The sequence below is a fragment of the Ralstonia mannitolilytica genome (assembly GCF_905397375.1).
Taxonomy (GTDB): Bacteria; Pseudomonadota; Gammaproteobacteria; order Burkholderiales; family Burkholderiaceae; genus Ralstonia; species Ralstonia mannitolilytica.
The window spans coordinates 114,506-171,970 of sequence record NZ_CAJPVG010000001.1 but is presented as its reverse complement, the minus strand read 5'-3'; the positions used below and the strand labels follow the sequence as shown (position 1 = coordinate 171,970).

The 57,465-nt window shown below is 66.7% G+C and carries 46 protein-coding genes, 2 pseudogenes and 1 riboswitch (2 of these 49 only partly in view); of the genes and pseudogenes, 18 read left to right on the top strand and 30 right to left on the bottom strand.

Features of this window, described 5'->3' with window-relative positions; all coding sequences use genetic code 11:
- The 3 genes in view from KHN96_RS00720 to KHN96_RS00710 are tightly spaced (at most 47 nt apart) and all read right to left on the bottom strand, a layout consistent with a single transcriptional unit that may run on beyond the window.
- Positions 1–32 carry the start of a multidrug efflux RND transporter permease subunit gene (locus KHN96_RS00720; protein WP_062738991.1) on the bottom strand. It extends 3,070 nt beyond the left edge of the window, so only the first 32 of its 3,102 coding nucleotides appear in the window; the start codon lies at positions 30–32; its stop codon lies off the left edge, out of view.
- On the bottom strand, positions 29–3,163 hold the full coding sequence (locus KHN96_RS00715; protein WP_062738990.1) for an MdtB/MuxB family multidrug efflux RND transporter permease subunit: 3,135 nt from the start codon (positions 3,161–3,163) through the stop codon (positions 29–31). Before KHN96_RS00715 ends, KHN96_RS00720 begins: the two co-directional genes overlap by 4 nt.
- A 47-nt stretch (positions 3,164–3,210) precedes the next feature.
- Entirely contained in the window at positions 3,211–4,596 is a 1,386-nt protein-coding gene (locus KHN96_RS00710) for an MdtA/MuxA family multidrug efflux RND transporter periplasmic adaptor subunit (RefSeq protein ID WP_062738989.1), read from the bottom strand.
- A gap of 242 nt (positions 4,597–4,838) precedes the next feature.
- Here KHN96_RS00710 and KHN96_RS00705 point away from each other — a divergent pair, with 242 nt between their 5' ends.
- The 3 genes from KHN96_RS00705 to KHN96_RS00695 all read left to right on the top strand — a co-directional run bounded on the left by KHN96_RS00705 (position 4,839) and on the right by KHN96_RS00695 (position 7,474).
- The gene (locus KHN96_RS00705) at positions 4,839–5,579 is read left to right on the top strand and encodes a response regulator (RefSeq protein WP_045219847.1); all 741 of its coding nucleotides are present in this window, start codon (positions 4,839–4,841) and stop codon (positions 5,577–5,579) included.
- A complete protein-coding gene (locus KHN96_RS00700; protein WP_062738988.1) occupies positions 5,563–6,849 on the top strand; it encodes an ATP-binding protein in 1,287 nt (428 codons plus the stop codon). Before KHN96_RS00705 ends, KHN96_RS00700 begins: the two co-directional genes overlap by 17 nt.
- A gap of 187 nt (positions 6,850–7,036) precedes the next feature.
- Entirely contained in the window at positions 7,037–7,474 is a 438-nt protein-coding gene (locus KHN96_RS00695) for a putative hemolysin (protein WP_045219851.1), read from the top strand.
- Between the two features lie 229 nt (positions 7,475–7,703).
- Here the strand turns inward: KHN96_RS00695 and KHN96_RS00690 are convergent, their stop codons facing one another.
- The gene (locus KHN96_RS00690; RefSeq protein ID WP_062738987.1) at positions 7,704–9,359 is read right to left on the bottom strand and encodes an ArnT family glycosyltransferase; all 1,656 of its coding nucleotides are present in this window, start codon (positions 9,357–9,359) and stop codon (positions 7,704–7,706) included.
- Between the two features lie 160 nt (positions 9,360–9,519).
- Between KHN96_RS00690 and KHN96_RS00685 the strand changes: the two genes are divergently transcribed.
- Positions 9,520–10,479, top strand: a complete 960-nt coding sequence (locus KHN96_RS00685; RefSeq protein WP_062738986.1) for a LysR family transcriptional regulator — start codon at positions 9,520–9,522, stop codon at positions 10,477–10,479.
- On the opposite strand, the gene KHN96_RS00680 is transcribed toward KHN96_RS00685, so the two are convergent.
- Genes KHN96_RS00680 through KHN96_RS00670 form a run of 3 tightly spaced genes read right to left on the bottom strand, consistent with a single transcriptional unit; the run spans position 10,473 to position 13,511 of the window.
- Positions 10,473–11,399, bottom strand: a complete 927-nt coding sequence (locus tag KHN96_RS00680) for a 2-hydroxyacid dehydrogenase (protein ID WP_062738985.1) — start codon at positions 11,397–11,399, stop codon at positions 10,473–10,475. The genes KHN96_RS00685 and KHN96_RS00680 overlap by 7 nt on opposite strands.
- Before the next feature lie 4 nt (positions 11,400–11,403).
- A complete protein-coding gene (locus KHN96_RS00675; RefSeq protein ID WP_062739015.1) occupies positions 11,404–12,204 on the bottom strand; it encodes a class II aldolase/adducin family protein in 801 nt (266 codons plus the stop codon).
- 23 nt (positions 12,205–12,227) lie between these two features.
- Positions 12,228–13,511, bottom strand: a complete 1,284-nt coding sequence (locus KHN96_RS00670; RefSeq protein WP_373994673.1) for an MFS transporter — start codon at positions 13,509–13,511, stop codon at positions 12,228–12,230.
- A 429-nt stretch (positions 13,512–13,940) separates the two neighbouring features.
- On the opposite strand from KHN96_RS00670, the gene KHN96_RS00665 reads away from it, so the two are divergent.
- Positions 13,941–15,164, top strand: coding sequence for a Zn-dependent hydrolase (locus tag KHN96_RS00665; RefSeq protein WP_238587586.1), 1,224 nt, complete (start codon positions 13,941–13,943; stop codon positions 15,162–15,164).
- Positions 15,165–15,256: 92 nt separating this feature from the next.
- Positions 15,257–15,418: riboswitch (FMN riboswitch) on the top strand.
- Positions 15,419–15,539: 121 nt separating this feature from the next.
- Complete coding sequence (gene ribB, locus KHN96_RS00660; protein WP_045219865.1) at positions 15,540–16,265, top strand: 3,4-dihydroxy-2-butanone-4-phosphate synthase; 726 nt, start codon at positions 15,540–15,542, stop codon at positions 16,263–16,265.
- 34 nt (positions 16,266–16,299) lie between these two features.
- Here the strand turns inward: ribB and KHN96_RS00655 are convergent, their stop codons facing one another.
- The 5 genes from KHN96_RS00655 to KHN96_RS00635 all read right to left on the bottom strand — a co-directional run bounded on the left by KHN96_RS00655 (position 16,300) and on the right by KHN96_RS00635 (position 21,183).
- A complete protein-coding gene (locus tag KHN96_RS00655) occupies positions 16,300–16,926 on the bottom strand; it encodes a bifunctional 4-hydroxy-2-oxoglutarate aldolase/2-dehydro-3-deoxy-phosphogluconate aldolase (RefSeq protein ID WP_045219867.1) in 627 nt (208 codons plus the stop codon).
- A 36-nt stretch (positions 16,927–16,962) separates the two neighbouring features.
- Entirely contained in the window at positions 16,963–18,315 is a 1,353-nt protein-coding gene (locus KHN96_RS00650; protein ID WP_045219869.1) for a GntT/GntP/DsdX family permease, read from the bottom strand.
- Positions 18,316–18,402: 87 nt separating this feature from the next.
- Complete coding sequence (locus KHN96_RS00645) at positions 18,403–18,789, bottom strand: RidA family protein (RefSeq protein WP_045219871.1); 387 nt, start codon at positions 18,787–18,789, stop codon at positions 18,403–18,405.
- A gap of 38 nt (positions 18,790–18,827) precedes the next feature.
- Entirely contained in the window at positions 18,828–20,312 is a 1,485-nt protein-coding gene (locus KHN96_RS00640; protein ID WP_062739014.1) for a D-aminoacylase, read from the bottom strand.
- A gap of 1 nt (position 20,313) precedes the next feature.
- Positions 20,314–21,183 (bottom strand): MurR/RpiR family transcriptional regulator, encoded by an 870-nt coding sequence (locus tag KHN96_RS00635; protein WP_045219873.1) that lies wholly within the window; start codon positions 21,181–21,183, stop codon positions 20,314–20,316.
- Between the two features lie 138 nt (positions 21,184–21,321).
- Here KHN96_RS00635 and KHN96_RS00630 point away from each other — a divergent pair, with 138 nt between their 5' ends.
- Together KHN96_RS00630 and KHN96_RS00625 are read left to right on the top strand one after the other, a co-directional pair.
- Positions 21,322–22,611 carry an amino acid deaminase gene (locus tag KHN96_RS00630; RefSeq protein ID WP_062738983.1) on the top strand — a complete coding sequence of 430 codons (1,290 nt, stop codon included), beginning with the start codon at positions 21,322–21,324 and terminating at the stop codon, positions 22,609–22,611.
- A 13-nt stretch (positions 22,612–22,624) separates the two neighbouring features.
- Positions 22,625–23,551 (top strand): sugar kinase, encoded by a 927-nt coding sequence (locus KHN96_RS00625; protein WP_062738982.1) that lies wholly within the window; start codon positions 22,625–22,627, stop codon positions 23,549–23,551.
- 328 nt (positions 23,552–23,879) lie between these two features.
- On the opposite strand, the gene KHN96_RS00620 is transcribed toward KHN96_RS00625, so the two are convergent.
- The 3 genes from KHN96_RS00620 to KHN96_RS00610 form a co-directional block, all read right to left on the bottom strand.
- A complete protein-coding gene (locus KHN96_RS00620) occupies positions 23,880–26,312 on the bottom strand; it encodes a penicillin acylase family protein (protein WP_062738981.1) in 2,433 nt (810 codons plus the stop codon).
- A 301-nt stretch (positions 26,313–26,613) separates the two neighbouring features.
- Positions 26,614–28,647 (bottom strand): hybrid sensor histidine kinase/response regulator, encoded by a 2,034-nt coding sequence (locus KHN96_RS00615; RefSeq protein ID WP_082062944.1) that lies wholly within the window; start codon positions 28,645–28,647, stop codon positions 26,614–26,616.
- Between the two features lie 148 nt (positions 28,648–28,795).
- The gene (locus KHN96_RS00610; protein WP_045219882.1) at positions 28,796–30,079 is read right to left on the bottom strand and encodes an MFS transporter; all 1,284 of its coding nucleotides are present in this window, start codon (positions 30,077–30,079) and stop codon (positions 28,796–28,798) included.
- Between the two features lie 143 nt (positions 30,080–30,222).
- On the opposite strand from KHN96_RS00610, the gene KHN96_RS00605 reads away from it, so the two are divergent.
- On the top strand, positions 30,223–30,573 hold the full coding sequence (locus tag KHN96_RS00605; RefSeq protein ID WP_045219884.1) for a DUF3175 domain-containing protein: 351 nt from the start codon (positions 30,223–30,225) through the stop codon (positions 30,571–30,573).
- Positions 30,574–30,601: 28 nt separating this feature from the next.
- Here the strand turns inward: KHN96_RS00605 and KHN96_RS00600 are convergent, their stop codons facing one another.
- Positions 30,602–30,823, bottom strand: a complete 222-nt coding sequence (locus KHN96_RS00600; RefSeq protein ID WP_104610650.1) for a hypothetical protein — start codon at positions 30,821–30,823, stop codon at positions 30,602–30,604.
- A 381-nt stretch (positions 30,824–31,204) separates the two neighbouring features.
- Between KHN96_RS00600 and KHN96_RS00595 the strand changes: the two genes are divergently transcribed.
- A complete protein-coding gene (locus KHN96_RS00595) occupies positions 31,205–31,453 on the top strand; it encodes a dodecin (RefSeq protein WP_045219888.1) in 249 nt (82 codons plus the stop codon).
- A 60-nt stretch (positions 31,454–31,513) separates the two neighbouring features.
- Here KHN96_RS00595 and acpA read toward each other — a convergent pair whose 3' ends face one another.
- A complete protein-coding gene (gene acpA / locus KHN96_RS00590) occupies positions 31,514–33,667 on the bottom strand; it encodes an acid phosphatase (protein ID WP_062738980.1) in 2,154 nt (717 codons plus the stop codon).
- Between the two features lie 274 nt (positions 33,668–33,941).
- On the opposite strand from acpA, the gene KHN96_RS00585 reads away from it, so the two are divergent.
- Both KHN96_RS00585 and KHN96_RS00580 read left to right on the top strand, forming a co-directional pair.
- Complete coding sequence (locus KHN96_RS00585; RefSeq protein ID WP_062738979.1) at positions 33,942–35,264, top strand: cytochrome-c peroxidase; 1,323 nt, start codon at positions 33,942–33,944, stop codon at positions 35,262–35,264.
- Positions 35,265–35,371: 107 nt separating this feature from the next.
- Positions 35,372–36,952 (top strand): TerC family protein, encoded by a 1,581-nt coding sequence (locus tag KHN96_RS00580; RefSeq protein WP_045219894.1) that lies wholly within the window; start codon positions 35,372–35,374, stop codon positions 36,950–36,952.
- On the opposite strand, the gene KHN96_RS00575 is transcribed toward KHN96_RS00580, so the two are convergent.
- Together KHN96_RS00575 and KHN96_RS00570 are read right to left on the bottom strand one after the other, a co-directional pair.
- Entirely contained in the window at positions 36,949–37,866 is a 918-nt protein-coding gene (locus KHN96_RS00575) for a DMT family transporter (RefSeq protein WP_062738978.1), read from the bottom strand. The two genes, KHN96_RS00580 and KHN96_RS00575, sit on opposite strands and share 4 nt — an antisense overlap.
- An 86-nt stretch (positions 37,867–37,952) precedes the next feature.
- Entirely contained in the window at positions 37,953–38,720 is a 768-nt protein-coding gene (locus KHN96_RS00570) for an AraC family transcriptional regulator (RefSeq protein ID WP_062739013.1), read from the bottom strand.
- 263 nt (positions 38,721–38,983) lie between these two features.
- Here KHN96_RS00570 and KHN96_RS00565 point away from each other — a divergent pair.
- The 3 genes and pseudogenes from KHN96_RS00565 to KHN96_RS00555 all read left to right on the top strand — a co-directional run.
- Positions 38,984–40,505, top strand: a pseudogene (locus tag KHN96_RS00565) (ATP-binding protein); the annotation flags it as partial.
- Entirely contained in the window at positions 40,492–41,151 is a 660-nt protein-coding gene (locus tag KHN96_RS00560) for a response regulator (protein ID WP_045219901.1), read from the top strand. The pseudogene KHN96_RS00565 and the gene KHN96_RS00560, both read left to right, overlap by 14 nt.
- A 106-nt stretch (positions 41,152–41,257) precedes the next feature.
- Positions 41,258–41,788, top strand: a complete 531-nt coding sequence (locus KHN96_RS00555) for a Spy/CpxP family protein refolding chaperone (protein WP_062738976.1) — start codon at positions 41,258–41,260, stop codon at positions 41,786–41,788.
- Positions 41,789–41,806: 18 nt separating this feature from the next.
- Here KHN96_RS00555 and kdpC read toward each other — a convergent pair whose 3' ends face one another.
- The 8 genes and pseudogenes from kdpC to KHN96_RS00515 form a co-directional block, all read right to left on the bottom strand.
- Positions 41,807–42,430: a potassium-transporting ATPase subunit KdpC gene (kdpC, locus tag KHN96_RS00550; protein WP_062738975.1), complete on the bottom strand. Its 624-nt coding sequence runs from the start codon at positions 42,428–42,430 to the stop codon at positions 41,807–41,809.
- Positions 42,431–42,445: 15 nt separating this feature from the next.
- Positions 42,446–44,671, bottom strand: a complete 2,226-nt coding sequence (kdpB, locus tag KHN96_RS00545) for a potassium-transporting ATPase subunit KdpB (protein ID WP_062738974.1) — start codon at positions 44,669–44,671, stop codon at positions 42,446–42,448.
- A gap of 40 nt (positions 44,672–44,711) precedes the next feature.
- Positions 44,712–46,484, bottom strand: coding sequence for a potassium-transporting ATPase subunit KdpA (gene kdpA, locus KHN96_RS00540; protein WP_062738973.1), 1,773 nt, complete (start codon positions 46,482–46,484; stop codon positions 44,712–44,714).
- 19 nt (positions 46,485–46,503) lie between these two features.
- A complete protein-coding gene (gene kdpF / locus KHN96_RS00535; RefSeq protein ID WP_004628487.1) occupies positions 46,504–46,593 on the bottom strand; it encodes a K(+)-transporting ATPase subunit F in 90 nt (29 codons plus the stop codon).
- Positions 46,590–46,715 (bottom strand): hypothetical protein, encoded by a 126-nt coding sequence (locus tag KHN96_RS22885; RefSeq protein WP_004628489.1) that lies wholly within the window; start codon positions 46,713–46,715, stop codon positions 46,590–46,592. The genes kdpF and KHN96_RS22885 overlap by 4 nt, the downstream gene beginning before the upstream one ends.
- Positions 46,716–46,746: 31 nt before the next feature.
- Positions 46,747–47,544, bottom strand: a complete 798-nt coding sequence (locus KHN96_RS00530; RefSeq protein WP_062738972.1) for a TorF family putative porin — start codon at positions 47,542–47,544, stop codon at positions 46,747–46,749.
- Positions 47,545–48,351: 807 nt separating this feature from the next.
- Positions 48,352–49,467: pseudogene (locus KHN96_RS00525) on the bottom strand (DUF6402 family protein).
- A 196-nt stretch (positions 49,468–49,663) separates the two neighbouring features.
- Entirely contained in the window at positions 49,664–50,137 is a 474-nt protein-coding gene (locus tag KHN96_RS00515; protein WP_045219912.1) for a hypothetical protein, read from the bottom strand.
- Positions 50,138–50,704: 567 nt separating this feature from the next.
- Between KHN96_RS00515 and KHN96_RS00510 the strand changes: the two genes are divergently transcribed.
- On the top strand, positions 50,705–53,557 hold the full coding sequence (locus KHN96_RS00510) for a sensor histidine kinase (protein ID WP_062739573.1): 2,853 nt from the start codon (positions 50,705–50,707) through the stop codon (positions 53,555–53,557).
- Positions 53,558–53,590: 33 nt separating this feature from the next.
- Positions 53,591–54,286 (top strand): two-component system response regulator KdpE, encoded by a 696-nt coding sequence (kdpE, locus tag KHN96_RS00505; protein ID WP_045219919.1) that lies wholly within the window; start codon positions 53,591–53,593, stop codon positions 54,284–54,286.
- Between the two features lie 23 nt (positions 54,287–54,309).
- On the opposite strand, the gene KHN96_RS00500 is transcribed toward kdpE, so the two are convergent.
- The 3 genes from KHN96_RS00500 to KHN96_RS00490 all read right to left on the bottom strand — a co-directional run bounded on the left by KHN96_RS00500 (position 54,310) and on the right by KHN96_RS00490 (position 56,197).
- Positions 54,310–54,750: a universal stress protein gene (locus KHN96_RS00500; protein WP_045219921.1), complete on the bottom strand. Its 441-nt coding sequence runs from the start codon at positions 54,748–54,750 to the stop codon at positions 54,310–54,312.
- 123 nt (positions 54,751–54,873) lie between these two features.
- Positions 54,874–55,743: an AraC family transcriptional regulator gene (locus KHN96_RS00495; RefSeq protein WP_062739574.1), complete on the bottom strand. Its 870-nt coding sequence runs from the start codon at positions 55,741–55,743 to the stop codon at positions 54,874–54,876.
- An 88-nt stretch (positions 55,744–55,831) separates the two neighbouring features.
- On the bottom strand, positions 55,832–56,197 hold the full coding sequence (locus KHN96_RS00490; RefSeq protein ID WP_045220483.1) for a hypothetical protein: 366 nt from the start codon (positions 56,195–56,197) through the stop codon (positions 55,832–55,834).
- A gap of 693 nt (positions 56,198–56,890) precedes the next feature.
- Here KHN96_RS00490 and KHN96_RS00485 point away from each other — a divergent pair.
- Positions 56,891–57,465 carry the 5' end (the start) of a sensor domain-containing protein gene (locus tag KHN96_RS00485; protein WP_115044492.1) on the top strand. 2,179 nt of this gene lie beyond the right edge of the window, so 575 of the gene's 2,754 nt are visible here — the first part of the coding sequence; the start codon lies at positions 56,891–56,893; the stop codon falls past the right edge of the window.

Sequence of the window (57,465 nt, the reverse complement as noted above, 5' to 3'; positions counted from 1 at the left end):
GGCCGCGCGATGAAGGTGGCGGACAGGTTCATGGTTGCCCGCCAGGTCGGTTCGCCTCCGGTGCGCCGTGGCCGCCCGGCGAGCGGCGCGCGCGCCAGTCACGCAGGCGATGGCCGAGGCGGTCGAACGCCAGGTAGATGACGGGCGTGGTAAAGAGCGTCAGCACCTGGCTGACCAGCAGGCCGCCCACCATCGTGATCCCCAGCGGCTGGCGCAGCTCCGAACCGACGCCCGTGCCGAGCATCAGCGGCAGCGCGCCGAGCAGGGCCGCCATCGTCGTCATGAGAATCGGCCGGAAGCGCAGCAGGCACGCCTGGTAGATCGCATCGCGCGGGGTCATGCCTTGCTCGCGCTCGGCCTCCAGCGCGAAGTCGATCATCATGATCGCGTTCTTCTTGACGATCCCGATCAGCAGCACGATGCCGATGATCGCGATGATGCCCAGATCCTTGCCCGACAGCAGCAGGGAAAGCAGCGCGCCCACCCCCGCTGAGGGCAGCGTGGACAGGATCGTCACCGGGTGGATCGTGCTCTCGTACAGCACGCCCAGCACGATGTACATCGTGATCACCGCCGCCAGGATCAGCCACAACTGGTTGGACAGCGACGCACGGAATGCCAGTGCCGCACCCTGGAAGCTCGTCTGCATGCTGGCCGGCAGGCCGAGCTCCTGCTCCACCGCGTTGATGGTGTCCACCGCCGCGCCCAGCGATGAACCGGGCGCGAGGTTGAAGGAGATCGTCGCGGCCGGGAACTGGCCCTGATGGTTCACCACCAGCGAGCCGGGCTGCTCCACCACCGTGGCAAAGGCGCCCAGCGGCACCTGCTGCCCGCTGCTGGACGGCACATGCAGGTCGTATAGCGAATGCGGGCCGAGCTGCATCTTCGGATCGGCCTCCAGCACCACGCGGTACTGGTTCGATTGCGTGAAGATCGTCGACACCAGGCGCTGGCCGTACGCGCTGTAGAGCGCACTGTCGATCGTGGCCATCGTGATGCCGTAGACGGCCGCCTTGTCGCGGTCGACCTGCACGTAGGCCCGCAGGCCGTTGTCCTGCAGGTCGCTCGCCACGTCGCGCAGCTCGCGCGTCTGCTGCAGGCGTTCCACCAGCCTGGGCACCCATTTCGACAGGTTGTTCGGGTCCGGATCTTCTACCGTGAACTGGTACTGCGTGCGGCTCACGCGGTCTTCGATCGTCAGATCCTGCACCGGCTGCATGTACAGCTGGATGCCGGCCACCTTGGCGAGTTCGGGCTGCAGCCGCTGGATGACCTCGCTGGCGTTGGCGTCGCGCTCATCCTTCGGCTTCAGGTTGATCAGCATGCGGCCGCTGTTGAGCGTGGTGTTGACCCCATCCACGCCGATGAACGACGAGAGGCTCTCCACCGCCGGGTCTTTCAGCACCACCTCGGCGAGCTTCTGCTGGCGCTCGGCCATCGCCGAGAACGAGATCGACTGCGAGGCATCCGAAATGCCCTGGATCACGCCCGTGTCCTGCACCGGAAAGAAGCCCTTGGGCACCACCACATACAGCAGGCCCGTCAGCACCAAGGTGCCGATGGCCACCAGCAGCGTGGTCTTCTGGCGATCCAGCACCCACTCGAGCATGCGCCCGTATCGTGCGATGACGCGGTCGAAGAACGCTCCCGCGGCGTGGTAGAAGCGCGACTGCTCGGCCTCGGGAATGTGCCTGAGCAACCGTGCGCACATCATCGGCGTGAGCGTGAGCGACACCACGGCCGAAATCAGGATCGACACCGCCAGCGTGATCGCGAACTCGCGGAACAGGCGCCCGACCACGTCACCCATGAACAGCAGGGGAATCAGCACGGCAATCAGCGAGAACGTGAGCGAGATGATGGTGAAGCCGATCTGCTTGGCACCCTTGAGCGCGGCTTCCATGGGCGGATCGCCGTCTTCGATGTAGCGGGCGATGTTCTCGATCATGACGATGGCGTCGTCCACCACGAAGCCCGTGGCAATGGTCAGCGCCATCAGCGTCAGGTTGTTGATCGAGAAGCCGGCCAGGTACATCACGCCGAACGTGCCCACCAGGGACAGCGGCACCGCCACCGCCGGAATGACCGTGGCCGGCACATTGCGCAGGAACAGGAAGATCACCATCACCACCAGCGCGATGGCCAGCATCAGCTCGAACTGCACGTCGGAGACGGATGCCCGGATGGTGGTGGTGCGGTCGGTCAGCAGCGACACCTCCACGTTGCCGGGCAGGGTGTCCTTGAGTGTGGGCAGCAGTGCCTTGGCGCGGTTGACCACCTCGATCACGTTGGCGCCGGGCTGGCGCTGCACGTTCAGGATGATGGCCGGTGTGGTGTTGGCCCACGCCGCGAGCTTGGTGTTCTCGGCGCCGTCGACGATCTGTGCCACGTCGGTCAGGCGGATGGGCGCGCCGTTCTTGTAGGCGACGATCATCTTGCCGTACTCGGCGGCGGAGCGGAGCTGGTCGTTGGCGTCGATGGTGGAGGCGCGCATCGGGCCGTCGAAGCTGCCCTTCGCGCCGTTCACGTTGGCGGTGCCGATGGCGGTGCGGATGTCGTCGATCGACAGCCCGAGCGCGGCAAGCGCCGACGTATTCGCCTGGATGCGCACAGCCGGCCGCTGGCCGCCGCTGATGCTGACGAGCCCGATGCCCGGCAGCTGAGAGAGCTTCTGCGCGATGCGCGTGTCGACCAGGTCTTCGAGCTTGGGCAACGGCATCGTCCTGGAGGTGATCGCCAGCGTGAGGATCGGCGCATCGGCCGGATTGACCTTGCTGTAGATCGGCGGCATCGGCAGGTCGTTCGGCAGCAGGTTGCCGGCCGCGTTGATGGCCGCCTGCACTTCCTGCTCGGCGATGTCGAGCGAAAGCGACAGGTCGAATTGCAGCGTGATTACCGACGCGCCGCCCGAGCTCGACGACGTCATCTGCTTGAGCCCCGGCATCTGGCCGAACTGGCGCTCCAGCGGCGCCGTGATGGACGACGTCGTCACGTCCGGGCTGGCGCCGGGGTATAGCGTCGTCACCTGGATGGTCGGGTAGTCGACCTCGGGCAGGGCGGAGAGCGGCAGCATCCGGTACGCCACCAGGCCCGACAGCAGGATGGCCACCATCAGCAGGGTGGTCGCCACGGGCCGGAGGATGAAGATTCGGGAGGGGTTCATGCCAGCTCGGAGAAGACGTCGTCAGGCGGATACACGCGGTGCACGGTTTACGGCTTGGCTGCCGGCGCGCTGGCAGCGGGTGCCGATGCGCCGCCCTGGCCGCGGCGATGGCGGCGGCCCTGCTGGCCGTCCTGTCCGGCCGCCGGCGCGCTGGCCGGGCCGGCGCCGGGCTGGATCACCTCCACCGGCGCGCCGTCGCGCAGCTTGTCGGCGCCGTCGACGACCACGCGCTCGCCCGCCTTCAGGCCCTGCGCCACCGATACACGTTCGCCCTCCGTCACGCCCAGCTTCACCACACGCAGCGTCACCTTGCTGTCTTCGCCGACCACGTAGACGAACGTGCCCTGCGTGCCGCGCTGGATGGCCGCGCCCGGCACGATCACCTGGTCGCGCAGCGTATCCACGCGCATGCGCACGTTCACGAACTGGTTCGGGAACAGCATCGCGCTCTGGTTCGGGAACTGGGCGCGCAGCTTGACCGTGCCGGTGGTGTTGTCGATGGTGTTGTCCACCGTCATGAGCGTGCCGTGTGCGAGCACCGTGGTCTGGGCGCGGTCCCAGGCTTCCACCGGCAGTTTGTCGCCCGACTGCAGGCGCGGCATGACCTTCGGCAGGCTGTCTTCCGGGATGGTGTAGATGACGCTGATCGGATCGACCTGCGTGATGACGACGATGCCGTTGGTGTCCGACGCATGCACGATGTTGCCCGGGTCCACCTGACGCAGGCCGACGCGGCCCGACACCGGCGCGGTGATGCGCGTGTACGAAAGCTGCACGCGCGCGTTGTCGACGTTGCCCTGGTCCAGCTTGACCGTGCCTTCGTATTGCCGCACCAGCGCCGCCTGCGTATCGACCTGCTGCTTGGCGATCGAATCCTGCGCGAGCAGCGTCTGGTAACGCTGCAGGTCGAGCCGGGCGTTCTGCAGCAGCGCCTGGTCGCGTGCGAGCTGGCCCTCGGCCTGTGCGAGCTGTGCCTGGTAGGTGCGCGGGTCGATTTCCGCCAGCAGGTCGCCGGCCTTGACGGTCTGGCCCTCGGTAAAGGCCAAGCGCACGAGCTGGCCGTCCACGCGCGTCTTGACGGTCACGTTGTTGACCGGAGTGACGTTGCCCAGCGCCGAAAGCACCACGTTGATGTCGCCCCGCGTGGCCGCTGCAACCATCACCGGCATTGGCTTGCCAGCCATGGCGGCGCGTCCCCCGCGGCCGCCGGCGCCGCCCGGGCCGCCGCTGTTGCGGTGCATCGCGTGGTAGATCGCATAGCCGACGAGCGCCAGGATGATCACCACGACCCAGATGGCCCAGCGCCGGCGCTTGCCGCCCTCACGGGGCGGCGGCAGCAGCGTTGGCGAGACGGCATCGGGCCCCGGCGACCCGTCGTGCGTGGGGCGTGCGGCATCCGGTGAGCCGGGTTTCTGGTCCTGGGCGTCGGACATGTTGGCGTTCCTGTTTCTTGGCAATATGGGGACGAGCGCACATGATACTGGGCGCCCGTACCAGTCAGCCCGCAGCTTAAAGGCATCGTCTTTGCGCAGAATTAGCCGCACCGCCGGTTGTATTACGGCCCATTACAAACCGAGCGGGCTGTTACTGCGAGAAACAACATGGAAGACATGCGCGGGCGACGCTGCGGCCGCAGTCGCTATCATGAGCACACCTTCCAGCGTCCCCCAGAAAGATGAGCGGCACCAAGATCCTGGTCGTCGATGACGACGTCGAACTGCGCGACCTGCTGCGCGAATACCTGACCCAGCAGGGCTTTGCCGTGTCGGTGCTGCATGACGGTGACGGCCTGGCCGCGCGCCTCGAGCGCGAGCGCCCGGCGCTGGTCGTACTTGATCTGATGATGCCCAAGGTCGATGGCCTCTCGGCCCTGCGCGATCTGCGGGCCCGCAACGACGATGTGCCCGTCATCCTGCTCACCGCCCGCAGCGACGAGATCGACCGCATCATCGGCCTGGAGATCGGCGCGGACGACTACCTCGGCAAGCCGTTCTCGCCGCGCGAGCTGCTGGCCCGCATCAACGCCGTGCTGCGGCGCCGCCACGCCGTGCCGGCTTCGGCGCCGGAAGATCGCGACAGCTTCAGCTTCGGGCCGTTCAAGCTCAACTTCCGCATGCGCACGCTGTTTCGCGGCGAGCGAGCGCTGTCCATCAGCGATACCGAGTTTGCGCTGCTCAAGCTGCTGATCACGCACCCCATGCAAGTGCTCACGCGCGAGCACATCGTCGAGCTGATGTACGGGCCGGGCAGCGGTGTGTCGGACCGCGGCATCGACGTGCAGATCTGGCGCCTGCGCCGGGTGCTCGACGAAGACGCCCAGCGCCCGCGCTATATCCAGACGGTGCGCGGGCGCGGCTATACCTTCGTGCCGGACGAGCGGGAAGAACGGGAAGGGGCCAATGAAGTACAAGGCTAGGTTCGACACGCTCTTCGGCCGCCTGGCCGTGTTGATCGTGGTTGTGCTGGTGCTCAGCCATTTCTCGTGGCTGGGCGTGCTGCGCGCGGAACGCCGCGAGCGGCAGTTCCAGGCGTCGGTCGATCAGATGGCCTTCCAGCTGCAGGCCTTCCAGGCGGTGGCGGACGGCCGCCTGCACGTAACCCTCCCCGACCTCGTGACCGAAACGACGGAAGCGCCCGCCGGCGAGGCGTTGTCCACGTCAGACAAGTCGGCCGAGCTCGCGCGGCAGCTTGCACGCCGCCTGCCGGCTGGCACGGAGCTGCGGCTGGAGGCGGCCGCCACCCCGCGCGTGTTCGTGCGCTTTCCGCAGCGCACCAAGTGGATCGCCATGCCGCTCGTGTGGGTGCATGCCCCGCCGACGATCTCCGCCGTGGTGCCGGGCGTGATGGTGGTGCTTGCCATTGCCATCGCATTCTCGCTGTTCGCCGCGTGGCAGATCCAGCGCCCCGTGCGTGCCCTGGCCGACGCGGCCGGCGCGCTGGCCCGGCGCCGCTACGTGCCCCCGCTCAAGGAGCGCGGGCCATACGAGCTGCGCCAGCTGACCGATCAGTTCAACCACATGGCCGCCGATCTGTCCGCCGCCGATGAAGAGCGCAACACCATGCTGGCCGGCATCGCGCACGACCTGAAGACGCCGTTGTCCCGCCTGCGGCTGCGCGCCGAGATGCTGGTCGACCAGAAGGCCGGCGCCGGCATCGAGCGCGACGTCGAATCGATGTCGGCCATCGTCGAGCAGTTCCTCGCCTACGCGCAAAGCGGTGACACCGAGGCGCGCGAGGTCTCGGTCGATCGCCATCTGCGGGGGCTCGTGCAGCCGTTTGCCGAGCAGGGCAAGCACGTTGCGCTGGACCTGCAGGCCGGAGAGCGCTTCCGGCTCAAGCCCACGCATCTGCAGCGCATCGTCGTCAACCTGCTCGACAACGCGTTCGCCTATGGCGCCGAGCCGGTCAACGTGCGCACCGCCCCCACCGAGGCCGGTTTTACGCTGACGGTGGAAGACCATGGTGCCGGCATTCCGGCCGCCGACGTGGAACGCGTCACGCGCCCGTTCGTTCGCCTGGACCCGGCGCGCGGCGGCAATGCTCATTGCGGTCTGGGCCTGGCAATCGTCGACCGGCTCGTGCGCCACCTCGGCGGGGAGCTCACGATCGGCCCGGTTGCGGCCGATGCGCCTTCACCCGGCTTCCGCGTGACCATGCGGTTTCCAGACCCGGCTGCGACTGCCTGACACATGGCTGGGCGATTTCCTAAGCTATCCTAAGGGCCGCTACCAAGACCCGCCTGGCGTCGTTGTGCCGCTGCCGTGCCAGCGTTGCCCGCCTGCCAGAGCCGCTTCACCGGGTTTTGTGAGCGGCTCTTGGCGCGACAAGCATGCTTGTCGCGTGTGTTCCACCAGAACTCATGGAGGAAAACGCATGGATTGTGCAGTCTGCCTCGTCAAGGATCCTCGTCAGGGCCGCAGGGCCGCCGCCGCCATTGCCGCCTGTGTCTTGGCCGTGGGCCTGGCAGCCTGCTCGTCGCCGATGCCTCCGTGGCAGCCGCCGCGTACCGTCATCGAGCCGGCGCCCCCACCTGCACCACCTGCACCGGCCGCCACGCTGCCCCCGGCGCCGTCCGCGCAGCCGATCGCGCCGCCGCCGCCGTCACCTGCGTACCCGGCAGCGCCCGAGAGCGCCGCACCGCCGCAAGCCGCGGTCGGCATGCCGAATCCGGCGTCGACGTACTGCCTGCAGCGCGGTGGTGAACTCGAGTTCTCCACCCGGGCCGGCGGGGCCGAGGTGGGCACCTGCGTGAGCCCGCGTGGGGACGAGTGCGAGCAGTGGGCATTCCTGCGGGGCAGCTGTACGTGGTAAGCCAAGTCATTGGCTGTCAGAGAAAGGGCCGCGGGATGCGGCCCTTCTGCCATGTGGCGACGCAATCAGCGTGGGCTGTGCCGGGCTTGGCGGCGATGCGGTCTGTGCGCTGCCATATGCACCACGGGTGCGAGCTTGGCAGTCCTGCGGACTGGCCGCCGGCGAGCTCAGCCAGTTTCGGGTACGCCGCCATGCACGGGCGCCGCGCGGCCCGTGACGCCAAATCGTCTCAACGCCGCGCTACCACGACCTTGTCTGCCGATTCCGCCACCAGGCGCATCGGTACGCCGGCTTCCTGCAGGTTTTGCCACGTGACGCGGCGCATGAAGGCGTAGGCGGGCGGGCCTTCCGTCCAGCGCCGGATCCACTCAGCGGTGGTGGCGACGACCTTGTCGGGCTCCAGGCCCGCGCCCATCTCGAGTTCGTCGAAGCCAGCCACCAGCGTCATCGGTCGGCCCAGGTAGTAGATGGCGGTCTGGTCCAGCCACTCCACCGAGTAGAACGGCGTTTCCGGCGGAATCGGGCCGGTGGCATTCAGCGTCTTCTCGATGACGTCGCGGGCGGATAGCGCATCGCGGAAGATCTCGCTGGCGTTGAGCACGCGGTCCCAGCAGAACAGCGCCGAGAGCGACAGCACGATCACCGCCAGCGTGCGCCGTTGCCAGCGCAGGGCCACCAGCGCGGCGACCGTGCCGGCGCCCAGCATTGCCAGCACCGTGCGCAACACGGGCATGGCCTGCGCCACCTGTTCCGGGGGCATCTTGGCACCGCCTTTGGCGCCGATCACGGGCACCGCCAGCCACAGCCCGATGGCGATCAGCAGGTTCACGCCCAGTGCCCAGGCAAGGGTGCGCGTCGGCATCTTTTCCAGGGTCAGCGCCAGCACGATCGCCAGGGCGGGAAAGGCCGGCACGATATAGCCGGGCAGTTTCGAGCTGGACGCCGAGAAGAACAGGAAGATCATCGCAGCCCACGCCATCGACCAGCGCATCAGGTCAAACCGATGCGTGCCGACCAAGAGATCGGCCACGCGCCCGATGCGCCGGCCGGCGGCGGCAAACAGGAGCGGCGTCCAGGGCAGCAGGCCGGCTGCCCCCACGGCGACGAAGTACCACCACTTGCCGGTGCGATGATGCTCGTTGGTCAGAAAGCGCTGGAAATGCTCGTGGACGAAGAAGAAGTCGAAGAACTCCGGATTGCGCTGCTGCACGAGCACGAACCACGGCACCGTGGCGAGCAGATACAGCGCCAGGCCCGGCAGCCAGTGCATGCGGCGGATCAGCGCCCAGTCACGCGTCATCAGCAGATACGCGGCGCCGATGAGGCCCGGCAGCACCAGCCCGATCAGCCCCTTCGTGAGCGTGGCACCGGCCAGCGCGAGCCACACCACGAGCATCCACCCGAGTCTTGCGCGGCGCGATGCGTCTGGGCGCTGCGCCAGCGCAAACCCGCACGCCCCCACGGTCAGGAAGAAGCCCACGCCCATATCGAGCGTGATGACCTGCCCGAACAGCACGTACAGCAGTGACGAAGCGAGAATGGCCGCGCCCGTTGCCGCCGCGCGGCCGCCGCGGTACGCCGCCAGCGTCCAGGCCGTCATGACGATGCCGCCCAGGCCGAACAGGATCGGCCACAGCCGCGCTCCCCAGGCACTGACGCCGAAGGTCTCGAACGTGGCCGCGGTCGTCCAGTACTGCAGGGGCGGCTTCTCGAAATACTTGAGATCGTTCAGCCGCGGCGTGACCCAATCGCCGGAAACCACCATCTCGCGCGGGATCTCCGCATAGCGGCCTTCATCGGGCCGGAACAGCGTGGAGCGCTGGAAGAGGTCGTCCATCCATAGCGCAAGAAATGCCGCAATGAGCGCAACGATGATCAACGTCATCCACGGGGAACGGCGTCGGGAGAGGTCCATGCGGGATTCCATGCTGAGGGGTAGACTTCGCGGGCACGGTCGGAAAGGCTAGGATTTTAGTCGATGCCGCATGGCACATGGCTTGCATTGGCCTGGCGCCCCTCTACTTGACCCCACTGCAGACCATTGCATGAGCAAGGCCAAGCTCGATACCTACCTGAATGACCGCCTCGACTGGAATCTGCTGCGCACCTTTCTCGCCATTGCGCGCGAACGCAGCATCAGCCGCGCCGCCACGCGCCTGCACCTGACGCAGCCGGCGGTCAGCCAGGCGCTCAAGCGGCTCGAAGACCAGCTCGGCCTGCAGTTGATCGACCGCCAGGCCAACCCCATCGACGTCACGCGCGCGGGCGAGGAAGTGCGGCAGATCGCGGAAGAGGTCTACGGCACCATCTCGCGGCTGTCGCAGGCCACCGGCGAGGGCGGGCAAGGGATTGCCGGCATGGTGCGCGTGGCCATCGTCAGCGGGCTGGATTTCCCGGAATACGACGCCTTTCTCGGGCGCTTTCATCGCGACTACCCGCGCATCGAGCTCGAATGCCAGGAGATGCGCAGCGCCGATGTCGTGCGCAGCCTGGAGCTGCGTACCGCCACGCTGGGCCTGTCGCCCAAGCGCGCGCTACCCAGGAAGATCGCGCACAGGCTGTTCCTGCGCCAGCGCTACGCCTTGTTCTGCGGGCAGTACCACCCGCTGTTCGGCAAGCCGGATGTGCAGATCGCCGATCTGGCCGGCGAGAAGTTCGTCTCCTTCACCGGCGACAAGATCGGCGATCCGCTGTCGATGCTCACGTTCTTTCGCGACGAAATGGGGCTGACCGGCCCGGTGGTCGGTTCGTCATCGAGCATGTGGGAAGTGCGGCGGCTGATCGTGGCGGGCTTCGGCATCGGCTGCCTGCCCGAGCACGTGGCGCAGGACGATGTGGAGCAGGGCCGGCTGCAGCGCCTGCCGCCCGAAGGCGGCGTGGCCGATGTCGACATGCACCTGCTATGGCTGGTCGAGCGCAAGTTCAGCGCGGCCGAAGCAGCGTTTCTGGAAGCGCTGCACCGCTTCATCGATGCGCGCTATCCCGAAACGGCCGGCCATCAGTAACCGCGCGAAACGTCGACCACGTTGGCAAGCGCCTCGCCCTCGAGCAGGCGCCGCACGTTCTGCGCGACCTGCAGGCCGATGGTGTCCGCACTGGCGACCGACGCCATGTGCGGCGTGACGATCAGGTTCGGTGCACGCCAGAGCGGGTCGTCCGCCGGCAGCGGCTCGCTGGGAAAGACGTCTACGATCGCGCCGCCGAGCTGGCCGCCGTGCAGCGCTTCGAGCAGGTCCGCGGCGACAAGGTGCTCGCCACGCCCGACGTGGATCAACTTGGCACCGCGCCTGAGCCGCGCGAAGGTGTTGCCGTTCAGCAGGCAGCGTGTGGCGTCGGTCAGCGGCAGCAGGCAGACCAGGATGTCGACGCCTTCGAGAAACATCGGCAGGCCAGCTTCACCGCAGTACACGCCGATGCCGGGCAGCTCACGCGATTGCCGCGCCCAGCCGCGCACGCTGAAGCCCAGGCGATGCAGTTCTGCGGCCACGTGCGCGCCGATCTCGCCCAGGCCCATCACGCCCACGGTGCAGGTCGACGGAGCCTGCTGCTCCGGCCGGTACCACGTGGCGCTGCGCTGGTTGGCGAGCACGCGGTCCAGCTGGCGATGGAAATGCAGCACGCCCCACGTGACGAACTCCGCCATGCCGCGCGCGTGCTGCGGGTCCACCACGCGACACAACGGCACGGCGGGCAGGGTCGGATCGGCGAGGATGTTGTCGACGCCGGCTGCGATGCTGTGCACAAGCCGCACGCGCGGCATGGCGGCGATTGCTCCTGGCGGCGGGTTCCAGCAGACCGCGACCTCCGCCTCTTGCGCACCCGGTTCGCCGTACCTGCGCACGTCCAGCTCGGGCGCTGCGCGCAGGATGGACGGCACCAGGTGCGACATGTCGTAGTCGCGGCTGACGAGGGCAAGCGTGGTCATGCGCTCAGCTCCGGTAGTCCGAGCGCGAGGTGTCGATCAGCCGCAGCGCAGCGAGCCATGCACGCCGCGCGATGACGGGCGATTCTTCGCGGTTGAACTGTGCTGCCGTGCGCTGCCGGATGTCCTCTGGAGGGAAGCGCAGCGGCGTGCCGCCGGCCAGCGCCTGGATCTGCGCCTGGCATGCGCGCTCCAGGAAGTAGATCTCGTGAAATGCGTCGGCCGCCGTTGCACCGCCCGTGAGCAGGCCGTGGTTGCGCAGGATCATCGCCTTGTGCGGACCGAAGTCGCGCACCAGGCGTTGGCGCTCGCCCAGGTCCAGCGCGATGCCTTCGTAATCGTGATACGCGAGCTTGCCGTAGAACTTCAGCGCATGCTGGCTGATCGGCAGCAGCCCATGCTCCTGTGCCGACACCGCGATGCCCGCCGCCGTATGCGTGTGCACCACGAAATGCAGATCGTCGCGCGCAGCATGAACCGCCGAATGGATCGTGAAGCCCGCCGCGTTGACGGCGTAGTGTTCAGGATTGGCGTCGGCCCGCGCGTCGACGACGTTGCCGTCCAGGTCGATCTTGACGAGGTCGGATGCGCGCATCTCGCCGAACAGCACGCCGTAGCGGTTGATGAGGAACGTCGGACGGCCGTTTTCATCGGGCAGGCGCGCGGTGATGTGCGTGTCGATCATGTCAGTCATGCGGAAGTGATCGACCAGCCGATACAGCGCGGCAAGATCCGTGCGGATCTGCCATTCCTCTTCGGAAAACGCCGCCGGGCGGCGCGTGTGCAGCGAACCGTGTTGGGCTTCCATGGAAATGCGATTGGAGGTGGACATCAATTCGTGGCGAGCGCCGCGGCTTCTTCTGCGGGCTGCCTGCCGTCGCGATAACGGCCCAGGCCGATGATGCCGGCCAGCGAGATGGCGGAGAGCACCGTGAAGAACAGCGCGAGCGGCAGCCATTCGCCCTTGTAGCGCTCGGCGAGCATCGTGCCGATCAGCGGTGTCGTCCCGCCGGCGATCATGGTGCAGAGCTGGTACGCGATCGAGATGCCGGAGTAGCGCACGCGCGCCGGGAAGGCCGGCGTCATGAAGCCCGCAATCACGGCATACACGGCAGAAAGCGTGACGACTGCCAGCGTGATGCCCGCCACCATCGCCACCGCGTTCTGCGTACTCACCAGCAGGAACATCGGATACGGCGTGAACATCGAGACGAACGCGGCCCACGTGAGGAAGCGCGTGTCGCCGTAGCGCTGTGCCAGCAGCGCCGACACCGGCTGCGACAGCAACTGCAGGATCGTCACGATGAACAGGCAGTCGAGAATCAGCGCCTTCGACATGCCGAGATGCGTGGTGACGTACGAAATCATGAACGTGTTGGTGAAGAAGAAGCCGGCCGAGCCGATCGTCGTGGCCATCGCCGCCAGCGCGATCGGGCGCCACGCCGTGCGCAGCACTTCGCCCACCGGGTTCTTCAGCACTTCGTTGTTCTTCTGCACGCGCTCGAACTCGGGCGATTCCTTGACGCCCATGCGGATCGCCACGCCCACGAGCAGCAGCACGAAGCTCGCGAGGAACGGCAGGCGCCAGCCCCACGTGACGAAGCTGTCGTGGTCGAGCGATGACACCAGCCGGAACGACAGCAGCGACAGGATCAACCCGGCCGGGCTGCCCATCTGCGGGAACGATGCGAAGAACACGCGCTTCGCTTTTGGCGCGTGCTCGCTCGCCATCAGCACCGCGCCGCCCCATTCGCCGCCCACCGCAATGCCCTGCAGCACGCGCAGCAGCACCAGCAGGATCGGCGCCCAGATGCCGATGGTCGCGTAGCCGGGCAGCAGGCCGATGCCCGTGGTGGCAAGGCCCATCAGGAGCATTGTCACGAGCAGCATCTTCTTGCGGCCGATGCGATCTCCCAGGTGGCCGAACACGGCGCCGGAAAGCGGCCGCGCAATGAAGCCCACAAAGAACGTCGCAAACGACGCCATCGTGCTCAGGAAACGGTTGCTGCTCGGGAAGAACACCTCACCCAGGACGAGCGCGGCGGCGGTGGCATAGGTGTAGTAGTCGTAGAACTCGACCGCCGTGCCGATGAAGGCGGCCGTGGCCGCGCGCACGGGCTGGTGCGTGGCCGTGGCGGCCGTGGATGGCTGTGATGCTGACATGGGGCGTCCTCCTCTTTTGGGCGTGGCCCGCCGCCGCGCCGCCGATGTTCGTGCATCGGTCTGTGCCACGAGAGCGGGTTGTCGGTCGTCAGCCGACGCCGCCATTTATGCGCACCGATGCGGATGCCGGCAAATTCGCATTTTTGATTCCCCGTATTAGCCGGGCTTATGCATCGGAGTGGGGCGCGGGCGGGGATGTCTGCGCTACGGCGGTGCGGTCGGGCAGCACCACCGTGCGTTTCGCATCGGTGGGTTGGTGGGAATATTTGCCCCGCTTATAGCCCGGATAAACATTCGCAATTTGACGCGCATTTTGCGATTGCCAGATAAAGACGCCTGAATGCGCCGAGCCGGTCGGCGCGCATGCAGAGGAATGCAGACATGCTGAAGGTCAACGGGGCGCGGCTGTGGTCGAGCCTGATGGAAATGGCAGCGGTGGGCGGCACGCCCAAGGGCGGCGTGCGGCGCCTGGCGCTGACCGAAGACGATGCGGCGGGCCGCGCCCTGTTTGCACGCTGGTGCCAGGACGCCGGCATGACGCTCAGCACCGACCGCATCGGCAACCTCTTTGCGCGCCGGGCGGGCAAGCGCGCCGATGCTCGCCCGGTGGCAAGCGGCAGCCATCTCGACACGCAGCCCGAAGGCGGCCGCTTCGACGGCGTGTATGGCGTGCTGGCCGCGCTGGAAGTCGTGCGCACGCTCAACGATGCGGGCATCGAAACCGATAAGCCGATCGAGATCGCCGTGTGGACGAACGAGGAGGGCGCGCGCTTTACGCCGGCCATGCTGGGTTCCGCCGCGTTTGCGGGCGTGATGCCGCTGGAGCAGGCACTGGCCTCGCGCGATGTACAGGGCGTTTCCGTCGCCGAGGCGCTGGATGCGACAGGCTATGCAGGCGATCGCGCGGTCCCGGGCGAGCCGTTCGATGCGTATTTCGAGGCGCATATCGAGCAGGGCCCGATCCTGGAGGAGAACGGCGTGCCGATTGGCGTCGTCACGGGCGGGCAGGCCATCCGCTGGCTCGACGTGCGCGTGCAGGGCCAGGCCGCGCATGCCGGGACGACGCCGATGCGTTTTCGCCGCGACGCGATGTTTGCCGCTGCCGAGATGGCGTGTTCGCTCGAAGTCCTGGTCGACGCCTTTGCGCCGCACGGCCTCGTGACCATCGGCGAGATCGGCATCCGCAACGCCTCGCGCAACACCATCGCCGCCGACCTTGCCTTCGCGGTGGACTTGCGCCATCACGAGGACGCGCGCATCGCACAGATGGAAGCCGCGCTGCGCGAGCGCTTTGCCGAGATCGCCGCGCGCCGCGGCCTGGCAGTGCGGATCGACCAGCATTGGGTGAGCCCGGCCACGCCGTTCGATGCCGCGTGCGTCAAGGCCGTCGCCGATGCGGTGGAGCGGCTCGACTACCCGCATCAGCGCATCGTGAGCGGCGCGGGGCACGATGCCATTCACATCGCCAGGCATTGCCCGACGGCGATGATCTTCATCCCGTGCGTCAACGGCCTGAGCCACAACGAAGCCGAGGACGCCCTGCCCGAAGACGTCACGCGCGGCGCCGACGTGCTGTTGCACGCCATGCTGGCGCGGGCCGGATGACGCGTGCTGCGCTTTGTCCGACTCATCAGTAGGGTGGAGGTCCTGCACCTTGTTGCGGTAGGATGGCGCCTGCCGGCAATCCTGCCGGTTCAGTACGTCTTCAGGGCGGGGTGGAATTCCCCACCGGCGGTATGCGGGCAGTGTGTTTGCGCCCGTGAGCCCGCGAGCGCCCGGTATGCGCCTGCATATCGGGGTCAGCAGATCCGGTGAGATGCCGGGGCCGACGGTCAGAGTCCGGATGGAAGAAGATGTGCGGAACGACATGCTCCCGCCGACGGGGCGCGCTTCGGCTTTGCCGGGCGTTGCCGTTGCACGGGCGTGTTTGTCTGCTTGCCCTGGAACGTCTTGTCGCCAATCTCAGCGAGGAGCGTTTCCATGTTGTCCACTCAGCAATCCCCCGTCATTCATCCGCCCGCATTGCCTGCCGGTCATGCGACCCTTGATGCCGTCGAAGCGCGCTTCGACCCGGCCGACATGCCGGCGCGCATGGCGGCCGCGCTCGACGCGGTGCGCCTGGGCGTACCGGTTGTCGTGCTCGACGATGCCGACCGCGAGAACGAGGCGGACCTCATCGTCGCCGCTGACAAGCTTACGCAGGCCAGCATGGCGATGCTGATCCGCGAATGCAGCGGCATCGTGTGCCTGTGCCTGACGGCCGAGAAGGCGGCCGCACTGGGCCTGCGGCCAATGGTGGAAGAGAACCGCAGCCAGTACGGCACGGCGTTCACGGTGTCGATCGAGGCGCGTACCGGCGTGAGCACCGGCGTGTCGGCGGCGGACCGCATCACGACCATCCGCGCGGCCATTGCGGCGGATGCCGATACGCAATCCGTTGTCAGCCCGGGGCACGTGTTCCCGCTGGTGGCAAAGGACGGTGGGGTGTTGACGCGGCGCGGTCATACCGAGGGCTCGGTCGACCTGGCACGCCTGGCCGGCTTGCAGCCGGCGGCCGTGCTATGTGAGTTGATGCTGCCCGACGGCACCATGGCGCGCCGTGATGACGCGGTGCGCTTCGCCGATCAGCACAACCTGCCGGTGCTGACCATCGAAGACATCGTCCAGTATCGGGAGCAGATGGAGCGCGCGGTCAGCTTCGTTTGACGCCAAAGCCGGCCGCGCGAGAGAGGTGACGTGATTACCGCTTGAGCGTGGCCGCTTCCCTGGCCAGCGCCGTGATGCCCGCCCAGTCGCCGGCAGCGACCTTGTCCTTGGGAACCATCCACGAGCCGCCCACGCACACCACGTTTGGCAATGCGAGATAGTCTGGGGCGCTTTGCGGCGTGATCCCGCCGGTCGGGCAGAAACGCACATCGCCAAACGGCCCGTAGATCGACTTGAGCATCGGGATGCCGCCGGCGGCTTCGGCCGGGAAGAACTTCAGCGTGGTCAGCCCGAACTCGAGCGCCAGGATCAGCTCGGACGGCGTGGCGATGCCGGGCAGCCAGTCGAGCTCGGCCTTCGCTTGAGCCACGGCCAGCATCGGCGTGACGCCAGGCGATACGGCAAACACGGCGCCGGCGTCCTTGGCCTGCTGAAAGTGCTCGGGCCGCGTGAGCGTGCCGGCCCCGATGATGGCATCGCTGCCCAGGTCCTTGGCCACCGCCGCAATGGTGTCGAGGGCCACCGGCGTGCGCATGGTGATCTCGAACGTGCGGATGCCGCCCTCGTACAGCGCGCGGCACACCTTGACGCCTTCATCGACGGATTGGAACTGCAGCACCGGGATCACCGGGCCGGCCTTGACGACGGAATCGATACCCACAACGTTCTCCTAGATCAACACATCAACAGAACAGACTCAGATCACGGTCGACAGCGCCAGCGTCAGCAGCAGCGCGACGATCGAGATGATCGTTTCCAGCACCGTCCACGTCTTGAAGGTCTGCGGCACGGTCAGGTTGAAGTACTCCTTCACCAGCCAGAAGCCGCCATCGTTGACGTGCGACAGGATCAGCGAACCGGCGCCGGTGGCCAGCACCATCAGCTCTGGCCGCACGGCGGCGCCCGAAGCTGCGGCGATCGGGGCGACGATGCCGCAGGCGGTCGTCATGGCGACCGTGGCCGAACCCGTGGCGATGCGGATCATCACCGCCACCACCCAGCCCAGCAGCAGCGGCGACAGGTTCGCACCCATGGCCACGCCGACGATCGCCTTCGACACACCCGAGTCGCGCAGGATCTGGCCGAAGCCGCCGCCTGCGCCCACCACCAGCGTGATCGTGGCGATGGGAGCCAGACATTCGTTGGTGAACTTGAGGATGGTGTCGCGGTTGAAGCCGCGCGCCTTGCCGAACGTGTAGAAGCTCACCAGCGCAGCAATGAGCAGCGCCATGACGGAGTTGCCGGCCAGCTTCAGGATGTCGTTGGCCAGCGTCTTGGGCGTGGTGAAGAGATCGGCCCAGCTGCCGATCAGCATCAGCACCACCGGCAGCAGGATCGTGAACAGCGTGATGCCGAAACCCGGCAGCTCGCGCGTCTGATCGGCTTCAACGAATTGCGCGGCGAGGGGGTTGTCCTCCACCGGCTTCACGTAGCGCGACACCAGCATCGCCCATACCGGACCGGCCAGGATGGCAGTCGGCAGGCCGACGATGAGCGCGTACAGGATGGTCTTGCCGATGTCTGCCTGATATGCCGTCACGGCCAGCAGCGCTGCCGGATGCGGCGGGATCAGACCGTGCACCACGGACAGGCCCGCCACCATCGGCAGGCCCACCATCAGGATCGGCGTGCCCGTGCGCTTGGCCACGTTGAAGGCGATCGGGATCAGCAGCACGAAGCCGACTTCGAAGAACACCGGCAAACCGATGATGAACGCCACCACCATCATCGCCCAGTGCGCGTTCTTCTCGCCAAACGCCTGGATGAGCGTCTTGGCGATGCGCTCGGCGCCACCGGACTCGGCCATCATCTTGCCGAGCATCGTGCCGAGGCCCACCACCAGGGCAATGTGGCCGAGCGTGTTGCCCACGCCGGTTTCAAACGCCTTGACGATGTTGCCCATCGGCATGCCGACCACCACGCCCAGCACAAGCGAGACGACGATCAGCGTGACGAACGGGTTCAGTTTCTGGACGGCGATCAGGTAAATGAGCGCCACCACCGCCAGTGCGGCGGTCAGCAACAGCGAGTTGCCTTGCATCATGACCATCGGGTTTCCTCCTCAGGGGATTTCACGGCTCTTGTTGTGAGGCGCCCCGTTGTGCAGGGCGCCCGTTTTGAAGGTTCGCTTCTTCTGTCAGGGCTTCTTGTAGGCCACGCAGTCGACCTCGACCTTGCAGTCGATCACCATGCTCGACACCACGCACGAGCGGGCCGGCGGGTTGGCGCCAAAGTACTCCTTGAACACCTTGTTGAACGACTGGAAGTCGCGCGGGTCATCCAGCCACACGCCGCAGCGCACGACGTGCTCGGGGCCGTAGCCGGCCTCGGCCAGGATGGCCAGCAGGTTCTTGAGGGTCTGGTGCGATTGCTCGACGATGCCGTTGCCGACCACTTCGCCGTTCACCATGGGCGTCTGGCCCGAGACGAAGAGCCAGCCATCCGCGCCGGCCGCACGGGCAAAGGGCAGGTGCTGGCCACCGGTGCCGGTGCCGCCTTCAACGCCAATTCGCGTAATCGTCATGGTTCCTTCCTTCTTTCAAACAAAACTTGGATGCAGTGTCAGTGGGCTTCCGTGGCGGGCGCGGCGTGCGCACGCAGCGCGCGCCTGAGGAAGCGTCCGGCGCGGCGCGGCTGCACGGCGCCTTCGCGATACGACAGATGGCCGTTGACCCACACCGCCACAATGCCCGCCGCGGGCTGCTGCGGGTCGGTAAAGGTGGCGACGTCGCGCACCGTGTCCGGGTCGAACAGGACGAGGTCGGCCCAGTAGCCTTCGCGCACCAGGCCGCGTTCGGCCAGGCCGAAGCGCTCGGCGGACTGGCCCGTCATCTTGCGCACGGCTGCCGCCAGCGACAGCAGCTTGCGCTCACGGCTGTAGTAGCCGAGCACGCGCGGGAAGGCGCCCCACAGGCGCGGATGCGGTTTCGGATCGTTCGGCAGGCCGTCGGAGCCGATGACGGTGGCCGGGTGCGTGATGATGCGGTCGAGATCCTGCGCCGACATGTTGTGATAGACCGCGCCGGCCGGCTGCAGGCGGCGCGCGGCCTCCATCAGGTCGGTGCCCCATGCCGCGGCGATGTCCTTGAGCGTCTGCCCGGCCATGCCCGGATGCGGCTCCGACCACGTGATGAAGATGTCGAATTCGTCGGTCACCTGCTTCAGGTCGAGCGTGGACGAGCTCGCGGTGTACGGATAGCAGTCGCAGCCGACCGGCTGGTAGCGCTGCGCGCTTTCGATCGAGGCCAGCACCTCGCCGGCGCGGCCCCAGTTGGCAGCGCCTGCGCATTTCAGGTGCGAGATCACGATGGGCACACGCGCATGCTTGCCGACGCGGTAGGCCTCGTCCATCGCGTCGAGGATCGCCGCAAACTCCGTGCGCAGATGCGTGGTGTAGATGGCGCCGGCCTGGGCGAGCGGCTCGGCCAGGCCCATCACTTCTTCGGTGGTCGATGCGAAGGCGTTGGCGTAGGCCAGTCCCGTGGACAGCCCGAGCGCGCCGTTGTCGAGCGCCTCGCGCAGCTGCGCGCGCATGCCTGCCACCTCATCGGCGGTGGCGGGCCGGTCGAGGCGGTCCAGGTGGTTGTTGCGCAGCGCCGTATGGCCAACGAGCGCGGCCACGTTCACCGCCGGCTGCGCGCGTTCCACGGCTTCCACGTACGACGCAAAGGTCGGATACGCGAACGCGCTGGCCGGCCCGAGCAGGTTCATCGGGTCAGGCGGATCGCCCTTGAGCGTGGCCGGCGACGCGCTGATGCCGCAGTTGCCGACGATGACCGTGGTAATGCCCTGCGACACCTTGGGCAGCATGTCGGGCGTGCGGATGACGTTGGTGTCGTCGTGCGTGTGCACGTCGATGAAGCCGGGAGCGAGCACGCGGCCGTCGCCGGCGATTTCCTTGTCGCCCAGCCAGGCGGTGGAGTCCGACGTGGCGATGGCGGCGATGCGCCCATCGGTGATGGCCACGTCGAACAGCGTGGCCTCGGGCTCGTGGCCGCTGCCGTCCACGATGCGGACCTGGCGGATGACGGTGTCGTACTGCTCCATCTCAATCTCCAAGCGGCTGGCGGTTGCCGCCGCCGCGATGCGCATCGAGCACGTACTTGATGCGCCGTAAGAGCTCCTTGCTGCGATCGGCCTGCTGCAGCGCGACTTCGGTGGCCAGCAGGTCGATCATCATCATCATGGCGTAGCGCGATGACGACGGCTTGAAGATGAAATCGGTTTCCATGGCCTGGATCGGCAGCAAGACATCGGCCAGCGCGGCCAGTGGCGAACCGATGGCGGTGATGGCCACGACCTTTGCGCCGTACTCGCGCGAGATGTTCACGCTGTCGATCACCTCGGGCACATGGCCCGTCACCGAGAACACGACCACAACGTCTTCGGGGCTCAGCGTGGCCGCGACCATCCGCTGCAGCATCGAATCATGATAGGTGGTGACGGGCCGCCCCAGGCGCGCGAGGCGGTAGCGCATCTCGTCGGCCATGGTGGTCGAGCCGCCGCCCATGCCGAACACCGCGATCATGCGGGCCGCGGCCAGCGCCTCGGCGGCGGCGCGGAACGCCTCGGGGCGTACCAGCGCGCGGTTCGCTTCCAGTACGTTCGAAATGTCCGCCAGGATGCCGTCGGCGCTGGAGGGTGGGCGATCGGCGCCGCCATCCAGAAACCGCTGGCCGACTGCCGCCGCCTGGGCTAGCTTGAGCTTGAGTTCCCGCACGTCGCGGCAGCCCATCGCCTTGGCAAATCGGGTGACGCTGGCCTCACTCACGCCGGCCCGTTCGGCTAGCGTCTGGATGCTGCCGGCCGCCGCTTCGGCAATGTCGCTCAGGACGGTCTGCGCGACCTTCCGCTCGGCGGGACGCAACTCGGCGGCACGCTGGGAGAGGCGGGTGACGATGTCCATGGGTTCGCGCATTCGGGGCTCCCGGGTCCGTCCGGATAGCGGCAGTCGACTAGGTTTGGTACTTTGTAACAGGCTGGCCCGGAGAATAATTTCCCCGCTATCATTGTGTCAACCCGATGTTTACCCCCACAGGAACGCGAGTCGATTCCCATGAGTGATACAAAGTACCAAGGAGATGCCACCCCCGTCGTCGATCCGCTGGACAAAGGTCTGGGTGCGCTGGACGCCGCTTGTGCGCCGGAGCAGATTGCTGCGCAAGGCTGGAATGTCCTCAAGGAAGATCTGAGTCTGCCGGCGGCGGTGCTTTCGCAATCGCGCATCGAGCACAACCTGGCGTGGATGCAGCGCTTCGTGAACGAGTACGGCGCCAAGCTCGCGCCGCATGGCAAGACGACCATGGCGCCGCGCCTGTTCCAGCATCAGCTCGCCGGCGGTGCGTGGGGCATTACGCTGGCGACCGCGCATCAGACGCGCGCGGCCTACGCGCACGGTGTGCGCCGCGTGCTGATGGCCAACCAGCTGGTGGGCAAGCGCAACATGGCCATCCTCGCGGAACTGCTGGCCGATCCGTCGTTCGAGTTCTTCTGCCTCGTCGATGCGGCGGACCAGGTCGAGCAGCTTGCCACGTTCTTCGGCAAGGCCGGGCGGCCGATCCAGGTGCTGATCGAGCTCGGCGTGCAAGGCGGCCGCACGGGCGTGCGCGACGATGCGCAGCTGCAATCCGTGCTCGACGCGCTCACGCGCGCCAATGGCGGCGTCAAGCTGGCCGGCGTGGAAGTGTATGAGGGCGTGATCAAGGAGGAAGCCGATATCCGCGCCTTCCTGCAACGCGCCGTCAAGACGCTCGGCGACCTGGCCCGCGCGGGCCGCCTGCAACGCACGCCTGCCGTGCTGACCGGCGCGGGCTCGGCGTGGTACGACGTGGTGGCCGAGGAGTTTGCCAAGGCGGACATCGGGCAGCCCCTGGATGTGGTGCTGCGTCCGGGCTGCTACCTCACGCACGACGTGGGTATCTACAAGGCCGCGCAGGCGCGCATCGACGCCAACAACCCCATCGCGCACAAGATGCGCTCGAGCCTGCTGCCCGCGCTGCAACTGTGGGCCTATGTGCAATCGGTGCCCGAACCCGGGCGCGCCATCATCGCGATGGGCAAGCGCGACGCCGCATTCGACGCCGGTCTGCCGCTGCCGGTGCTGCATTACCGCCCGGGGCGTGATGACGCCTCGCTGGCGCCCTCCGCCACGCCCGCGCACTGGGAAGTCACCGGCATGATGGACCAGCACGCCTACCTGAAGATCGCCGCTGGCGACGACATCAAGGTCGGCGACATGATCGCCTTCGACATCTCGCACCCGTGCCTGACGTTCGACAAGTGGCGCCAGATCTCCGTGGTGGACGATGCGTACAACGTCGTCGACGTGGTGCAGACCTATTTCTGAGTCGGACGCGGCGATGACAGACATCCTCGCTTACGGCGAAGCGCTGATCGAGTTCAACCAGGCGGACCCCGGCAGCACGTCGTGGACGTTCGGCTTTGGCGGCGATACGTCCAACTTCTGCATTGCGGCGGCACGGCAGGGCGCGCGCACGGGCTACATCAGCGCGGTCGGTGCCGACCGCTTTGGCCAGGCGCTGCGCGCGCTGTGGCAGGACGAAGGCGTCGATCACACCTACGTGCTCACCGACGCGCAGGCGCCCACGGGCCTGTACTTTGTCTCGCACGATGCGCGCGGCCATCATTTCGATTACCTGCGCGCGGGGTCCGCGGCGAGCCGGTTCCAGACGGCGCAACTGCCGCTGCAGGCGATTGCGGCGGCCAAGGCGTTTCACCTGTCGGGCATCAGCCTCGCGATCAGCGACACCGCGTGCGATGCCGGTCTGGCGGCGATGGCGCATGCGCGGGCGTCGGGCGTGATGGTGTCGTTCGACACGAACCTGCGCTTGCGTCTGTGGCCGCTGGCCCGTGCCCGGGCCGTCATGCGCGAGGCGATGCAGACCTGCGACCTGTGCCTGCCGAGCTGGGACGACGTGACGGTGCTGCTCGATTGCCATGACCGTGATGGCATTGTCGATACGCTGCTTGGCTGGGGCGTGAAGCTGGTCGCGCTGAAGATGGGGGCGGAAGGGTGCTACGTGGCCACACCGCAGTCCCGTACGCTGGTGCCGCGTCATACGGTCAATGCCGTCGATGCGACCGGCGCGGGGGACTGTTTTGGTGGTGCGTTTGTGGCGCGGATTGTTGCCGGAGATCCGCCTGCAGAGGCGGCGCGGTATGCCAATGTGGCGGCTGCGATTTCTACGACGGGGTATAGCGCTGTGGCGCCGATTCCGAGGGCGGATGTTGTGCGGGCGGTGTTGGCCTCGGCTCAGCCGGCTTGAATGGGCGTTGTGGGTGGGCTTTTGTGTTTCATCCCCTGCCGGGGCTGACTCACTTTCTTTGTCTTGCCAAAGAAAGTAAGCAAAGAAAGGCGCGGCCGAGATGGCGACTTCCCCTTGGATTTGTGTCACGGGGAGGGGAAGGAGCCAAACTCGCTGCGCTCAAACAGGGCTCCTTCCTTTTTCCTCCCCGCGACAAAAATCTAAGGCGCCATCTAGGGCAGGGTACGGCCACACCATCGTGGATCGGTTGCTAGCGTCGATGTTTCAGCTGTTGGAAAAAAACGCCACCGCGTATTTGCGGTGGCGTTTTTGCTTGCGCATCGTGTCCTTACTTCCCAGGCACCAGGTGGACGCGCGACTCGGTCGCGGCTTCCACTGCCTTGCGCGAATACAACAGCGGGAAGTACTCGCCCTTGAGCCACAGCGGTGCGAGGTCGCGGTAGTGCGGGCTGTCGGGATTGCCGGACTGGCCGGGGAGGTTGACGGCGCGGGAGTTGTCCCAGTTGCCGACATCCACCACCGTGCGGAACGATGGGCCGTTGGTCTGCAGGAAGTCGCTCGCGCGATACGTCGATTGGTTGGGCGTGTAAGCGCTGCCGCCTTCGGGTGTGGGCCCGACGTTGAGCTTGGCACGCGTGGCTTCGTCGACGATGGCGGCGAACGGATGGGCGTTCAGGTTGTGGTGCAGCTGGCCCCAGTTCCATGCCTGCGGGTTCGCGCCCTGGCGCTTGACCATATCGGCCCATGCGTCCTTCAGGCTGGCCAGCAGGACGGCGTCGCGCTTGGCGGCCGCTTGCCGCGGGTCTTCGCCGAACCTGTGGTCGGCGCCTTGGGGGTGTTCGAGCGTGTCGAGCATCACGGCGGTATCGGGCGCGCCCATGGCGTCCGCGGCGGCCTTGGAGAGCACCGCGTTCTTGAACGCACGGCCCAGGTGATGCGTGAACCAGACCTCGTGCAGCGCGGCCTGCGCAGAATCCGCCAGCATGGTCGCGTCCCAGCCCTTGAGGAGGTTCAACGCGGCCTGCGTGTCGGCATCGCTGGACGACAGCGGGGCCAGCAGCGCGACGAGGCGGCGTGCCGGGATCGACACCATGTCGTTCTGCAGGCGCATGGAGTCTTCCAGCGATACCTTCTCGAGCTTGGCCAGCACTTCGTCAATGCGCGCGTGACGCGAGCCGTTGGTCCACTCGAAGCCGAGCTTGCGTTCGCGGTACGGGTAATCGGGTGGGAGGTTCATCTCGTTGGACGAGGTGAAGTAGCCGGATTTCGGGTTGTAGGTGCTGGGCAGCTGATCGCCGCGCCAGAATCCGGCCCATTCGTAGCGGCCGTCGCCGGGAACGGGCAGCAGACCGTCCCAGTTCGGGCGGATCGGGGCGAGGCCGCCCGGCACCCAGCCGATGTTGCCCTTCGTGTCGGCATAGACCTGGTTTTCGGTGGGGGCGCCCCAGTTCATCATCGCCTGCTTGAACTGCGCGAACGTGCGGGCGCGCATGTAGCCGACCGAGCCGAAATACGGCGACATGCCCGGCGACAGCCACGCCGAGCGCACGGCATACGCGCGGTGCTTCTCGGCATCGATATAGATGACGGGGCCGTGGCGCGTGAAGGTGAGGTCGATGGGGCGCGACTCGCCGCCGCGCACCTTCACGGTTTCGTGCAGCACCTTGAACGGCTCCCAGCCGTCCTTGTAGCGGTACTCGGTGTGGTTGGCCGGGTTCAGCTCGTAGACGTAGAGGTCTTCCTGGTCGATGTTGAAGATCGTGAGGCCGAAGGCGACGTGGCCGTTGTGGCCGATCGACACGGCCGGCAATGACGGCTCGCCCGCGCCGATGATGTCGAGCGTCGGCGTGCTGACGTGGGCGATGTAGCGCAGGCCCGGTGCGGAATACGCGCGGTGCGGGTCGTTGGCCATCACGGCGCGGCCAGTGGTGGACTTGCCCGGCGCGATCACCCAGTTGTTGCTGCCCTCCATGGCCTCTTCGAGGTTGGCCGCAGCGGCGACCCGCGTGCCGTCAGTGTCCACGCCCTTGAGCGATTCCGGCGCGAGCTTCACGCCTTGCGTGGCGAGCGTGAAGACCTTGAGCAGATCCTTCGGCAGGCACGGGTCCAGGCCCTCCGGCATCTGGGTTTGCCACGCCGGCTGCAGGCCGAAGCGGATCGTGTCGTCGGCGAGGTTGGCCTTGCAGGCCACGTTGGCGCGCGCCACTTCCGACTGCAGATTGCGCGTCAGGCCGTGGCTGCGGATGCGCACCACGTCTTCGGGCGCCCAGTGCGCGGGCGTGTAGTTCAGCTTGCGGAACTCGAACGGCATCTGCTCCGGATGCCTGGTCAGCCAGTCGACATAGGCGTTGATGCCGGCGACGAAGCGCGTGGCGATGCGCTGCGCATCGGGGCTGTAGCGGTTCCATTCGGTCTGCATGTCGCCGCGATAGAGAAACAGCCGCGTGGCGCGATCCTGTTCCACATAGGCGGGGCCGAACACTTCCGAGAGCTGCCCCAGGCCGCGGCGGCGCCACAGATCGATCTGGAACAGGCGGTCGCGCGCGGCATTGAAGCCCTGCGCGAAGAAGCCGTCGTCTTCGCTCTTGGCGTAGATGTGCGGCACGCCCCAGCGGTCGATCAGGATGTCGGCGGGCTTGGACAGGCCGGGCACGGCGATCGTCTGCGCGGCAGCGGGGGTTGGCGACTCCTTGGCGACGACCTGCGTGGCCACGCCAAGCGCAACGGCAGACAGCAGAACGGGAAGGGAACGGATGGGCATGGCGATGCGGTCTCCTCTTTGTGCCCGGAATGCCGGCGCAACCCAAGGCGGGCGGCGGCGTTCAGGCGTTCTTATGGGTACGGCAGACAGCTGCACGGCGGCGGACGGCGGCTGATTCGGAAGGCAGGCTGGCCGATCGGTGAACTGGGTGCTGGGCACTGCTAGGGGAGAGATGCCCACCGACCGGCACAGACCAACAAGTATGCGGATGCACCATCACGCGCGCCAATGACTTTTGTTCGGTCAACCATTCCGTCAAGGCATGGTTTGCGCGCGGCGCAGGCGCGGCCATGCGTGACCGCTAGGCCAACGTCGGGGGCCCGGCCTTGCGATGCACGTTGGCGGCCAGCACGTGGCCCAGCTCGCCCGGGAAGATGGGCTTGGTAATGACGGATTGGTAGCCGGCCTCTTTGGCCGCCTTCAGGCGGATCGGATCGGCAAACGCCGTGACGGCAATGGCGGGCAGCTCTGTCATGCCGCTGGCGCGCACGGCGTGGATGAGCTGCAGGCCGTCCATGCCCGGCATGGCGAGGTCGCTGACCAGTGCGTCGAACGGGTGGTTGCCGGCCGCGGCCTTCAGTGCGTCGAGTGCTGCCGCGCCGCTGGAGACCGTCGTCACCTCGGCGCCGTAGCGCTCGAGCATCAGCGCAATCACGCCAAGCGACTCAGGGTTGTCGTCCACGGCCAGCACGCGGATGCCCTCCAGCGTCGGCATGCCCGTGCCGGCCACCACGCCGGGCGCGCGATTTTCCTGCTCGCCGGGCTGCGCGGCGTGCAGCGGCAGCGTGACGGCCATGGTGGTGCCACGGTTTGCACCGCTGCTGGCGGCGGTGATGCGGCCGTGGTGAAGCTCGACGAGCTGCTTGGCAATCGCCAGGCCCAGCCCCAGCCCGCCGTGGCGGCGCGTGCTCGACAGGTCTGCCTGCTGGAAGCGGTCAAAGATGTGCGGCAGGAACGCCGGCTCGATGCCGATGCCCGTATCGCGCACGGTTGCCACGACACCCTCCGGCGCCGGGTGCACCGAGAGCCTGATATGCCCGCCCTCGGGCGTGAACTTGACGGCATTGGCCAGCAGGTTCCAGAACACCTGCTTGAGCCGCCCCGCATCGCCCTGCAGCAGCGGCACCGGCAGGTAGTCGCTCTCCATGGTGATCTGTTTCTGGCGCGCCATGGGCTCAATGGTCTCTCGCGCGCGCTCCAGCACGTCGGCGAGATCGACGGGACCAATGTCGAGCGGCACCTTGCCCGAGAGGATGGCCGACATGTCGAGCAGATCGTCGATAAGGTGGACCTGCGTGCGCGCGCTGCGCTCGATGGCCTCGATGCCGCGCTTGAACAAGCCCTCTTCGTACGGGCGCATGTTCAGCAACTGCGCCCAGCCCAGCACCGCATTGAGCGGCGTGCGCAGCTCGTGGCTGACGGTCGCGAGAAAGTCGTCCTTCAGGCGGCTGGCCCGTTCGGCTTCTTCCCGCGCCCGCGATTCGGCTTCGAGCAGCTGGGCGCGGCGCTCCTCGGCCTGGCGGCGCTCGCTGATGTCGATGACGGCGTTGGTCAGGCCGATGATCTCGCCGGTATCGTCGCGCAGCGGCGTCACCACCACGTCGTAGACCACGCGCTGCGTGTGCCGGCGGCGGAAGGCGAACTCCACGCGCGTGGGTGTGCCGGTGGCAATCACGCGCTGGCCGGCCTCGGTCAGCCGCGCGGCGGCCCGACGGCCGAAGACTTCCCGCACGGTGCGCCCGAGCAATTGCTCCGGCTTCAGGCCGAACACGGCGTTGTGCACCCAGGTGAAGTGCATCGTGTTGTCGACGTCGTACAGCGAGATCGGCGACGCCTGCAGCGCTGCCACCAGGCGCTGCTGTGACAGGCGCTGCTGCGTTTCGGCCAGCGCGCGGCGTTCCGCGCCGGCGCGCGCACGCCGCAACTGCTCGCAGAGCACGCAGATGAGCAGCGCGCCCACACTGAAGACCAGCACCTGCGCGGTTGTCGGCGGCGGCGGCCCGGCCCAGGTCTGCACGGCGGCTACCGCCAGGAACAGCGTCCCGTAGGCGCCGATGGCCAGCATGCCCGGCCAGAAGCCGCCGTACCATGCGGCGATGGTCACGACCGGAAACGCCAGGTAGAACGGCAGGTGGATCCCCATGGTCGCCTCGAGCGCGACCCGCACCGCCGTGCCCAGCACGGCTGCGCCGATGGCCACCAGCCATGCCGATGGGCGGATGGCCGGCGCGGCCTTCAGGCCGCTGCTGCTGAACGGACCCGGGTCTGCCGGTCGGGGCGGTTCAGCGGTATGCGTATCGGACGGACGGGATGGACGAGGCGGAATGGACTTCATGATCGGGCGCGGTATCCGACGCGACCAGACAGGGCGGGCAAAGGTGACTCAGCATACGAACTGGCCGGCGTGGCTGCCATCGGATTTTCACTGACACGCGTGCAAGACGGCCGCCGATTCGTGCGTGGCAATAGCCTCCCGGCTGCAATCACCCTTCCGACGAGGGGTGCGGGTCGCGCATCCTGTCCCGCCGGACGAGGTCCGGAAACAGCCGCATCCAGATCGCCACCACCAGCAGCGTGCCCAGCCCACCGAGCACCACCGAGGCCACCGGCCCAAGCAGACCGGCCACCATGCCCGATTCGAACTCGCCGAGCTGGTTCGATGCTCCCACGAACACCGAGTTGACCGCGCTCACGCGGCCCCGCATCGCATCGGGCGTATCGAGCTGCACCAGGGAGGTCCGGATCACCACGCTGATCATGTCCGATGCGCCCAGCACCACCAGCGCCAGCATCGACAGCGGCAGCCAGCGCGATACCCCGAACACGAGCGTCGCCATGCCAAATATCGCCACGGCCGCAAACATCACGCGGCCCACGTGCCGGTCCAGCGGACGATGCGCGAGAAAGAGCGCCATCCCCAGCGCCCCCACCGCCGGCGCCGAACGCAGCAGCCCCAGCCCCCACGCGCCCGTGCCGAGGATGTCGCGCGCGTAGATCGGCAGCAGCGCCGTGGCGCCGCCCAGCAGCACCGCAAACAGATCCAGCGAGATGGCGCCCAGCACCACGGGCCGCCCCTTGATGAAGACGATGCCCGCAAACAGCGACTCCAGGCTCACCGGCGTGCTGACCGGCGCCGCCCGCGCCATGCGCACCCACGCGATCAGCACGTGCGCCAGCAGGAAGAGCCCCGCCGCGGTGGCATAGACCACCGGCGCGCCGGCCACGTACAGGAACCCGCCCACCGCCGGCCCCAGGATGATGCCCGTCTGGCCTGCTGAACTTGACAGCGCCACCGCGCGCGGCAGCACCTCGGGCGGCACCAGCGAGGGCAGCAGCGCCTGCAGGGTGGGCGTCTCGAAGGCCCGCATCGCCCCGATGACGACCACGCACAGAAAGATGGGCTGGATGCTCGCGTGCCCCATTGCCGCCATCACCGAGAGCGACAGCGCCACCAGCGCCTCGACGGCCTGGCACGCGCGCACGACGCGGCGCCGGTCGTAGCGGTCGGCGATATGGCCCGACGCCAGCACCAGCACCACTGAGGGCAGGAACTGGGCCAGACCCACCAGCCCAAGCACATAGGCGCTGCGTGTGAGGTCGTAGATCTGCCAGCCCACAGCCACGCCAAACATCTGGTACGCAAAGGTCGTGGACAGCCTGGCAAACCAGAACAGGCGGAAGGCGGGGTAGGAGAAGGGCGCGTGCGACAGCGCTGTCGCGGGAGGGGGCGCGGAAGAAGCGGGGGAAAGACCGGCGTCGCCAGACACGTTGAATGCGCGCCGGAACCCGGCGACTTGCTGAAAGGGTGAGCGGAACGCCCGTCATCGTAACGGAAGTCGGCGGCCCGCAGCGTCTCGTACAGGTACGTGGCTTGCGAAACTGCCCATACATCATTACGGGAGATTTCATCATGGCCACATCGCACGCCAAGCCGAAATCCGATGCCAAGCCGGGCAAGGGCGCGCCGCATCGCTGGTCACACCACGTGATGGAGACGAGCGACGCACTGGATCTTGAACCCGACATCTTCAAGTCGCGCAGCCCATCGCGCATTGCCGCGTCGCTCAAGGCATCGGCCGAGCACAGCAGGCGGCGCAAAGGGACGGCGTTCCAGTCGGCCATGTCGATGCTGACGTTCTATATCAATCGTGCGGGGCACAACCTCAGTGCGGGGCGGCGGCAAATCCTGGAGCGTGCCAAGGACAGCCTGCGCGCCGAGTTCGGCCGGCCCACGCGCGGCGCTGCCAAGGCGCGGCATTGAGCGCGGCGGCGCCCCTGCGGATGGCGGGTCAGAGGGCGAGCATGACGCTCAGCAGCTGGCGCGCCACGGTCCGGTAGCTCTCGGGGTCACCCTGTGGCGAATAGGTCGACAGCGTCTTGCCGCGGTAATTCACGGTCACGATGCCGTTGCGCGCCGAGTAGGTCGCGTCGATGCGGCGGCCGCCGCGTTCGATATGGAAGCCGATGGTCTCGGCCACCAGCCGGACGGTTTCCGGATGGGGCGCCGGCATGGACAGCGGCGCAGGGCTGGCTGGGGTCGGTTGTTCGGGGCGGCGCACGGCGCTTTCTCTTCAGGGAGGTATGGGGCGCAACGCAGGTTCCGTACCAGCCGGCTTTGGCGGCCCTGCAGTCCGTGTCGCCCCAAAAGTGGCACTTCATCGCCGGATCGGCCGTCGGACCGACGCTCGGCTTGACGCCATGCGTCGCTTCGCTGACGAAATTTGTCATTTTCGTAAATCGGCCAAATACGCAATTAACCGCCAAGATTTTGGGGCCCCGTGCAAATCCGGGCTATCAGGCGCGAGGCGCAGGTGCCATGCTGGTCAATGACGCGGCGCATATCGTGTGCGGGGCGTTCTGCCGGCGTCCAACCATGCCAACAAGGAGGCGATATGGGTTCTCATACCTACAAGATGATCGAGCTGGTGGGCTCGTCACCCGAATCCAGCGATGCAGCCATCCGCAATGCCATCGCGCGGGCGGGCGAGACGCTCAACCATCTGGATTGGTTTGAGGTGCTGGAGACGCGCGGGCATCTGGTCGACGGCAAGATCGCGCACTGGCAGGTGACGCTCAAGGTCGGCATGCGGCTTGAGGCGCTGGAAAGCGAGAAGCCCGCCGGGAAGAAGAAAGGGAAATAGCGCCCAAGAAAGAAAGGCGGCCGCGCATGTCCGCGGCCGCCTTTCCCGATGCGCCCGGCGTTATTGCGCCTGCGAAAAATCGAGCGCGTTGGTCAGGTCGCCCATCGGTTTGTCGCCGTTGGCGACGAGGGCGTCGTCGCGCTGCTTCAGGCCGGGCAGCGTCGGCAGGGCAAAGCGGTGCGTGATCAGGCGCAGCACCGAGGCCGTGTCGTACTGCGTGTGGTCCACGAAGCCCTTCTTGGCGAACGGCGAGACGATGATCGCCGGGATGCGGGTGCCCGGGCCCCAGCGGTCAGCCTTCGGCACCGTGGCGTGGTCGTAGAAACCGCCGTTTTCGTCATACGTCACGACGATCACCATGTTCTTCCATTGCGGGCTCTTCTGCAGCTGCGCAATCACGTTGGCGATGTGGGCGTCGCCGTCGGCCACGTTGGCGTAACCGGCGTGCTGGTTCAGGTTGCCCTGCGGCTTGTAGAACGTGACGGCGGGCAGCTTGCCGGCGGCGGCATCGGCCAGGAAGGCGGCGTCGTAATCCTTCAGGTGCGCGGCGCGCTCGGCGGCACCGCTGGCGGTGGCCGGGTCGAAGCGGCTGAAGTAGTTGAACGGCTGGTGGTGCGGCTGGAACTGCGTGGTGCCAGCGTAGATCACGCTGCGCGTGGCGTTCGGCGCGTCGGCGATGGCGGCGTTCCACGCGCCGGCATACCAGGCCCAGTCCACGCCCTTGGCGCTCAGCAGGTCACCGATGTTGGTCGTGGACTGCACCGGCATCGTCGAGGCCTTGGTGGGGTCTGCGTAGGCCGCATTGCCGCTGGCCACGCCGTTGCCCGACGGCTGGAACGGCGGCTGCATGGTGTTGACGGCGTAGAACACGCCCGAACCATCGTCGGCCGTGAGCGTGCTGTCGTTGGCGTAGACCGCCTTGCCCGACAGCACGGAGCTCGGGTTGCCCGTTCCCGCGTCAAGCACCGGCACACCGTCGGCATTGACCGTGACCTTCGAGATGCTGCCCGCCGCCGGCGAGGACTTCGCGTTCGGATAGATCGGCGCGCAGGCGCAGATCAGGTACTGGTGGTTCAGGAACGAGCCCCCGAATGCGCCCATGAAGAAGTTGTCGGCGAGCGTGTATTGCTGGGCGATCTTCCACATGGCCATCTTGCTGCCGTCGTAGTAGCCCATCGAGAGGCCGCCCGCGTCGGAGTACGCGGCGAACTTGTCGTTCTTGCCGCCGTTGATCTGCATCTGGTTGTTGTAGAAGCGGTGCACGAGGTCGCGCGTGGTCACGCTCTGCGGCACCACGACGCCCGTGCCGTTCACGCCATTGGGATCGTCGATCTGGAACATCTTGTTCGGCCAGCCGGTGGTCTGCGCCTGCGTGAGGGTCACGCTCTGGCCGGCGGCGGTCAGGCCGCCCCAGGTGGGCGGCAGGCTCGGCAGCACCGAGCCATCGAAGTCCTTCTGCGCGACAGCCGTGCCGGTGGACGTCGGGTTCACGCCGGGGATGCCGTTGGCGCCCGGGAACAGGCCGTACAGGTTGTCGAAGCCGCGGTTCTCGGCGTAGATGACGACGATGGTCTTGACGTTGTCAGCGAGCGCCATGCGCTTGCTCACGCCGTCGCGGATTGTCTTGCCGACGTCGCCGCCGCTAGCCACGGCATCGGCGATCAGTGCGATGGCCTGGTCGATCTCGGCCTGCAGCGCGGTCTTGGTGGCTGCGTCGGTTTCCTTGTTGTGGTCTTCCAGCAGCTTGTCGACCGTCACGCCCAGGCGCGCGGCCAGCGCGGTCTTGGCGGCATTGATGTCGCCGCCGTTGCTGTCCATCAGCGCGGCAAGTTCGGTCGAGATGGCGCTCACGACAGCGTTGGCGCCGGCCGGCGCGCGGAACACCAGCGGCTGCGTGACCGGCGTGCTCGTGTTCTTGTCCGGATCATTGCGCTTGGCATCCGTGCCGATTTCCACGGTGATGGCACCGGTGCCGGCCAACGTGTACGCACCGTTCTTGTCGGTGCGCGTGCTGGTTTCACCGGCGTCGCACTTGCCGTTGTTGTTGGCGTCGATACAGACCTTGGCGTTCTCGAAGTAGCTGCCGGTCACCACGCCGGAGGTCGATTGCGTGGAGGCGCTGCTGTTCGAATCGCTGCCGCCGCAGGCAGTCATGCTGGCTGCCACCAGCGCGGCGAGCGGAAGGTGAGGCAAAAGACGGAATGCTCGGCTCATGATTTCCCTTGATTGTTGTGTGGGGGACGAAAGCGAGCCGGAGTCTGTGCCTCGTGTGTGACAAGTTGATGATGCAAACGCAGGCGCGGAGCGGATCTGGGCCGAGCTCAGCAGGAACACCATCGTCAGGAGGAGCAGGGGCACCGCCGAACGTTTGAAGACATTTGCCACCATGGGACCTCTCCAAGGACTGACGTGACGCGCGTTTGACGACATCAAAGTGTCATGGTGGCCGTGCTAAGTTGCAAGGCTTCCATCATTGCGCCCATCGTCGATGCCTCGTCTTCTGCCGTTGTCCACTGTTCGCGCGATTGCCGCTTCGGCGCTCGCGCTGGGGCTGGCCGCTTGCGGGCGCGGCGAACCGGCGGTGGCGCATGCCGCGGCGCCGGCCGGTGCGTCGGCACCCGCGGCCAAGTCCGTCCCTGCGTACGAAAAGGCCTTCTACACGATGATGGCGACGCGCCGCCCGTCGGTGCCGGCCATGGCGGCACTGGGCAAGGCGCTGTTCTTCGATCCGGCCATGTCTGCCTCGGGCAAGCTCTCGTGCGCGAGCTGCCATAGCCCGGCGCACGCCTATGGCCCCCCGAATGACCTCTCGGTGCAGCTGGGCGGCCCCGGCATGGACAAGACCGGCGTGCGCGCCGCGCCGTCGCTGCGCTATCTGCAGAGCGTGCCGCCGTTTAGCGAGCACTTCTTCGAGAACGACGGCAACGACTCAGAAGACCAGGGCCCGACCGGCGGCTACACCTGGGACGGCCGCGTGTCGTCCACGCACGACCAGGCACGCATTCCGCTGCTTTCCGCGCACGAGATGGCGAACGGCACCCCGGCCAGCGTGGTGGCCAAGCTGCGCAATGGCAGCCATGCGCTGGCGTTCCGCCAGGTGTTCGGCAACGACATCCTCGACAACGAAGACACGGCCTTCCGCGCCGCGCTGATGGCGCTGGAGGTGTTCCAGCAGACGCCATCGGAGTTCTACCCGTACGACAGCAAGTACGACGCGTTCCTGCGCCGCCAGGTCAAGCTGTCGCCGCAGGAAATGCGGGGCCTGCGGGCGTTCTCCGATCCGGCCAAGGGCAACTGCGCGTCATGCCACGTCAGCGCGATCAAGCAGGACGGCGCGTTCCCGGCCTTCACCGATTTCGGCCACATTGCCGTGGGCGTGCCACGCAACCGCAAGCTCGAAGCCAACGCGGACCCGGCGTTCTTCGACCTCGGCCTGTGCGGCCCCGACCGCACCGACCTCAAGGATCACGCCGAGTACTGCGGCCGCTTCCGCACGCCATCGCTGCGCAACGTGGCGCTGCGCAAGACGTTCTTCCACAACGGCGCGATCCACTCGCTCGAAGATGCGGTGCGCTTCTACGCCCAGCGCGATACCCAGCCGCAGAAGTGGTACCCGCGCAAGGCCGACGGCACGGTCGACAAGTTCGACGACCTGCCGCCCCGGTACCACGCCAACGTCAACATGGAGCCGCCGTTCGGCGGCAAGCCGGGCGACAGGCCGGCGCTGTCCGAGGCCGACGTGCGCGACATCGTCGCCTTCCTCAAGACCCTCACCGACGGCTACCGACCGCCACACGTTGCCCGGCGCTGAGCCTGCGGCCCGTTTGTTGCAACGCCCCGAAGCGTACGCGCGGCTGCCCGGGCGTGCGCTCCGGTTATCATCGGCAGATCGTCTTCCCGCAGTCTTGATTGCCCTCTATGACCTGGCTTGCTGACCCGTCCGTCTGGATCGGGCTGTTCACCCTCGTGGTGCTCGAGATCGTTCTCGGCATCGACAACCTCGTTTTTATCGCCATCCTGGTCAACAAGCTGCCGCCCGCGCAGCGTGACCGCGCGCGCATGATCGGCCTCGGCCTGGCGCTCGTGATGCGCATGGTGCTGCTGGCCACCATGTCGTGGCTCATCGGACTGACCAGGCCGCTGCTCACGCTGGGGCCGGTGGAACTGTCCGGGCGGTCGATCATCCTGCTGCTCGGCGGGTTCTTCCTGCTGTTCAAGGCCACGTCTGAGCTGCACGAGCGCCTTGACGGCCAGCCGCATGACGAAAGCCACGGCACAGGCCATGGCAAGTTCTGGAACGTGATCGCGCAGGTGGTGATCCTGGATGCGGTGTTCTCCATCGACTCCGTCATCACGGCCGTGGGCATGGTCAACGACCTGCCGGTGATGATGGCCGCAGTGGTCATCGCCATGGGCGCCATGCTGTTTGCATCACGCCCGCTGACGCACTTCGTCAACGCCCACCGCACGGTGGTGGTGCTGTGCCTGAGCTTCCTGCTGATGATTGGCTTTTCGCTGGTGGCCGAGGGCCTGGGCTTTCATATTCCGAAGGGGTATCTGTATGCGGCCATCGGCTTCTCGATCCTGATCGAGTTCTTCAACCAGGTGGCCCAGCGCAATACCGTGCGCTACGAGCGCCGCCGCCCCCTGCGCGAGCGCACCGCCGATGCCGTGCTGAGCCTGCTGGGCGACCGCCCCGGCACGCCAGCGGATGCCGAATCGCATGAAGCAGTGCCGCACGAGGATGGCCACCCCGAGCCGCAGGCCGTGTTCCGCCCGGAAGAGCGCAGCATGGTCAGCGGCGTGCTCGATCTGGCCGAGCGTTCGGTGCGTTCCATCATGACGCCGCGCCACGATATTTCGTGGGTGGACCTGGAGGCCGATGCGGCCGTCACGCGCAAGCTGCTGCTGTCGGTGCCGCACAACCAGTTCCCGGTCTGCCGCGGCGGGCTGGATGACCTCGTGGGCGTGGCGCGCGCCAAAGACCTGATGGGCGATCTCGACACACGCGGCACCATCGACGTCGAGCGCACCGTCAAGCCCGCGCTCAAGGTGTCCGACAACATGGGCATCCTGCGCCTGATGGACCAGCTCAAACGTGCGCGCGGGCGCATGCTCGTCGTGACCGACCCGCTTGACGTCGTGCAGGGCGTGGTCACACCCATCGACGTGCTGGAAGCGATTGCCGGCGAGTTTCCCGACGAAGACGAACGCCCCGGCGTGGTCGAGGTGAGCGACGGCTGCTGGGAGGTGGCCGGCGAGGCCGACTTGCGGCAGCTCGAAGACGTGCTGCAAGTCGACTGGCTGCTCGACGAAGGCGGCGGCGCGACAAGCCTGGGCGGCTACCTCTTCAACCAGTGGGACCGCCTGCCCGAGGTGGGCGACACACTGGTGCGCCACGACCTGCGGTTCGTCATCCTCGAAGCTGGCAGCCGCCGCATCGTGCGCGTGCGCATCGAGCGCATGGAAGACGTGACGGCGCCAGAGGCCGAAGCCTAAACGGCTTCTTCGGGTGGCGATGCGGCAGGCGCGGGCCTGCGTGTCAGCGCGAGGCTCGCCACCGCCGCCAGCACGCACGCAATGCCGCCCACCTGGCGCACGCTGACGGATTCGCCAAGCAGCACCGCCGCAAACGCCACCGCCGCGACGGGCGCCAGCGCAGTGAACAGCGCTGCCTCTGCACCACTCACGCGCGCTGCGCCGGCATACCACACCACGAAACCGCCGACCGTCGGCACGACCGCATAGTAGGCAACGGCCACCAGCGCCTGCGCTGCCTGCGTCGATGCGTGCAGTTGCCAGGGCGATTCCCCCAGTGCAGGCAGCAGTGCCGTCAGCAAGCCGAACGCACTCATCGTGGCGGACAGCGCCAGTGGCGGCACCGGCGTACGCAGCCGCTTGTTGAGCAGGATGAAAAGCCCCTCGCATAGCACGGCGCCGAGCACCAGCAGATTGCCCAGCAGCGGGTGCGCGGCGTCGCTGCCCGGCTGGAACGCGATGGCAAGCACACCGGCCGTGGCCAGTGCGATGGCGCCCAGGACGGCGCGGCGCGGCCGCTCGCCCAGCAGCAGGATCGCAATGAGCGCAGACATGACAGGCAGCGTGCCGATGATCACGCCGGCATCTGCCGCGGAGGTGTAGCGCAGCCCCGAGATCAACAGCGTCGTGTAGCCGACGCTGCCTGCTGCGGCCTGCAACACCAGCAGCGCCCAGTCGCGCCGCGCGAGCACCGGCCAGCGCGTGCGCATGACCCGCATGATGAGAAGAAACAGCGGCAGCGCGAGCGCAAAACGCAGCGCCGTTGCCGTGAAGGGTGGCAGGCCCGCCGCGATGATCTTGCTGGCCGCCACGGTGCTGCCCACCAGCACCATCGCCAGCGCCAGATAGAGATAGCCTTCGAGCCGCTTCGACATGTCGCACCCCGCGCAGATGAAAGCCGCAGGATGCCCCCGCGCTGGGCGGCCGTCTTGAACGAAATTGCAGCGCGGCGGTGTGTGCCCTAGCGCGCCGCCGCCACCATGCCGGGCGAGACCCCGTACTTGCGCACGAACTGCCGCGTCATGTGGCTCTGGTCGGCAAAGCCGCAGGCGGCGGCCACCTCGGCCAGCGGCAGCCCTTGCGCGATGAGGCGGCGGGCCAGCGCCACGCGCCGCTGCAGCTGATATGCGTGCGGGGTCAGGCCCGTCACGCGTGCGAATCCGCGCAGGACCTGGAATCGGCTCAGCCCGGTCTCGGCGGCAAGATCGTGCAGCGAGACGGCGGCGGCCGGGTCATCGTCGATGCGGCTGCGCGCGGCGCGGATGGCATCGGGCGCATCGTCGGCACGATGGGTGCGGGCGTGCAGCGCATCGGCAAGGACGGCCAGCAGCAGTTGCTCGCGCAGCAGCGCATCGCCGCGCCCGCCCGAGGCCGTCATTTGCGCAAACAGCAGGCGCACCTGGCGGGCCAGCCGGGCGTCGCGGATGACGGGGCGGCTGAACTCCGCCGCGCCGGGCACGCTGGCGTGCAGGTCGCTGGCAAGGTCCGCCACCACGTCGGCGTCAAGGTAGAGCATGCGCCACGCCCGTCCGGTATCGCCGATCGGTGTGCCGTCGTGCACCTCGGCCGGGTTGACGGTGATGACGTCGCCGGCGCCGGCTTCCACCATGCCGCGCCCGCTGAACGATTTCTGCGCGCCGCGCTCGATGATGCCGATGCCGAACTGCCCGTGCGTGTGGCGCGGAAAGCTGTGCGGCGTGTCTGCGGCGACGGCCTCCACGCCGGGCATGGCGCAGCGCGGCATGAAGAACGCGGGGCGGGGCGTCTGGCGCGGCAAAGGCGGCTCCGTGGGTGAAGAGCGTGTGGGGCGCGCCGGGGCGCCAAGTGGCAGCAGCATACGCTTTCTTCGCATTTCGCTCACTTTCTGGCCGCGTGCCGTTGCTATGCTCGCGTACGGCTGCTGGCACGCCCGGTAAGATGAGCGCGGCCCACCTGCCGGGCACTGCGCAAGCCGCTCCCGCCGGCGGTGCGCCAAGCCGCCCTGATTGATTCATGCGCCTGTCTTTCGGTATCACCTCCAAGCTGTTCGTTGCGCTGTTCACGCTGAGCATCGTGGTTGCGCTTGCCATGGGCGCGGCGGTGCGCTGGCGCTTTGACGCCAATTTTCTCGACTACGTGAATGCCCGCGAGGCCGAGCGCATGGCCGCCATCGCGCACGGCGTCGAGGCCGCCTACGCGCAGCACGGCAACTGGGATTTCCTGCGCAGCGACCGCGCCGCGTGGTTCCGCCTGCTGCGCCGCGAGGGCGCACGTGCGCGGGCAAGCGGCATGGGCGCCGATCGCTTCGAACCCTCGGCGGGCTACCGCTTCGAGCCGCCGCCCGGCCTCGAGCCGGACATGCCGCTGCCGCCGGGCCCACCGCGTCTGCCGGGCGAGCCGCCCCCGATGCCGCATTCGCCCATCTGGCTGCTGGACGCCGCGCGCAACGTCGTCATTGGCGATGGCCCGCCGCTTGGCCCGAACGCGCGCTGGCACGAGCTGCATCACAACGGCCAGACGATCGGCTGGCTGGCCATGCCGCCGCGTGTGCGCGTGCCTGAGGGCGCCGACCAGGCTTTCCAGGCCCAGCAACTGCGTGCCACGTGGATCATCGCGGGCCTGTCCGTCCTGCTGGCGGCGCTGGTGGCCGTGCTGCTCGCGCGCGGGTTGCTGGCCCCGATGCGCCGCCTGACCGACGCAGCACGCCGCATGGCAGACGGCGACTACGCCACGCGTGTCGACGTCCATTCGCGCGACGAACTCGGCGGGCTGGCGGCGGATTTCAACCACCTCGCTGCGTCGCTCGAGGCCAACCAGAAGATGCGGCGCCAGTTGACCGCCGACATCTCGCACGAGCTGCGTACGCCGCTGGCCGTCCTGCGGGGCGAACTCGAAGCGCTGGAAGACGGCGTGCGTCCGCTGACAGCCACGTCGCTTGCGTCTTTGCAGGCCGAGGTTTCCATACTCAGCAAGCTCATCGACGACTTGTACGAGCTCTCGCTGGCCGACGTGGGCGCGCTCGCATTCCACATGGAGCCGCTGGACCTGGCCGACACGGTGTGCAGCGCGGTGCAGGGCTTCACGCCGCGCCTGATGGAAAAGGGCATCGCCCTGCAGATCGACGTGCCGCAGGGGCCGGCGCATGCAACGATGGTCCGCGGCGACGCGCAGCGCCTGCGCCAGGTCATGCACAACCTGCTCGAGAACACGCTGCGCTATACCGACGATGGCGGCACGCTGCGTGTGCGCGTCCACCAGGACGGCGCGTGGCAGCAGGTCGACGTGCAGGACAGCGCGCCGGGCGTGCCCGAGGCGATGTTGCCGCGCGTGTTCGATCGGCTGTTCCGTGCCGATGCGTCGCGCAGCCGGGCGCACGGCGGGGCCGGGCTTGGGCTCAGCCTGTGCCAGACCATCGTTGCCGCGCACGGCGGCACCATTGAAGCCAAACCCTCGCCGCTGGGCGGGCTGTGGATTGCGATTCGCCTGCCGCTGCTCGCCCAGCCATGACACGCTAGCCGACCATGATCCTCATCATCGAAGACGAACCGAAGCTGGCCGCGCTGATGACCGACTACCTGCGCGCCGCCCACTACGAGACCGAGTGTCTGCCCGACGGCACGGACGCCGTGCAGCGCATCCGCGAGACCACGCCCGAGCTCGTGTTGCTCGACCTGATGCTGCCTGGCAAGGACGGCCTGCAGATCTGCCGCGAGGTGCGCGGCTTCAGCGAGGTGCCGATCGTCATGGTGACGGCGCGCGTGGAGGAGATCGATCGTCTCCTCGGCCTGGAGCTCGGCGCCGACGACTACGTCTGCAAGCCCTTCAGCCCGCGCGAACTCGTGGCGCGCATCAAGACCATCCTGCGGCGGGTGCAGCGTGCGGGCGGCGTGCCTGACAGCGCCCTGGTGATCGACAGCACCGCCTATACCGCCACGCTGCGCGGCCAGCGGCTCGATCTCACGCCGGTGGAGTTTCGTCTGCTGTCGGCGCTCGCGGCCGCACCCGGGCGCATCCTGTCGCGCGCCAACCTGCTCGAGCAGATCTACGACGACCACCGCATCGTGACCGATCGCACGGTCGACACGCATGTCAAGAACCTGCGCCGCAAGATGGAGCAGGCCAGCCCGGGCACCGATCTCATCCATTCGGTCTACGGTGTGGGCTACCGGCTCGACGCCTGAGGTTCAAGAAAACTCCTCGGTTTGCCCACCGTTGGTGCAACTTCAGTGCCTACAGTGGGCGCATGGCCGGCGCGCCCGGCCGATGAACCCTTCAGGAGCCTCATTCATGACCGTTGTGACTTCCCGCCGCCTGCCCGCGCTTGCCGCCGGGCTCTTGCTCTCGTGCGCCGCGCTGGCGCAGACCGCCGCACCCGGTGCGGTTCCGCTGTCGCCGATGCCCGCGCATGGTCCCGGCATGATGGGCCGCGGCCCAGGCATGGAAATGGGCCCGTACCGTGGCGGCATTCCGTTCCTGCGTGGCCTGAAGCTGACCGAAGCGCAGCGCGACAAGGTCTTCGCCATCGAATATGCGCAGATGCCGGAAGCGCGCGAACAGCGCAAGGCCATCGCGCAGGCTCACCGCGAATTGCACCAGATGGTCGTGTCCGGCCAGTATGACGAAGCGCGTGCCCGCGCGCTGACCGAGACGCTCGGCAGGGCGGTGGCCCGCGAAGCGCAACTGCGTGCACAGGCGGGTGCCAAGATCATGCAGGTGCTCACGCCCGAGCAGCGCAAGCAGATCGGCGAGCGCGAGGCGCAGCGCGTGGCCGAACTCGAACACGGCGAGGGTGGGCTGGAGCCCGTGCCGGTGATGTAGCCGGCACATCGGGGGCGCCTACCGCAGATCGTCCAGCGCCAGGTTGAGTTCCAGCACATTCACGGTAGGCTCCCCAAACACACCAAGCACCGGCCCCTTGGTATGCTCGGCGACCACCTTCCTCACCAGGTCCGGCGACATGTGCCGCGCCCGCGCCACCCGCTCCACTTGATACGCCGCCGCCGCCGGGCTGATGTCCGGGTCCAGCCCACTCGCAGAAGCGGTCACAAGATCAGCAGGAATCGGCGCAGTGTTCGTCGGGTCCGCTTCCTTGAGCGCCGCAATGCGTGCCTTGGCCGCTTCCGTCAACGCCGGGTTGCTCGGCCCAAGGTTCGATCCGCTTGACGCCTGCGCGTTATACGGATTCGGCGCAGTCGCCGAGATCCGCCCCCAGAAATACTCCGGGGTGTCAAAGTTCTGCCCGATCAACGAAGACCCAACAGCCTTGCCGCCACGCTCGATGATCGAGCCCCCGGCCTGCGCCGGAAACAGCGCCTTGCCGACACCCGTCACCACCACCGGATACAGCACCCCGGTAATGAGCGACAGCCCGACGAACACCACCAGCGCCGCACGCAGCAGCCCACCTTGTTGCGGCACATCGGCCTGAACAGGTTGACGCGCTTGAGTTGTGGTTGCCATGAATGCACTCCTTCCTTAAACCCAGCCCATTGCGGCCAGGAACATGTCGATGATCTTGATGCCCGGGAAGGGCAGCAGCAGGCCGCCCAGGCCGTAGATCAAGAGATTGCGGCGCAGCAGCGTGGCGGCGCCCAGCGCGCGGTACTTCACGCCCTTGAGCGCCAGCGGGATCAGGAACACGATGATCAGCGCGTTGAAGATCACGGCGCTCATCACGGCTGATGCCGGCGTTGCCAGGTGCATCACGTTCAGCGCGGCGAGCTGCGGATACGTCGTCGCAAACGCGGCCGGGATGATGGCGAAGTACTTCGCCACATCGTTGGCGATCGAGAACGTGGTGAGCGAGCCGCGCGTCATCAGCATCTGCTTGCCGATCTCGACAATCTGGATCAGCTTGGTCGGGCTGGAATCCAGGTCGACCATGTTGCCGGCCTCCTTGGCGGCCTGCGTGCCGCTGTTCATGGCGACGGCCACGTCGGCCTGTGCCAGGGCGGGCGCATCGTTGGTGCCGTCACCGGTCATGGCAACGAGGCGGCCCTGCGCCTGCTGTTCGCGGATCAGCGCCAGCTTGGTCTCGGGCGTGGCTTCGGCAATGAAGTCGTCGACGCCGGCTTCAGCGGCGATGGACGCGGCGGTCAGGCGGTTGTCGCCGGTGATCATCACCGTCTTGATGCCCATCTGGCGCAGCTCGGCAAAGCGCTCGCGGATGCCGGCCTTCACGATGTCCTTCAGTTCCACCACGCCGAGCACGCGGTCGTTGTCGGACACCACCAGCGGCGTACCGCCCGCGCGTGCCACGTCGTCCACGGCCGTCGACACGGCATCGGGAAACTTGCCGGCCAGCAGCGTGACATGCGTGCGAATCGCATCGGCCGCACCCTTGCGGATCTGGCGTGCCTCGCCGTTGTGCCCAACGTTGATGCCGCTCATGCGCGTTTGCGCAGAGAAGGCGACGTACACCGGCTGCGTCTTCGCCAGCGCGGCTTCATCGATGGACGCCTCGCCCAGGTTGCGCGCGAGCGTGACGATGCTGCGGCCTTCCGGCGTTTCATCGGCCAGCGACGACAGCCATGCGGCCTCGGCTAACTGCTTGGCCGTCACGCCCGGCGCGGGGATGAAGCGCGACGCCTGGCGGTTGCCGTGCGTGATCGTGCCGGTCTTGTCGAGCAGCAGCACATCCACGTCACCGGCCGCTTCCACGGCGCGGCCGGAGGTGGCGATCACGTTGGCCTGCATCATGCGGCTCATGCCCGCCACGCCAATGGCGGAGAGCAGACCACCGATGGTGGTCGGGATCAGACACACCAGCAGCGCGACGAGCACGGTAATCGTGATCGGCGAACCGGCCTTCATCGCGTCCACCGAGAAGATCGAGTACGGCAGCAGCGTGACGGTCGCCAGCATCAGGATGATGGTCAGGCTCACCAGCAGGATCGTCAGCGCCAGCTCGTTCGGCGTCTTCTGGCGCTTGGCGCCTTCCACCATCGAGATCATCCGATCGAGGAAGCTCTCGCCGGGGTTGGCGGTGATGCGCACGATGATCCAGTCCGACAGCACGCGCGTGCCGCCCGTCACGGACGAGAAGTCCCCGCCCGATTCGCGGATGACCGGTGCCGATTCGCCCGTGATGGCGCTTTCGTCCACCGAGGCCACGCCTTCGATGACCTCGCCGTCGCCGGGCACCATGTCGCCGGCTTCGATGAGCACGATGTCGCCACGGCGCAGCGCGGTGGCAGCGCGTGCTTCCACACGGTCACGGCGGCCTGCATCCGCCAGCACCTTGGCCTGCACCGTGGTCTTGATGCCGCGCAGCGATGCGGCCTGCTGCTTGCTGCGGCCCTCGGCCAGCGCTTCGGCAAAGTTGGCGAACAACACCGTGAACCACAGCCACACCGACACGGCGAGGATGAAGCCCGCCGGCGCCTCGGCCTGGCCGCGCAGCGCCATCACCCACAGGATCGTGGTGAGGATGCTGCCGACGTAGACGACAAACATCACCGGGTTCTTGGCCTGCGCGCGCGGCGACAGCTTGCGGAAGCTGTCGACAATGGCGGGCTTGACCAGCGCCGACGAGAACATCGACAGCTTGCGCACATCCTTGGCGGACAGCGTGGTATGCGTCGTATGCGTGCTGCGTGCCTGCGGCTCGGCGGCTGCAGCAGCACCAATGCCGGCGCTCGGTTCAAGCTTGTGCTTGACCGTACGCACAGCCGGTTCGGATTCGGGATAACGGATAGCCATAAGGCACCTGTTGATATGGGGTAGACGACTCGCCGTGCGCTTAGCGGGCGAGATGCTCTGCAATGGGGCCCAGTGCGAGCGCCGGGATGTACGTGAGCGCGCCCACCAGCAGCACCGAGCCGATCAGCAGCACCACAAACAGCGGCCCATGCGTGGGCAGCGTGCCGGCCGTCACGGGCAGCCGCTTCTTGGCGGCAAACGTGCCTGCCATCGCCAGCACCGGCACGATGATCCAGAAGCGGCCCAGCCACATCGCAATGCCCAGCGCGATGTTGTAGAACGGCGTGTTGGCAGACAGGCCCGCAAACGCGCTGCCGTTGTTGTTGGCCGCCGATGAGAAGGCGTACAGCACTTCAGAGAAGCCGTGCGTGCCGGGGTTGAAGATGCCGGCCTTGCCCTGCGTGACCACCACGGCGATGGCCGTGCCCACCAGCACCAGCAGCGGCGTGACGAGGATGGCGATGGACGTCATCTTCATCTCGAACACCTCGATCTTCTTGCCGAGGTATTCCGGCGTACGGCCGATCATCAGGCCCGCAATGAACACGGCCAGGATGGCGTACACCAGCATGCCGTACAGGCCCGAGCCCACACCGCCAAACACCACTTCGCCCAGCTGCATCAGGAACATCGGCACGAAGCCGCCCAGCGCGGTCAGCGAGTCATGCATGGCATTCACCGCCCCGCACGACGCTGCCGTGGTGATGGTGGCAAACAGCGACGAGGCCACGATGCCGAAGCGCGTTTCCTTGCCTTCCATGTTGCCCACGGCCTGGTCGATGCCGAGGTTCGCAAGCATCGGGTTGGCATGCAGCTCAGCCCATGCCAGGAAGACGGCGAGCACGGCAAACAGCACCGTCATCGCCGCAAGCACCGCCCAGCCTTGCCGGCCATCGCCCACCATGCCGCCAAACGTAAAGCACAGCGCCGCCGGGATGATGAAGATCGCCAGCATCTGCACGAAGTTCGTCAGCGCGTTGGGGTTCTCGTACGGGTGGGCGGAGTTGGCGTTGAAGAAGCCGCCACCGTTGGTGCCGAGCATCTTGATCGCCTCTTGCGACGCGACCGGGCCCATCGGCAGGGTCTGCGTCTGCGTGGTGGCTTTCTCGGTGACGGGGTTGCCTTGTGCGTCCTTGAGCGGCTGGCCGCTGGCGTCCATCTTCGGGTTGTCGTACGTGGTGGCGGTGACGGTGGTCACCTCCTTGTAGCCATCGAAGTTCTGGATCACGCCCTGGCTCACGAAGAACACCGACACCAGAATCGACAGCGGCAGCAGCACGTAGACCGTGGCGCGCGTGAAGTCGACCCAGAAGTTGCCGATGGTGTTGGCCGAGTGGCGCGCAAAGCCGCGGACGAGCGCAATCACCACCGCAATGCCGGTCGCCGCAGACAGGAAGTTCTGCACCGCCAGGCCGAGCATCTGCGTGAGATAGCTCATCGTGCTTTCGCCCGAATAGCCTTGCCAGTTGGTGTTGCTCACAAAGCTGATGGCCGTGTTGAAGGACGAATCCGGCGTGATGGCACCAAAGCCCTGCGGGTTGAGCGGCAGCCACTGCTGCACGCGCTGCAGCGCATACACCGCCAGCGCGCCCAGCACGTTGACGACGATGACAGCCAGCGCATAGCGCTTCCAGCCCATCTCGGCCTGCGGGTTGACGCCGGCCACGCGATAGAACAGCCGCTCGACGGGGCCGAGCCAGTGCGCGCGCGATGGCTTGTCGCCAAACACGCCGGTCATATACGCGCCCAGCGGTTTGGCCAGAACCAGCAGCACGACCAGGTAGATCGCCAGCTGGAGGAGGAACGCATTCATGGTGTGCCTCGCAGTGTTGTTAGAAGCGTTCGGGCCACAAGAGGGCGACGAACAAGTAGACGAGCAGGACCACCGTGATGGCCCCGGACAGCACATAGAGCCAGGTCATTGCTGTTTCTCCATCGCGTGCGTGGTTGGTTGGTCTTTGGTGGCAAGCCGGCCGGAGAGGGCGAGCAAGCCGCCCACTGCCAGGGCCAGCACCGCAAGGCCGGCGAGATAAACGAGGTCCATATGCGCTCCCTTTTCCTTCAGGTCGTGTTGGTCAGAACGTCTTGGTCACCGCCAGCAGCGCGGTGGCCTTGCCCATGTAGTTGCCGCGCGTGTTGGTGTACGCGGCGCGCGCAGCGTTGGTGTCGATGTACGCAAGCGATGCCGTCCAACCGCTGCCGAAGTCCTTCGTCACGCCCACCTTCCAGTCGGCATACGAGGTCCGCACCACCTGATGCGGCACCTGCTGATAGCCCACGTGCAGGTTCAGCGTGAGGCCCCAGAAACCGGTGTCGAAGTTGCCCGACAGATCGAAGTACTGGCTGTGGTGGCTATCTGCAAAACCGAACAGGTTGGAGAACGCATGCGAGTACTTGAACGAGACCGGCCCGTAGCCGATCTGTGCATAACCCTCGGTGGTGTGCGGGCGGGTGTAGCCGTCGGGGTAGCTGCCCGGGTAGTAGTACTGCAGCACGCCCACATCAATGGGCACGTCCTTCATCACCTCGGTCTTGTAGCCGCCGTAGAAATCCATCTCGATGGGCGCAGAGACGTTGGGGTTGGAATCCCCCAGCCAGCTGATCGACGAGTTCCAGTTGCCCACGTAGAAGCCGTTGGGCACCGCGTAATCCACGCCGCCCTGGATGGCGGGCTTGTTGTTGGTCTGCATGAGACCTCGATAGCGGTATTGGCTGGCCAGCGTGACATTGGCCGTCAACGGGCTGGCGGGTGCTGCGGCCGGGGCCGGCGCAGCGTCAGTGGACTGCGCAAAAGCGGCCGCGCTCGACAGTGCTGCGGCACAGAAGACAACGCCACCCATGACGGTGGCGTGCAAAGAAACCTTGGCTTGCATGGACCTTTCCCTTGTTGTTTTAGGTGCCGCCCGGCCCGGCGCAGGTGCGCGTCAACGGGGCCGGATGCGGCGTGCAGGCAGGCTCCCGTCACAGGGCCTGCGTGCAGTGCAACAGTAGGGAAAGGGGGGTAAAAACGGGGTAAAGGTTGGAGGGAGGGGTGTAAACGGGGTGTAAAAATCGCTGAACGGCTAGCGAGAGCTTCCTTGCGAGCCATTGCTGCCGGGGCGCAGCAGTCCAGACGTAAAACACGGCAGGCATTCTCATCGACCAACAGGAGCCGCATGTCGCGGCTCTCTCCGTGCAGATCATGTGCCGCTCAGGCTGAGGCCCCCCATCCCCGCCTTTGCCTCACGCTCTTCCCCGTTCCTCGCGCTCCCCACGCGGCGGCGTCAGCCTGCCGGTGTTGTCGGCGTTACTCATACACCTCGCCGTAGCGGTCCCATTCGATGCAGAGTTTGCTCACTGGAGCTTGGCTCTCAGGCGGTCTAGCCATGTGGGCGGCAATGGCACATATGCATCTTGCTTCTCCGCATCAATACTGTAAATAACCCTGTCATTGCTAAATACAATTTGCGGACTCAGATCGCTATACGTCCTTTCCGCGAGAAGTTCATGCGTTTTTTCATTATAAATTCTAAAAAGCGTGCCATTCCTATAAGGCAAATAACATATTTCTCCAATATAATAATTGAAATAACTTTTCTCCTGCTCGCAATCATAGGCTTGCTCCCGATGCCGAACACTCATGAAATATTGCGACGCGCAAATTATCGCAATTAAGGAAAGAATAACCTTCAGTATCAATTTCACGAAATCTCGCCCGTTAGCAAGTCAAAATCAATAATAATAGGGCGATGAAAATATATTTTTCTCATGTCGGAGTATAATATCAAATCTCCTCCCTGTTTGTGCTCGATTTGCCAATTCCTGTAGTCATCGTTGCTGGCCGGATAATATACTGTCCAGTCTTGAGGCGCCCCATTTTTTGCAACAGGAAATCTGGCCCAGCGAGACTTGGTTATCCTTCCAGCAGCAAAGGCGGCTGGAACAACAATAAATCCGCCCTTGTTCCAATGACCTAAATACTGACTGCCCCCGTCGCTAGGGCGGTCGTAAAATGTGAAGATGTCACGCATATACGCGAAAACCTCATGTATTTCGAGCCTCCCGCGCTGCCGCCTTTCATATGTGACGTATGTTGTATAGCGATATCTTCCCAGTGCCAAGTAGAAGGCGAATGCGCCAAGCGCACCATATAGATCGTCCATGAACCGACCACTCTTCCATTGGACGCCTCTAAATAGCATCGCAAATTGCTCTCCTCCGTTGGCGTCAACGTAAATGAATTGATATTGCCAATGATTATGGAGTTTTTGCATATCCCTCCCGCAAAGATCCCACACATCAACAATGTATGGGGATGGCTCGCTTTTTACAACCTTGCTTACAAGCGTCTTTTTTTCGTTTTCGGAAAATATGCGCCGCCTAACAAGTTCGTCATATTTTTCTTTTGCTCACTCAAATTTAAGAATCCAATCCATCTTAAACATGGTTGTGTCAATCATGCTTGGTGGAAATTGTTTCCCATCTTGATTTAGGCCAAGTTTTTCGCCTTTATCGCTTGTGATGTAGTTAAGTTCACCAGCAAACCACTTCCTTTGTAGCTTCGCTGCCATCGGCCAGCCGATACGCTCCATCGCATCTGGAATTTGCTGGATATCGGACGGCGCCACTCTGGGCTTTTTGACTTCTGGCTTGGTGGCAGCCTTTTTGGGTTTCGGGGGTGGCGGTGTATTAAGCCAATCCTTGAAGTCATAAAAACTCTCGATCAAGCCTTTCGGCGGCTGCTTTGGTTCTGGCGGCTTGGGTGGGGGCGGTGGTGGGGGTGGCTGATCCCGCAGGGGTGGCGCAGGTTTTGCCATGGACAAGGAAAATTCCTCTGCATCAAGCGCCGTGCAAGTGTTCTTTGAGAGCACCCACCACGGATTCCACAGGATGCTTTTTTCCAGGTACTGCATCTTTTCGTCTGACGTACTCATCTGGCGTGTCTCTGTTTGTATTTCTTGTTTGGATTTAGCAGAAAACCGCCTTGCGGCGGTTTTCATCGCGCACGAAATGTCACTCGACCGCTGCTGCTGCCTCCTTCTTCCTCGGCCCCTTGGCAAACCGCACCGACAACGCCTTCCGCGCCGCATCCAGTCCCTCACCATGGCCAGCCACCTTGAGGAAGGCATACCCCTCCAACGCGGCATTCATCACATCACTACCCAACGCCAGTTGCGAGTCCGTCATCCGTTCATGAATGCGGTCCAGGCGCGTCAGACGGCTGCGCAACAGGTCAAACGCAGCCAGATCACGACGCAGTTCAGCAATGTTGAAGTTGGCGGGCAGCACGTTGGGGTTAGCGCCCAGCACTTCGACGGCCTTGCGGGCAAACGCTTCAGATTTATCGCCCATCTTGGTCAGAAACCGCCGCTGTTCGACCGTGAGGTCGATCAGCCCACCAAGCTTGTCCTCCAGGGTTTTCAGCGCGCCATCCACGGCGGCCAGATCGGTTGGGCTGAGCTGAAATGAGATCAAATTCTGCGACATCGCATTCCTCTGTTACGGGTTGGCAACGTCATGCCGGAAGGGCATGACTGCGCGAGAGTGGATGCTGCGCGGCCCATCTGCAATGCTGCCCCTCATTTTTCAGAAAACACCTATGTGGATGTCGTCCGGAACGCCGCGGATGCGGTTCAGAACCTGAGGCCCCCGGGTTCGGAACGCCACACGTGGCGTTTGGAACCCCGCGGTTAGCGTTCCGAACGGCAGGCATGAGGTTCTGAACCCCATGCTTGGCGTTCGGAACCTCACACCATGGCGTTCCGAACGTTTTTCATCAGGTTCTGAACCTCAAACACAGGGTTCTCAACGCCGCAAGTGGGGTTCTGAGCCTCATGCATGCGGTCATCAACGCCTCGCTTGCTGTTCAGCGGCGCTGCGGCGGCGGTCCGAGGCATCGGCTAAACCCTCCGCGCGTCGATATCTCTGATTTTTACGCCGTTTTTACACCACCCTCTCTAAGCTCCCCACCACCCGCCACACCCCACACCCGGGCCGTCCATCCGCCCATGGCACAATCCGCAACGCCCGCCACAACGGGCCACCCAGCCCACCATGCCTGACGCCACCCCGCGCAATCCTGCGCCGCGCCCCGACCCCGATGCCCTGTTGCAACGCGTGCAAGAGGAGGGCGTGCGTGCTGCCATGGGCAGGCTGCGCGTCTACTTTGGCGCGTCGGCGGGGGTGGGCAAGACGTTTGCCATGCTGACCGCCGCGCGGGCGCTGCGCACGCAGGGTGTGGACGTGGTGCTGGGCGTGGTGGAAACCCACGGCCGGGCTGAGACCGAAGCCCTTATCGACGGCATCGAACGGCTGCCGATGAAGGACGTGCCCTACCGCGAGCGCGTGCTCAGGGAATTCGACCTCGATGGCGCCCTGGCGCGCCGGCCCGCGCTGATCCTGGTGGACGAACTCGCGCATTCCAACGCGCCCGGCAGCCGCCATCCCAAGCGCTGGCAAGACATCCAGGAGCTGCAGGCGGCCGGCATCGACGTGTGGACGACGGTCAACGTGCAGCACCTCGACAGCCTGAACGAGGCGGTGGGCGGCATCACCGGCATCCGCGTGTGGGAGACCGTGCCGGACACGGTGTTCGATGGGGCGGACGAGGTCATCCTCGTCGATCTGCCCGCCGATGAACTGCTGCGCCGGCTGCACGAAGGCAAGGTCTATCTGCCGGAACAGGCCCGGCACGCCGCCCGCAACTTCTTCCGCAAGGGCAACCTGATCGCGCTGCGTGAACTGGCGCTGCGCCGCACGGCGGACCGCGTGGACAACGATGTGCGGGCGTGGCGCACGCAGGAATCCGTGCAGCCGGTGTGGCGCACGCGCGAGGCGGTGCTGGCCTGCATTGGCAGCGGCGACGACGCCGAGCAGGTCGTGCGCAGTGCGCGCCGTCTGGCGGGGCAGCTCGATTGCGACTGGCATGTCGTAACCATCGCCACGCCGCGTCTGGCGCCGCCGTCCGACGCCGCACAGGCGCGCCTGCAGGCGGCGATGCGGCTGGCCGAACAGCTCGGCGCGCGCACCGAGGCATTGGCCGGCAGCGACATGGTGCACGCCGTGGTGGCTTACGTGCGCCGGCACAATCTCACCAAGGTGGTGCTGGGCCGCGCGCCGGCGGATTGGCGCCGTGGCGGTGCTTCGTGGCCGGCGCGCGGCCGGGCGCTGCTGGCGCTTGCGTTGTCGCCGTTCCTGGGCGCGCAGGGGTGGTTGTTCGGGCGACGCAGCTTTGCCGATGCGCTGGCCGCCGGCTGCCCGGAGATCGACGTGATCCGCGTGGCGGCAGACACCACGCGCGTCGACGTCAAACCGCGCCACGACAGCGGCCGCGCCGATGCCGATGCCGCTGGCACCGACGGTGCACGTCGAAAAGACTACGCTTGGGCCGCCATCTGGTGCGCCGGCGCGACGGCGCTGTCGGCGCTCACGCGGCCGTGGTTCGATCTCGTCAACATCGCCATGCTGTTCCTGGCGGCCGTGGTGGGTGTGGCGTTGCGACACGGGCGCGGGCCCGCGGCGTTTGCCTCGGTGCTGGCGGTGGCGGCCTTCGACTTTTTCTTCGTGCCGCCGCGCTTCTCGTTTGCCGTGAGCGACGTGCAGTACCTCGTGACGTTCGTGGTGCTGCTGGCGGTGGGGTTGGTGATCGGCCAGTTGACCGCCGGCCTGCGCGAGCAGGCGCACCTGGCGGTCGCGCGCGAGACGGAGGCGCGCACGCTCTACGAGCTGGCACGCGAGCTGTCCGCCGCGCTCATGAACGAGCAGATCGTGGCGATCGGCAGCCGCTTCCTGCGTGCCGCGTTCGATGCCAATGCGGCGTTCTTCTTTGTCTGCGCAGAGGGGCGCCTGTTGCCGCCGGTGTCCGAGACCGGCGAGCGCAGCGTGACCGAGCACGGCGATGCGGTGGACCGCGTACTGGCGCAATGGGTGTTCGACCACGGCCAGCCGGCCGGCACCGGCACCGATACCTTGCCTGGCAGCTCCGTCCTGTATCTGCCGCTCAAGGCGCCGATGCAGGTGCGCGGCGTGCTGGCGGTGGAGCCCCGCACATGGCGCGCGTTTGCCCAGCCGGCCGTGCGCCGGCAGGTGGACGCGTTCTGCACGCTCATCGCGATTGCGGTCGAGCGGCTGCACTATGTGGACGTGGCGCAGCAGGCGTTGCTGCAGATGGAATCCGAGCGGTTGCGCAGTTCGTTGCTGGCGGCGGTGTCGCATGATTTGCGCACGCCGCTCACCAGCCTCATCGGCATGGCGGAAACGCTGCAGCGCAGCCATCCACCGCTGGCGCCGCCGGTGGCCGACACCGTGCAGGCAATGCGCGAGCAGGCACAGCGCATGCATACCATGGTGATCAACCTGCTCGACATGGCGCGCCTGCAAAGCCGCGATGTCGCCATGCGCAAGGAATGGCAGTCGGTCGAGGAAATCGTGGGCGGGGCGCTGGCCGCCATGCGCGGCGCGCTGGCGCAGCATCGCGTGGTGGTGGCGAACCTGTCTGCGCTGCCGCTGCTGGAATGCGACGCCGTGCTGATGGAGCGTGTCGTCTGCAACCTGCTGGAGAACGCCGCGAAGTACACGCCCGCCGGCACGGAAATCCGCATTGGCGCGCAGGTGCACGGCGATGAACTGCGCCTGACGGTGGAAGACGATGGCCCCGGCGTGCCGCCCGGCAAGGAACGGCGGATCTTCGAGAAGTTCACGCGCGGCGAGCGCGAGTCGGCGTTGGCTGGTGTGGGGCTGGGGCTGGCGGTATGCGAGGCCATCGTGCAAGCGCATGGCGGGCGGATCTGGGTGGAAGCCGCGCAGCGCGCCGATGGGGCCAGCGCCCGGGCGGGCGCACGCTTCGTGGTGGCGCTGCCGCGCGGCAATCCGCCCCGGATCGAGCCTGAGACGGCCGAGCTGGCCTAGGCATCAAGCAAGTACGTAAGAGAGGCGGCACACATGCCATTCGAGTTTTCGCCCACGGTGCTGATCGTTGAAGACGAGCCCCATATCCGCCGGTTCGTGCGCACCACGCTGGAAGCCGAGGGCTGCACCGTGCACGAGGCGGAAACGCTCAAGCGCGGGCTGATCGAGGCCGGCACGCGCAAGCCCGATCTCGTCATCCTCGATCTCGGCTTGCCCGATGGCGACGGCGTGACGCTGATCCGCGAAGTGCGCACGTGGACGGAGGTGCCGGTGCTGGTGCTCTCCGCCCGCGCCGATGAAGGCGACAAGATCGTCGCGCTCGATGCCGGTGCCGACGACTACCTCACCAAGCCGTTTGGCGTGGGCGAGCTGGTTGCGCGCCTGCGCGTGCTGCTGCGCCGGCACGCCAAGGCCAATGCGCAGGGCACGTCGCAACTGGCGTTCGGCGATGTGGTGGTCGACCTCGCCAACCGGCTCGTCACGCGCGCCGGCCAGACCGTGCACCTGACGCCCATCGAATACCGCCTGCTGGCCGTGCTGCTCGCCAACCGGGGCAAGGTGATGACGCACCGCGAACTGCTGCGCCAGGTGTGGGGCCCTTCGCAGGCGCAGAGCAGCCAGTACCTGCGCGTCTACATGGGGCACTTGCGGCAGAAGCTCGAAGCCGACCCGGCGCAGCCCGTGCACCTGCTCACGGAGACGGGCGTGGGCTACCGCTTTGCCGGCTAGCCGCCCGCCCACGTCACACGCATTCAGCGATACACCACCACCGGCACGTGCGCATAGGTGAGCACCTTGCGCGTCTCGTTGCCGATCAGCAGGCGGCCCATCAGGCTGCGGTGCCCGTGCGAGGCCATGAAGATGACGTCGCACCCATGCCGCTTTGCCGCGTCGAGAATGCCGAGGTAGGGCTCGGGAAACTGCGACACGTCGGTGTCGAAGTCGATGCCTTCTTCACGGGCACGCTCGGCGATGCGCTCGATGCAATCCTTGGCGTAGCCCTGCACCTGTTCCATGTAGTGCGCGTGCGGGCATTCCCCCACGCCGGCCGAGTAGGCCATGTTGGGAAATTCTTCGATGCACGTGTAGGCGGTGAGCCGGCAGCCCGTGGCGCGCGCGAGCTTGAGGGCACCGTCGATGGCCTTGCGGCATTGCTCGGAGCCGTCGGTCGGCAGGAGGATATGGGCAAACATGGCGGTCTCCATGGGGAACCCATGTTCACGTTACTGCGCCCGTGCGGGCGCCTCTATCGTGGAAAACGCTAGGGGCTGCGACGTCCCGCCAATCCTGCGTGTGCGGGCCCCTGGGCGGGCTGCCTATCGGCCCTGCCAGGCCTGCCGATAGCGTGACGGCGATGCACCCAGTTGCATGGAGAAGCGCCGGCTGAAATGGCTCGCGCTGGCAAAGCCGCAGCCCTCGGCAATCGTTGCCAGCGGCAGGGCGGTCGTGCGCAGCAGTGTCTGCGCGCGGGCCATGCGCTGCTGCATCACCCAGTCATGCGGCGCCGCCCCGAACGACGCGCGGAACATCCGCGCGAAATGAAAGGCCGACAGGTTGGCCTCCGCCGCAAGCTCACCGAGCGAGAGCGCCAGATGCAGTTCGGCCTCGATGCGGGCGGCAAGGCGCCGACACACGTGCGGCGCAAGCCCGCCGCGCACGGCAAGCGCGCGTGTGCGGCCCTGCGTCTGCACCAGGTACGACAGCGTGTCGTTGGCCAGCGCGTTGGCGCGCATGCGGTCGTCGAGGTCGGTCCAGTCGAGTTTGGCGATGCGGGCGCAGGCCTGTGCGAGGTGCACGTCTTCGATGAAGGTGCGGTCGTGCAGGGTGAACAGGCGCGGCTCGGCGTCGAGCAGGCGGACGGCGTGCCCGGCCAGCGCCTCGGGCGCGAAATACAGATGGACGAAGCGCATGGGCTGTTCGATCACCCATGCCGACTCATGCTCGGCCGGCAGCATGCACACGCGCCCCGGCGCACCAAAGAGGTTGGGCAGGTCCTGCCGGTGCGTGGTGTAGCCGCCTTGCAGATAGACCGACAGCGTGTGGTGCCCCGGCTGCGTGTAGCGCGCCTCGTCGTGTTCGTTGCGCCAGATGGCGGCGGTCACGCCATCGCCCAGGTTGGCGACACGTTCCAGCGAGGCGCGCGAGCCGCGTGCGAGCGTGCCGAAGACGCTGGCGTCTGCGGTCATGCGTGGGTCTGGCGAGGCGGGGGTGGGAGCGGGGTGCACGCGGCGATGTTACCAACGATCACGCCGCCGCGCGGAAGCCAGAGCGGCGCTACCTCGGCTTGCCCGCGCCCGGCACGGGGATGGCCACGGCGTCGGAATGGCTGCACGCCATGGTGACGCCGGCCTTGTCCACGTCGACCAGCACGGCGCCGGGCTTGTCGGCGGTGCTCGGTGTGCCGGCAAGGCTGCCCGACAGGCGCTGCATGATGGCCTGGCAGGTCGGCGGCTTGCCCTTGGCGGACGTTGCGGACGGCGCAGCCGGCACACTGGCGGACGATGCCGCCGGCGGGGTTGGGGCAGCGTGCGCGCGCGGCAGGGCCACGAGCGCGGCCAGCACCGCCACGGCGATCAGCAGCCGCACGGGCGGGCGCAACGCCACGGGCGAGGAACGGGATGGGCGGGACAGAGATGGCATGACGGTCAAGACACGGGCATCCAATGCGCCTGCGGGATCACGGGCAGGCGGGCTCTCATGCAGTAACGGCACATGGGCGCGAAACTTGACGCGGCAATCTGCCTCATCGGTCACGTGGGTGCGCGTTTGCCGCGGCAAGATGCGAGGCCCACGCAACATAATCGGCTGGTGCGGAACATTCTCGGCGCCGCGTTGATCCACCCAATATGCCGGGGAGATTTTCTCGACGTTGTCGGCATCGCCAGACGGGCCAGCAACAAGGCCCGCACGTGCGGACGGGACCAGCAGCACAGGGGTTCGAGCAGTGACAGGAAAATGGGTCAACCGAAAATAAAAATGGGACGGGATACCCCGTCTTTTCCTCCCTTTGTTTTTTGGAGCGGCACACTATGATTCAAAACATGGAGGCGATGCGGTGCCACGACGCGCCGCTCGCTTCATGGGTCGGTTCTCCTCTCTGGAACAGATCGACACGGTCCAGAGATTTCAACCCGCGCCTCGTCAACTGAGCGCGGGTTTTTCTTTGGTTGCGTCAATGTTGGCGGTGCAGCCACACGCGTGTCATGGGTATCACGCGACACTCTTCAGTTTTTGGCCAGCGCGCCGTTGTGGATAGGGTCGAGGCGCCGGCCTTGTGCTTGCCGTGTCTTTCGTGATTCCGTTGCTGTCGTTGCCAGAACCATCGCAATTTCCATGACCCGTTTCCTGCCGGCCGATGCCGGGGCCCCTGCTGATGATGCCGCACCCGGCCCCGGGGCCGCGCCGCATCGGGAAGCGGCCGCCGTTGCGGCAGGCGCGCGAAGCCGGGCCGATACCGATTTCGATGCGCTGGCGCGGCTGTCGTCCGATGCCGTGCTGCTGACGGTGGACGGGCGTGTCGTGCGCGCGAACCCGGCTGCCGCCCGCCTGATGGGGGCGCAGGATCCCGTGCAGCTCGTGGGCGCCCAAGTGGCGGCGTTGATCCACCCCGACGACGTTGCCCAGACGATCCCACGCCTGGCCGGCATGGTGAGCCGCAGTGCGCCCGCCCAGCCGGTGGAGCATCGCCTGGTGCGCGCCGATTACACCCACGTGCTGGTCGCCAGCGAGGCGGCCGCCTGCGAGCACGAAGGCCAGCCCGCCGTCATGCTCGTGCTCCGGGAAGCCGTGTCCCGGCATGCGCTGGAGCGGCACGCCGTGCAGGCTCGTGCCGAGGCGCTGCAGGCGCGCCGCCTGCTTGCCTCCGAGAACGCCGTGCTCGCCCAACTCGCCTCCAACGCAACGCTGTC

Excerpts from the sequence above, each read along its gene's own strand:
- KHN96_RS00715 (WP_062738990.1), bottom strand. The coding sequence starts at position 3,163 with ATGAACCCCTCCCGAATCTTCATCCTCCGGCCCGTGGCGACCACCCTG.
- KHN96_RS00710 (WP_062738989.1), bottom strand. The coding sequence starts at position 4,596 with ATGTCCGACGCCCAGGACCAGAAACCCGGCTCACCGGATGCCGCACGC.
- KHN96_RS00705 (WP_045219847.1), top strand. The coding sequence starts at position 4,839 with ATGAGCGGCACCAAGATCCTGGTCGTCGATGACGACGTCGAACTGCGC.
- KHN96_RS00700 (WP_062738988.1), top strand. The coding sequence starts at position 5,563 with ATGAAGTACAAGGCTAGGTTCGACACGCTCTTCGGCCGCCTGGCCGTG.
- KHN96_RS00695 (WP_045219851.1), top strand. The coding sequence starts at position 7,037 with ATGGATTGTGCAGTCTGCCTCGTCAAGGATCCTCGTCAGGGCCGCAGG.
- KHN96_RS00690 (WP_062738987.1), bottom strand. The coding sequence starts at position 9,359 with ATGACGTTGATCATCGTTGCGCTCATTGCGGCATTTCTTGCGCTATGG.
- KHN96_RS00685 (WP_062738986.1), top strand. The coding sequence starts at position 9,520 with ATGAGCAAGGCCAAGCTCGATACCTACCTGAATGACCGCCTCGACTGG.
- KHN96_RS00680 (WP_062738985.1), bottom strand. The coding sequence starts at position 11,399 with ATGACCACGCTTGCCCTCGTCAGCCGCGACTACGACATGTCGCACCTG.
- KHN96_RS00675 (WP_062739015.1), bottom strand. The coding sequence starts at position 12,204 with ATGGAAGCCCAACACGGTTCGCTGCACACGCGCCGCCCGGCGGCGTTT.
- KHN96_RS00665 (WP_238587586.1), top strand. The coding sequence starts at position 13,941 with ATGCTGAAGGTCAACGGGGCGCGGCTGTGGTCGAGCCTGATGGAAATG.
- ribB (WP_045219865.1), top strand. The coding sequence starts at position 15,540 with ATGTTGTCCACTCAGCAATCCCCCGTCATTCATCCGCCCGCATTGCCT.
- KHN96_RS00650 (WP_045219869.1), bottom strand. The coding sequence starts at position 18,315 with ATGGTCATGATGCAAGGCAACTCGCTGTTGCTGACCGCCGCACTGGCG.
- KHN96_RS00645 (WP_045219871.1), bottom strand. The coding sequence starts at position 18,789 with ATGACGATTACGCGAATTGGCGTTGAAGGCGGCACCGGCACCGGTGGC.
- KHN96_RS00640 (WP_062739014.1), bottom strand. The coding sequence starts at position 20,312 with ATGGAGCAGTACGACACCGTCATCCGCCAGGTCCGCATCGTGGACGGC.
- KHN96_RS00635 (WP_045219873.1), bottom strand. The coding sequence starts at position 21,183 with ATGCGCGAACCCATGGACATCGTCACCCGCCTCTCCCAGCGTGCCGCC.
- KHN96_RS00630 (WP_062738983.1), top strand. The coding sequence starts at position 21,322 with ATGAGTGATACAAAGTACCAAGGAGATGCCACCCCCGTCGTCGATCCG.
- KHN96_RS00625 (WP_062738982.1), top strand. The coding sequence starts at position 22,625 with ATGACAGACATCCTCGCTTACGGCGAAGCGCTGATCGAGTTCAACCAG.
- KHN96_RS00620 (WP_062738981.1), bottom strand. The coding sequence starts at position 26,312 with ATGCCCATCCGTTCCCTTCCCGTTCTGCTGTCTGCCGTTGCGCTTGGC.
- KHN96_RS00615 (WP_082062944.1), bottom strand. The coding sequence starts at position 28,647 with ATGAAGTCCATTCCGCCTCGTCCATCCCGTCCGTCCGATACGCATACC.
- KHN96_RS00605 (WP_045219884.1), top strand. The coding sequence starts at position 30,223 with ATGGCCACATCGCACGCCAAGCCGAAATCCGATGCCAAGCCGGGCAAG.
- KHN96_RS00600 (WP_104610650.1), bottom strand. The coding sequence starts at position 30,823 with ATGCCGGCGCCCCATCCGGAAACCGTCCGGCTGGTGGCCGAGACCATC.
- KHN96_RS00595 (WP_045219888.1), top strand. The coding sequence starts at position 31,205 with ATGGGTTCTCATACCTACAAGATGATCGAGCTGGTGGGCTCGTCACCC.
- acpA (WP_062738980.1), bottom strand. The coding sequence starts at position 33,667 with ATGAGCCGAGCATTCCGTCTTTTGCCTCACCTTCCGCTCGCCGCGCTG.
- KHN96_RS00585 (WP_062738979.1), top strand. The coding sequence starts at position 33,942 with ATGCCTCGTCTTCTGCCGTTGTCCACTGTTCGCGCGATTGCCGCTTCG.
- KHN96_RS00580 (WP_045219894.1), top strand. The coding sequence starts at position 35,372 with ATGACCTGGCTTGCTGACCCGTCCGTCTGGATCGGGCTGTTCACCCTC.
- KHN96_RS00575 (WP_062738978.1), bottom strand. The coding sequence starts at position 37,866 with ATGTCGAAGCGGCTCGAAGGCTATCTCTATCTGGCGCTGGCGATGGTG.
- KHN96_RS00570 (WP_062739013.1), bottom strand. The coding sequence starts at position 38,720 with ATGCCCGGCGTGGAGGCCGTCGCCGCAGACACGCCGCACAGCTTTCCG.
- KHN96_RS00560 (WP_045219901.1), top strand. The coding sequence starts at position 40,492 with ATGATCCTCATCATCGAAGACGAACCGAAGCTGGCCGCGCTGATGACC.
- KHN96_RS00555 (WP_062738976.1), top strand. The coding sequence starts at position 41,258 with ATGACCGTTGTGACTTCCCGCCGCCTGCCCGCGCTTGCCGCCGGGCTC.
- kdpC (WP_062738975.1), bottom strand. The coding sequence starts at position 42,430 with ATGGCAACCACAACTCAAGCGCGTCAACCTGTTCAGGCCGATGTGCCG.
- kdpB (WP_062738974.1), bottom strand. The coding sequence starts at position 44,671 with ATGGCTATCCGTTATCCCGAATCCGAACCGGCTGTGCGTACGGTCAAG.
- kdpA (WP_062738973.1), bottom strand. The coding sequence starts at position 46,484 with ATGAATGCGTTCCTCCTCCAGCTGGCGATCTACCTGGTCGTGCTGCTG.
- kdpF (WP_004628487.1), bottom strand. The coding sequence starts at position 46,593 with ATGACCTGGCTCTATGTGCTGTCCGGGGCCATCACGGTGGTCCTGCTC.
- KHN96_RS22885 (WP_004628489.1), bottom strand. The coding sequence starts at position 46,715 with ATGGACCTCGTTTATCTCGCCGGCCTTGCGGTGCTGGCCCTGGCAGTG.
- KHN96_RS00530 (WP_062738972.1), bottom strand. The coding sequence starts at position 47,544 with ATGCAAGCCAAGGTTTCTTTGCACGCCACCGTCATGGGTGGCGTTGTC.
- KHN96_RS00515 (WP_045219912.1), bottom strand. The coding sequence starts at position 50,137 with ATGTCGCAGAATTTGATCTCATTTCAGCTCAGCCCAACCGATCTGGCC.
- KHN96_RS00510 (WP_062739573.1), top strand. The coding sequence starts at position 50,705 with ATGCCTGACGCCACCCCGCGCAATCCTGCGCCGCGCCCCGACCCCGAT.
- kdpE (WP_045219919.1), top strand. The coding sequence starts at position 53,591 with ATGCCATTCGAGTTTTCGCCCACGGTGCTGATCGTTGAAGACGAGCCC.
- KHN96_RS00500 (WP_045219921.1), bottom strand. The coding sequence starts at position 54,750 with ATGTTTGCCCATATCCTCCTGCCGACCGACGGCTCCGAGCAATGCCGC.
- KHN96_RS00495 (WP_062739574.1), bottom strand. The coding sequence starts at position 55,743 with ATGACCGCAGACGCCAGCGTCTTCGGCACGCTCGCACGCGGCTCGCGC.
- KHN96_RS00490 (WP_045220483.1), bottom strand. The coding sequence starts at position 56,197 with ATGCCATCTCTGTCCCGCCCATCCCGTTCCTCGCCCGTGGCGTTGCGC.